At 44.5% G+C, this 57,671-nt stretch carries 44 protein-coding genes, 1 tRNA gene and 1 pseudogene (1 of these 46 running past the window's edge); 27 read left to right on the top strand and 19 right to left on the bottom strand.

Going from position 1 to position 57,671, the window contains the following annotated elements:
* From QUA83_RS04030 to QUA83_RS04000, 7 genes are all read right to left on the bottom strand, one after another.
* Positions 1-900, bottom strand: partial view of an AAA family ATPase gene (locus QUA83_RS04030; protein ID WP_333291684.1) — the 5' portion only. It extends 738 nt beyond the left edge of the window; 900 of the gene's 1,638 nt are visible here — the first part of the coding sequence; it begins with the start codon at positions 898-900; the stop codon falls past the left edge of the window.
* Between the two features lie 188 nt (positions 901-1,088).
* On the bottom strand, positions 1,089-1,373 hold the full coding sequence (locus QUA83_RS04025) for a DUF2470 domain-containing protein (RefSeq protein ID WP_333291682.1): 285 nt from the start codon (positions 1,371-1,373) through the stop codon (positions 1,089-1,091).
* Between the two features lie 211 nt (positions 1,374-1,584).
* Positions 1,585-3,741 (bottom strand): flotillin family protein, encoded by a 2,157-nt coding sequence (locus QUA83_RS04020; RefSeq protein ID WP_333291680.1) that lies wholly within the window; start codon positions 3,739-3,741, stop codon positions 1,585-1,587.
* 140 nt (positions 3,742-3,881) lie between these two features.
* Complete coding sequence (locus QUA83_RS04015) at positions 3,882-4,514, bottom strand: response regulator (RefSeq protein WP_445301759.1); 633 nt, start codon at positions 4,512-4,514, stop codon at positions 3,882-3,884.
* A gap of 81 nt (positions 4,515-4,595) precedes the next feature.
* Entirely contained in the window at positions 4,596-5,627 is a 1,032-nt protein-coding gene (locus QUA83_RS04010; protein WP_333160272.1) for a response regulator, read from the bottom strand.
* Positions 5,624-12,253: an AAA family ATPase gene (locus QUA83_RS04005; RefSeq protein ID WP_333160286.1), complete on the bottom strand. Its 6,630-nt coding sequence runs from the start codon at positions 12,251-12,253 to the stop codon at positions 5,624-5,626. Before QUA83_RS04005 ends, QUA83_RS04010 begins: the two co-directional genes overlap by 4 nt.
* 129 nt (positions 12,254-12,382) lie before the next feature.
* A complete protein-coding gene (locus tag QUA83_RS04000) occupies positions 12,383-13,663 on the bottom strand; it encodes a glycosyltransferase (protein WP_333160273.1) in 1,281 nt (426 codons plus the stop codon).
* A gap of 350 nt (positions 13,664-14,013) precedes the next feature.
* Between QUA83_RS04000 and QUA83_RS03995 the strand changes: the two genes are divergently transcribed.
* The 3 genes from QUA83_RS03995 (at position 14,014) to QUA83_RS03985 (ending at position 14,788) form a co-directional block, all read left to right on the top strand.
* On the top strand, positions 14,014-14,208 hold the full coding sequence (locus QUA83_RS03995; RefSeq protein WP_333160275.1) for a hypothetical protein: 195 nt from the start codon (positions 14,014-14,016) through the stop codon (positions 14,206-14,208).
* Positions 14,209-14,272: 64 nt separating this feature from the next.
* Positions 14,273-14,485, top strand: a complete 213-nt coding sequence (locus tag QUA83_RS03990; protein WP_333160277.1) for a hypothetical protein — start codon at positions 14,273-14,275, stop codon at positions 14,483-14,485.
* A gap of 75 nt (positions 14,486-14,560) precedes the next feature.
* On the top strand, positions 14,561-14,788 hold the full coding sequence (locus tag QUA83_RS03985) for a hypothetical protein (RefSeq protein ID WP_333160279.1): 228 nt from the start codon (positions 14,561-14,563) through the stop codon (positions 14,786-14,788).
* Between the two features lie 666 nt (positions 14,789-15,454).
* Here QUA83_RS03985 and QUA83_RS03980 read toward each other — a convergent pair.
* The 4 genes from QUA83_RS03980 to QUA83_RS03965 all read right to left on the bottom strand — a co-directional run bounded on the left by QUA83_RS03980 (position 15,455) and on the right by QUA83_RS03965 (position 23,820).
* The gene (locus QUA83_RS03980; protein WP_333291678.1) at positions 15,455-18,364 is read right to left on the bottom strand and encodes an NHLP bacteriocin export ABC transporter permease/ATPase subunit; all 2,910 of its coding nucleotides are present in this window, start codon (positions 18,362-18,364) and stop codon (positions 15,455-15,457) included.
* A gap of 341 nt (positions 18,365-18,705) precedes the next feature.
* The gene (locus QUA83_RS03975) at positions 18,706-20,886 is read right to left on the bottom strand and encodes an NHLP family bacteriocin export ABC transporter peptidase/permease/ATPase subunit (protein ID WP_333291676.1); all 2,181 of its coding nucleotides are present in this window, start codon (positions 20,884-20,886) and stop codon (positions 18,706-18,708) included.
* Between the two features lie 214 nt (positions 20,887-21,100).
* On the bottom strand, positions 21,101-22,888 hold the full coding sequence (locus QUA83_RS03970; protein ID WP_333291673.1) for an NHLP bacteriocin system secretion protein: 1,788 nt from the start codon (positions 22,886-22,888) through the stop codon (positions 21,101-21,103).
* A 782-nt stretch (positions 22,889-23,670) separates the two neighbouring features.
* Positions 23,671-23,820, bottom strand: coding sequence for an isochorismate synthase (locus QUA83_RS03965; protein ID WP_333049849.1), 150 nt, complete (start codon positions 23,818-23,820; stop codon positions 23,671-23,673).
* Positions 23,821-23,928: 108 nt separating this feature from the next.
* On the opposite strand from QUA83_RS03965, the gene QUA83_RS03960 reads away from it, so the two are divergent.
* The 9 genes from QUA83_RS03960 (at position 23,929) to QUA83_RS03920 (ending at position 31,141) form a co-directional block, all read left to right on the top strand.
* Entirely contained in the window at positions 23,929-24,108 is a 180-nt protein-coding gene (locus tag QUA83_RS03960; RefSeq protein WP_333159745.1) for a hypothetical protein, read from the top strand.
* 210 nt (positions 24,109-24,318) lie between these two features.
* Positions 24,319-25,743 (top strand): nicotinate phosphoribosyltransferase, encoded by a 1,425-nt coding sequence (locus QUA83_RS03955; protein ID WP_333291671.1) that lies wholly within the window; start codon positions 24,319-24,321, stop codon positions 25,741-25,743.
* Between the two features lie 83 nt (positions 25,744-25,826).
* Positions 25,827-26,426: a nicotinate-nucleotide adenylyltransferase gene (locus QUA83_RS03950; RefSeq protein ID WP_333159749.1), complete on the top strand. Its 600-nt coding sequence runs from the start codon at positions 25,827-25,829 to the stop codon at positions 26,424-26,426.
* Positions 26,387-27,136, top strand: coding sequence for an NrtR DNA-binding winged helix domain-containing protein (locus QUA83_RS03945; protein WP_333291669.1), 750 nt, complete (start codon positions 26,387-26,389; stop codon positions 27,134-27,136). Before QUA83_RS03950 ends, QUA83_RS03945 begins: the two co-directional genes overlap by 40 nt.
* A 70-nt stretch (positions 27,137-27,206) precedes the next feature.
* Positions 27,207-27,500 carry an isochorismate lyase gene (locus QUA83_RS03940; RefSeq protein ID WP_333105335.1) on the top strand — a complete coding sequence of 98 codons (294 nt, stop codon included), beginning with the start codon at positions 27,207-27,209 and terminating at the stop codon, positions 27,498-27,500.
* Between the two features lie 87 nt (positions 27,501-27,587).
* Positions 27,588-29,414, top strand: coding sequence for an NAD+ synthase (locus tag QUA83_RS03935; protein WP_333291667.1), 1,827 nt, complete (start codon positions 27,588-27,590; stop codon positions 29,412-29,414).
* A gap of 19 nt (positions 29,415-29,433) precedes the next feature.
* Complete coding sequence (locus QUA83_RS03930) at positions 29,434-30,363, top strand: DUF192 domain-containing protein (RefSeq protein ID WP_333291665.1); 930 nt, start codon at positions 29,434-29,436, stop codon at positions 30,361-30,363.
* Positions 30,364-30,406: 43 nt separating this feature from the next.
* Positions 30,407-30,739 (top strand): CRISPR-associated ring nuclease Crn3/Csx3, encoded by a 333-nt coding sequence (crn3, locus tag QUA83_RS03925; RefSeq protein WP_333179602.1) that lies wholly within the window; start codon positions 30,407-30,409, stop codon positions 30,737-30,739.
* A gap of 144 nt (positions 30,740-30,883) precedes the next feature.
* Positions 30,884-31,141: a GUN4 domain-containing protein gene (locus tag QUA83_RS03920; RefSeq protein WP_333291788.1), complete on the top strand. Its 258-nt coding sequence runs from the start codon at positions 30,884-30,886 to the stop codon at positions 31,139-31,141.
* A 307-nt stretch (positions 31,142-31,448) separates the two neighbouring features.
* Here QUA83_RS03920 and QUA83_RS03915 read toward each other — a convergent pair whose 3' ends face one another.
* Complete coding sequence (locus tag QUA83_RS03915) at positions 31,449-32,354, bottom strand: LysR substrate-binding domain-containing protein (protein ID WP_333291663.1); 906 nt, start codon at positions 32,352-32,354, stop codon at positions 31,449-31,451.
* 244 nt (positions 32,355-32,598) lie between these two features.
* Between QUA83_RS03915 and QUA83_RS03910 the strand changes: the two genes are divergently transcribed.
* The 6 genes from QUA83_RS03910 (at position 32,599) to QUA83_RS03885 (ending at position 39,317) form a co-directional block, all read left to right on the top strand.
* Positions 32,599-33,495, top strand: coding sequence for an aspartoacylase (locus QUA83_RS03910; protein ID WP_333291662.1), 897 nt, complete (start codon positions 32,599-32,601; stop codon positions 33,493-33,495).
* Between the two features lie 171 nt (positions 33,496-33,666).
* The gene (locus QUA83_RS03905; protein ID WP_333291660.1) at positions 33,667-35,343 is read left to right on the top strand and encodes a S8 family peptidase; all 1,677 of its coding nucleotides are present in this window, start codon (positions 33,667-33,669) and stop codon (positions 35,341-35,343) included.
* A 151-nt stretch (positions 35,344-35,494) separates the two neighbouring features.
* A complete protein-coding gene (locus QUA83_RS03900) occupies positions 35,495-36,304 on the top strand; it encodes a calcium-binding protein (protein ID WP_333291658.1) in 810 nt (269 codons plus the stop codon).
* Between the two features lie 337 nt (positions 36,305-36,641).
* Positions 36,642-38,321, top strand: coding sequence for a calcium-binding protein (locus tag QUA83_RS03895; protein WP_333291656.1), 1,680 nt, complete (start codon positions 36,642-36,644; stop codon positions 38,319-38,321).
* A 173-nt stretch (positions 38,322-38,494) separates the two neighbouring features.
* Positions 38,495-38,635, top strand: a complete 141-nt coding sequence (locus QUA83_RS03890) for a hypothetical protein (protein WP_333291655.1) — start codon at positions 38,495-38,497, stop codon at positions 38,633-38,635.
* A 52-nt stretch (positions 38,636-38,687) separates the two neighbouring features.
* On the top strand, positions 38,688-39,317 hold the full coding sequence (locus QUA83_RS03885; protein WP_333291653.1) for a hypothetical protein: 630 nt from the start codon (positions 38,688-38,690) through the stop codon (positions 39,315-39,317).
* A gap of 231 nt (positions 39,318-39,548) precedes the next feature.
* Here QUA83_RS03885 and ureC read toward each other — a convergent pair whose 3' ends face one another.
* From ureC to QUA83_RS03860, 5 genes are all read right to left on the bottom strand, one after another.
* Complete coding sequence (ureC, locus tag QUA83_RS03880; protein ID WP_333291651.1) at positions 39,549-41,306, bottom strand: urease subunit alpha; 1,758 nt, start codon at positions 41,304-41,306, stop codon at positions 39,549-39,551.
* 155 nt (positions 41,307-41,461) lie between these two features.
* Complete coding sequence (locus tag QUA83_RS03875; protein ID WP_333291649.1) at positions 41,462-42,613, bottom strand: glycosyltransferase family 61 protein; 1,152 nt, start codon at positions 42,611-42,613, stop codon at positions 41,462-41,464.
* 336 nt (positions 42,614-42,949) lie between these two features.
* Positions 42,950-43,267: an urease subunit beta gene (locus QUA83_RS03870; protein WP_333291647.1), complete on the bottom strand. Its 318-nt coding sequence runs from the start codon at positions 43,265-43,267 to the stop codon at positions 42,950-42,952.
* A gap of 33 nt (positions 43,268-43,300) precedes the next feature.
* Entirely contained in the window at positions 43,301-43,603 is a 303-nt protein-coding gene (ureA, locus tag QUA83_RS03865; RefSeq protein ID WP_015179363.1) for an urease subunit gamma, read from the bottom strand.
* A gap of 162 nt (positions 43,604-43,765) precedes the next feature.
* Positions 43,766-44,641, bottom strand: coding sequence for an urease accessory protein UreD (locus QUA83_RS03860; protein ID WP_333291645.1), 876 nt, complete (start codon positions 44,639-44,641; stop codon positions 43,766-43,768).
* A 289-nt stretch (positions 44,642-44,930) separates the two neighbouring features.
* Between QUA83_RS03860 and QUA83_RS03855 the strand changes: the two genes are divergently transcribed.
* From QUA83_RS03855 to QUA83_RS03835, 5 genes and pseudogenes are all read left to right on the top strand, one after another.
* Positions 44,931-47,645, top strand: coding sequence for a DNA methyltransferase (locus QUA83_RS03855; RefSeq protein ID WP_333291644.1), 2,715 nt, complete (start codon positions 44,931-44,933; stop codon positions 47,643-47,645).
* A 247-nt stretch (positions 47,646-47,892) separates the two neighbouring features.
* Positions 47,893-49,668 carry an ATP-binding protein gene (locus QUA83_RS03850; RefSeq protein ID WP_333291643.1) on the top strand — a complete coding sequence of 592 codons (1,776 nt, stop codon included), beginning with the start codon at positions 47,893-47,895 and terminating at the stop codon, positions 49,666-49,668.
* A 61-nt stretch (positions 49,669-49,729) separates the two neighbouring features.
* Positions 49,730-50,281 (top strand): annotated as a pseudogene (locus QUA83_RS03845) (7-cyano-7-deazaguanine synthase).
* A gap of 134 nt (positions 50,282-50,415) precedes the next feature.
* The gene (locus QUA83_RS03840) at positions 50,416-51,306 is read left to right on the top strand and encodes a phosphate/phosphite/phosphonate ABC transporter substrate-binding protein (protein WP_333291641.1); all 891 of its coding nucleotides are present in this window, start codon (positions 50,416-50,418) and stop codon (positions 51,304-51,306) included.
* A gap of 314 nt (positions 51,307-51,620) precedes the next feature.
* Positions 51,621-53,528, top strand: a complete 1,908-nt coding sequence (locus QUA83_RS03835) for an ATP-binding protein (RefSeq protein WP_333291639.1) — start codon at positions 51,621-51,623, stop codon at positions 53,526-53,528.
* Between the two features lie 279 nt (positions 53,529-53,807).
* Here QUA83_RS03835 and QUA83_RS03830 read toward each other — a convergent pair.
* Positions 53,808-53,892, bottom strand: a tRNA-Leu gene (locus QUA83_RS03830).
* Between the two features lie 197 nt (positions 53,893-54,089).
* Between QUA83_RS03830 and ndhL the strand changes: the two genes are divergently transcribed.
* From ndhL to QUA83_RS03810, 4 genes are all read left to right on the top strand, one after another.
* Positions 54,090-54,305, top strand: coding sequence for an NAD(P)H-quinone oxidoreductase subunit L (gene ndhL, locus QUA83_RS03825; RefSeq protein WP_193972727.1), 216 nt, complete (start codon positions 54,090-54,092; stop codon positions 54,303-54,305).
* Positions 54,306-54,611, top strand: coding sequence for a DUF3007 family protein (locus QUA83_RS03820; RefSeq protein WP_333083757.1), 306 nt, complete (start codon positions 54,306-54,308; stop codon positions 54,609-54,611).
* 135 nt (positions 54,612-54,746) lie between these two features.
* Positions 54,747-55,544: a tryptophan synthase subunit alpha gene (gene trpA, locus QUA83_RS03815; protein WP_333291637.1), complete on the top strand. Its 798-nt coding sequence runs from the start codon at positions 54,747-54,749 to the stop codon at positions 55,542-55,544.
* Between the two features lie 512 nt (positions 55,545-56,056).
* Complete coding sequence (locus QUA83_RS03810; protein ID WP_333291635.1) at positions 56,057-56,692, top strand: DUF6658 family protein; 636 nt, start codon at positions 56,057-56,059, stop codon at positions 56,690-56,692.
* 459 nt (positions 56,693-57,151) lie between these two features.
* Here QUA83_RS03810 and QUA83_RS03805 read toward each other — a convergent pair.
* The coding region (locus tag QUA83_RS03805; RefSeq protein ID WP_445301758.1) for an ISAzo13-like element transposase-related protein at positions 57,152-57,671 on the bottom strand (520 nt) is incomplete at its 5' end.

The following is a 57,671-nucleotide window of genomic DNA, read 5'->3' as shown; positions in this document are numbered from 1 at the left end:
TAAAGATTTGCCAGTACCTTGAATTCCTACTAACAAAACGCCTTTCGGATTCGGTATCCCGTAGCGACGCGCTTCGTCAGTAAAAGCATCTTGCCGCATCTTTACCCACTGTTTCAAATTCTCCAAGCCGCCCACACTTTTCAGGGATTCTCTCGAGTTAAAAAACTCCAAAATGCCCGTTTGGCGAATTGCTTGCTGTTTTTCCTCCAAAACTCCGTCAATATCTGACTCATTAATTTGCTGTTTGGCGGCCAAAGCTTTAGCCAAAACCCGCCCGATTCTAGCGCGACTCAAACCCTGACAAGCTTTAACCAACTGTTCCCTTCCTAAACCGCTAACTTGCAACTGTTGCGGCTTTTCGACAACGTGGGAAATTAAACTGTCGATTTCTTGCACGTTGGGCAAAGGAAAATCAATTACTGTGACTTCTTCTTTCAATTCCTCCGGCAATTCCAGCGTGTGAGAAGTAAGAACTATAGTTTTTTTGCTGCGCTTCAATTCCCGCGTTAAATTCCGCAATTCCCGCACTACCGCCGCGCTTTTTTCGCTGTATGGATATTTCAAAATTGGGTGCAAATCCCGCAGTACAAATATGGTATATTCTTCAACAGCAGTTTTGCTGACGCGATCGAGCGCCGCCATTACCGAACCTTTCCCAGAACCGTTATCCTCCCACCCGCGCACAAGATCCCAGAACAATACCCGGCGCGCGGGAGTTACTTGCAGCGCTACTTGGGCAATTACGGCTTCGACCGGTTCCTCCTCCGCGCCAACAATGTACAGCAGCGAATAGCGGGCGCGAATCATCAAATCTAGTCGCTTTACCAGTGCCTCGAAATGGTTATTTTTACTGCCATTGACGGCATCTAATTCTTTGTTGTTTGGGTTGTTTTCTGTCATTTTAGTGAATAGTTTAGAGAAGAATTAAACTTTATTAAATATTTTGTTTGCAGTCAGGATTTTAGTCGTTAAAATGATTTAATCAAACTAAAGGTTTGTAGTAAGGAGGTTAGTCCTTAACAACTATTTAAGCGGACTAAATTCCGTACTGCAAACGTTAAAATTATAACAGCCTAGTAAGCAATTGACTACTTAGCAACTTTTCGAGCTTGTTTCACCATTTCAATGAGAGTGTGGTGAGCATCTTCGGCATCTTTTAAAGTGCGATCGAAATTTACTCTGACAGGCACTGTTTCGTCGTTGACTTTAGCGGTTAAATCCATGCCGTTGGCATCAATAGCGAGCATTTGAGCTTCTGTAGCCTCTGGTTTGCCGCCAAATGCTTGAGCGTAAAGCACGACAGCGCTAGCGTGGTCTTCGTTCATGTGAGTGCAGATGCGATCGCTAATCTCAGTGGAAAACTGTTCTGACATGGGGAGATTCCTCGGATGCAATATCGATCGATTGTACTGCGATTTGCCACAACTGAGAGAGAGATTCATTGGGAGCAAATAGAATTCGCGTCTACACAAACTTTAGTCCGCCTGGGCGGACTGAAAGAGAAGAGACTAAATCCGGTGTAAGGTGCGCCCGGTCGCACCCTACGAATGATGAAATACCATCATTTAACTTGCCAAAAACTACCTAACTAAAAGATCGAAACGGCAATTCATCAAACCGCGCATCAATATCAGACTCAGAATTCCCAACGGGGGAATTAGCGCGAGATGCTGACGGCTTAACAGAATTCGCCTGGGCTACTGATAACTTGGCCGCAGGTTGCGATTTCTGTAGGTTAACTACAGGTAACTCCCCGCCATTTTCTCCATTTTTGCTCGTTTGATTCCACATCATCATTCCCAGCAAACCATCAACCAAACCGCCACCGCTACCGTTGCCTGTTACCGCAACATCCGGCACAACTCGCACATTGCGATCGCCTATAATTTGCATTAACTGCAAAGCCGTATAACCCGAACCTCCCAAAGCCACAACACCCGCGCGATAAGCTTCAGCTTGAGCATTTCCCTTCACCCGAATCGACTCAGCTTCGCCTTGAGCTTGTTTCACCTGAGAATTCGCTTTCAACTCAGAAATCTTCACGCCTTGTTCCGATTTCACCATCTCTTGTTGAATCTCAGCCAGCGCCGTTTCCCGCACCAATTGTTGCCGCTGAGTTTGTGCTAATTGCTGCACCTCATAAGTCTTGCACTGTTCCTCAGCAATTTTGCGATCTGTTTGAGTTTGCATCAACTCTGCAGGCGGCAAAATATCCCCGATTAAAGTATCAATTGCCTGCACGTCGTAGGTACGCAAAGCTGCTTTGATATACTCGGCAGCTTCCGCTTGTCTGCCGCTTCTTGCCGAGAGAAAATCTAATACAGAATAAGCTTGAGCCGAATTGCGGAAATAATTCCCAATTGTCGGCTGCAAAACATGGTCAACTAAGTTCTGCATGGAACCGACGCGAGAAATAACTTTCGGAGCATCCAAGGCTCCAACGTGAATAATCTGAGCTACTTCTAAATCAAAGGCAAAACCGTCTTGAGAACGCACGGTTAAAGACGAAAGTTTAGAATCATAACTGTGCCGTTCTGTTTTACCAGACCAATTCAATACTATATTAGTAGTCGGGACTAACTCTACTTTCAAAATGCGAGTGTTCAGCGGATGTTTCCCCGGATAAAGAGGTGTCACCCAAACCCCTTTATTGCCGACATTTACTAAATTTCCGTGAGTGAAAGCAGCACCGCTCACATCTTCCGAGGTTTTGCCGACATAGGAAATCACCGCGCCGACATAGCCGATCGGGATTTCCGTCATCGGCACTTGTTCCACCCCGACAAACCAAGGATTTAAATTCCAAGAACCCGAAAGCAAAACCTGTTCCTGCAAGCCGCGCCGCCCGCCGCCGCTGATAAATTTCTGGGCGTTTTGGAAGTTGTCGTGATTCGGGATAATCGGGCCGGCAATTTCGCCATCTTGGATCGGAACGCCGTCATAAGTTGTGACGACTCCCACTTTATCGGGAGCAATTTTGTAGAGTTTCAACTGTTCCGCTGTCATCCCGTGTTTGGGAGCATTAGCTGCTGTAATTACCGTAAATAATGCCGTATTGATCCGATAGCTGCCGCCCGTCAGGATGCCGAGTTGGCGACCTTTTTCCCCGCCACCTTTAAGGAATTTGCGAGCATCTTGAAAATTGTCGCATTCTGTGATTTTGCCCAGGATGCGCTGCGGCGGAATCGACTCGCCGGCGGCGGCGATAATTAAAGCAATTTCACCTTGGGGAACTACAGTCAGAGACTCTTTGCGAACGTTGTACTGCAAAGGCCAATAACCCCAGTGCCAACCGGGGGGCAAAGTATCAGCTTGATATCCCGCTTCTCCGTTTAAGGCAATTAAATCTCCGGGCGGTAAAGACTTGCCGCCGAAGCTAAACTTTTTACTGACAATGCCCACTTCCCGATCGCCAATTACTACCAATCCGCCAAAAAATAGCGGCAGCACCAGAATAATTATCATACCGCCGATCGCGATCGGGATAAATCCGCCCGGATCGAGCTGCATTGTCTGCACCGGAACAGTGCTGCGTAACTGCCCTAACTGCAAGCTAGAATCAGGTTTTGCGACTAACTGAGTCGAGGTTTGATTTGCGGGGGGGATATTGCTAGCTGCTAATACCGGCGAGGGTTTCAAACTGGTTGTTGCACTAAGTGCTAAAGACGCCGAAACAGCGGCTGCAAACTGTTTTAAAAAGCGGACTTTGACTTGAGATTTGGACAAAAATGAATAAAGCATTTTTTTTGAGCAGGGCTAATTTGTCCTAGGAGCTCCAGCTTAGCCTTACTAAAAAGTTTTGGCGTAAAACTTAAGGTCTTATTTATCATTATTTGCCGTCATAATAGTCATATTTCTCAGTAAAAATACTTATAATTAAACTACAGGCTGACAATCCCCCGTTTTAATGCGGAAATCGCGGCCTGCGTGCGATCGCTAACTCCCATTTTGCTCAAAATATTGTTGATGTGAAACTTGACGGTACTTTCGCTGATGTGCAGAACTTCACTAATCTCGCTGTTGCTTTTACCAGCGACTATGAGGCGGAGAACTTCTAATTCGCGATCGCTCAATTCAGGTCCACTCAGGCGATCGGCTAACTTAACACCCACTGCCAGCGGAATGTACTTTTTACCCTCAAAAACCGCCCGAATTGCTGCTAAGAGCTCCTCTGGTTCCGCATCCTTCAGCAGATAGCCCTTAGCACCAGCTTGCAATCCGCGATAGATGTTTTCATCGCCGTCATAAGTCGTCAGCACCACAATCCGGGCGCTGGGAAACTCCGCACAAATCGCAGCAATGGCGGCGACTCCATCCATTTGGGGCATCCGCATATCCATAAGGGTGACATCGGGCTGATATTCGCGAAACATTGTAACAGCTTCTTGCCCGTTGCTTGCTTGCGCCACAACTTTAACATCTGATTCCTGATTCAGCAGCGCCACTAAACCTTGCCGCACAATATAATGATCGTCTGCAATTAAAACGCGAATAATGTTTGATTGGTTAATCATGTTGACCCTGTTAATTTTATTAAAAAAACTGAATTTATCACTACAAACTTACTATGTATGGTGCGAAATATCTACCTTACTTTACTGTCGATTAACTGAAACTATAACTTCTGTTCCGTTTCCAGGGTGGCTGTTTACAGTTAGCTGCGCGTTAATGCGATCGGCGCGTTCTCTCATTCCCAATAAACCAAAGCCATTGCTCAAACCGATACTTTCCGTATTAAATCCCTCTCCGTTGTCTTGCACCCGCAAAAAAAAGTTGGATGTTTCGTATACTAACTCAATTTTTATCGACGTAGCTTTGGCATATTTGAAAGCATTTGTTAATGCTTCCTGCCCGATCCGCAACAGGTTATTTTCTACCTCTAATGGTAGCGAATATGCCGTGCCAACCACTTCAACAATAGTGCGAGTATCAGTATCTGATGACATTTGTTTAGCAATTTTGTTGAGAGCGCTATACAAATCGCCATCCTCTAACAGTTGCGGGCGCAAAGATTCTACGGATCGCCGTGCTTCAGCAAGTCCAGAACGAGCCAGTTCGCAGACTGTTTTCATGTGTACTTGTGCTTGTTCTGGATTTGTGGGTATTACCCGTTGTGCGGCTCCCAAATGTATGATAATGCCTGCAAAAGTTTGCGCTAAAGTGTCGTGAATTTCCCGCGCCATGCGGTTGCGCTCTTCGAGAATATTTTGGTCTATAAGTTGTTTAGATATCCTACTCAGACGCAATTGATTTTCGACGCGAACTAAAACTTCTTGTTGTTGAAAAGGTTTGGTAATGTAGTCTATTCCGCCCACAGAAAATGCGTTTACTTTATCAAAAATTTCTTGCAAAGCGCTGATAAAAATTATGGGAATATTTTGAGTTTTGGGAGTAGATTTTAGCTGCTTGCAGATTTCGTAGCCATCCATGTGAGGCATCATAATATCCAGTAAAATTAAGTCTGGTAAGTTGGTATTGATAAAATTAAGAGCTAATTTCCCACTGGGAGCCAGGTGAACTTTATACCCAGCAGCCGATAGTATCCCGCTTAAAAGTTTTAAGTTCTCAGGACAATCATCAATAACTAAAATACTTTCTTGGCAGCTAAAACTGAGGTTTTTGTTCATGTCTCATCCCTCAATGTGTGTATTACATTTAGCAACTGTTCGTACTGAAAATTTTTAATGCAAGCTGCGATCGCCCTAGCTAAGGGCTGATTGATTTCGCGAATTTGATTGATGACTGTTTGCATCTGTTCCACATCGAGGTTGCTAATGGCTTGCTGGAGATTGGCTACTAACTCAGTAGGCAGTTCAGAAAAAGCTGTTTTTGTCAATACATTTACTTCATTTTCTGTGAAACTGGGCGCAGCATTTAGTTCTTCAAAAACGAATTGCACTCCGATATGTTTGTGCAGAGCATCAAATATGTTTGCTTCTCTAAATGGTTTGCAAATAAAATCCTCGCACCCGGTAGAGAGGATAAGAGCTTTCTCTTCCTCAAAACTACTTGCTGTTATAGCAATAATTGCTGTTGCTTGACTTTCGACACCCCCGCCGCCGTTAACAAGGGAGGATCTTGAGGATGCTTTGGCTTTAATTTGTTTGGTTGCTTCATACCCATCCATCACCGGCATCCGCATATCCATAAAGATTAAGTGCGGCGAATATTGCTCCCACTTTTCTATTGCTTCTCTCCCATTTTTGGCTTCGTAGACTTCTAAACCGATCGCGGAAAGCAGTTTAACCAGCAGTTGCCGGTTGTCAAAAGCGTCGTCTGCAATGAGAATTCGATAGCGGGGTTGATTGGGTGCGATCGCAATAACTCGTCTAGTTGGCTGTTCCCGTTGGCGATCGGTACTTTCAACTGCATTAAATTTAATGTCAAATTTGAAGATAGTACCGCCTCCCGCACGAGAACTCACTGTCATTTCACCTCCCATTAACTGCACAAAAGAACGTGCGATCGTTAAACCTAATCCTGTTCCTTGTTGCGATTCTTCTCCAGTTTTAGTTTGCACAAAAGCTTCAAAAAGCTTGTCTAATTCACTGCCATCAATTCCCTCTCCCGTGTCTTCTATCTCAAAGCAGATTTCCTGAGCAAGATCCTGATTTTTAATTTTCACATAAATGCCACCTTCCGATGTGAATTTAATCGCGTTAGAAATCAAGTTAATCAAGATTTGGCGCAATTTAATTTCATCAGTTTGCACATATTGGGGAAGGTCTGACATCCGCTCGACTAAGAACTGCAATCCCTTATTTTCTGCCGGCAGTTGGAACATATTTTCGATGTCGTCCAGTAGGCGGTGGAGGTCAAAATTTGTCGGGTTGAGAGTCGTGCGCCCCGCTTCTATTTTGGATAAATCTAATACTTGGTTAATCAGTCCGAGCAAATGTTCTCCGCTGCGGGTGATAATATCCAGGTGTTCTTGCTGTTCCTGCAATAGGTTAGAACCGCGATTCAACAGTTGGGAAAAACCCAGAATTGCATTGAGGGGAGTCCGCAATTCATGGCTCATATTTGCGAGGAATGTGCTTTTTGCTCGGTTGGCTTCTTGTGCTGCGTGTTCGGCTCGTTGTCGCTCGATAATTTCTCGCTGGAGTTCGAGAGTGCGATCGCTCACTTGCTGTTCTAAAGTGCGGTTGTAATCAGCTAAAACTTTTTCTGCTTGTTTGCGATCGGTGATGTCTTGAAATGTGGCGATCGCATAATTAATTTTACCTGTTTCGTCAACAATTGGAGTGCTGGAAACTTCCAAGGAAACAATTTTATCAGGTCGGTGGAACTCGATATCATCTACTTTGACAGTTTCACCCGTCAAAGAACGCACGATTGGCATTTGTGCAGTGGGATATAACTCATTAGTTCCTGCTAAATACGCTTGACCGATTTCGGCAAATTGAGCGGCATTTAATTCGGGTATATAATTGATGCCGCTGAGTTGGGAAGCTGTAGGATTTGCGTAGGAAATTTGTCCGGCGCTGTCAATTACTGTTACTCCAATCGGCATCGCATTGATAAATTGAGTAAGCCGATTTTCGCGTTCTTTTACTTCCGCGTAGAGTTTAGCATTGGTAAGTGCGATCGCCGCTTGTCCCGATAACAATTGCAAAACTTCTAAACGTTCGGGAGTAAAAGCTTGTGTCGTGAGGTTATTTTCGAGATAAACAATAGCAGCCAGTTGACCTTGATTCATCAAAGCAGCACACAAAATAGATTTGGGCTGACGAGCTTTGATGTAAGAATCATTCGTAAAATTGCCTTCACGAGGGGCATTATTTAAAACCACATTTTCTTTTGTTCGGGCGACATAATTGATAATTGTTTCGGAAAATTTCTGGCAATTTTCAACTGGTTCAGATTGCAACACCGTTATCCGTTCGTCGTTCACTGCACCTTCAGCTTCAATCAGCAATTTGCCTTGACTTTCTAAAAGTAAATACCCTTTTTGAGCCCCGACATTTTCAATCAAAATTTTCATCAATCTGGACAGTAATTTATCCTGTACAATTTCCCCAGCAATTGCTTCAGAAGCTTTCATGACTGTAGCGATATCCAAGGAAGAACTAGAACGGCTGTTCGTAGTAGATGTAGTTGAACTTTTTTTACTTACAGGTCGATCGATCGTAAATAATTGCGGATATCGCGTTTCTAAATCTTTAACTTTAGCCGCCGCACCCCAGAGTTGATAGCAGTAACAGGATTCCTGCATATAAGCTTTGGCTGTTAATTCTTTCCCCCTGGATAAATAGAACTTGGCAGCAAGTTCATAAGCGAGAGCGGCTTCGTGGATGTACTCGTTTTCTTTGGCGAGGGAGATGGCGCGATCGTAATAGTCGATTGCTTCCACAACTTGACCCAAAACTTCACTCCGAAGTGCCTCTACTAAATAAAATTTATGCAAGTGATTCATCGGAGCATGATGCGCCCAGGTACGCATTTTCTCTTGGCTGCTATTCACGCGATTTAGTATAGCATTTCGTTCCGAGTTTGAAGATTTATTAAATATAGTTAAATGCGCGAGAGAGTCATAAAAATAAAAAACAGGGACAGCAACCATTCCTGTCATACCAATTAAATACTGTTCTGCAGTTACTGCATTATCTGCTGCCTGATGAGCTTCATCAAATAAATAGTATAAAATTAATTTATTTAAATAAAATAAACCTAAACCTTGTTTATCTTGAGTAGCTTGATGTATAGATAAAAATTCATTTTCATTGTAATTATCACTATTTAAATCAAGAGTATTCTTATGTTTTTTTTGTAAATTACGAACAATTTGTAAATACATTAATACCCAATTAAAGCTACTTTTTTGTCGAGCTTTGCTAAGAATTTCACAATAATTTATTATTTCCTGTTCTAGTGCCACAAGTTCATAACCCATTGAATATGAATTAAAGCAGCGATCGAATAAAGCATAACCAATAAATTCAAAATCTCCTGTTTCCACTGCACTATAATAAGCTTCAAGTAAAATTTCTCTACTTTCTTTTAGATGCTTTTTCCAATGTATAATGTGATTGCCAAAAGCATCTAAAACTCTAGCCTTAACTTGGCGAGCATTAAAGCGTTCTATTAACTTTAAGGCTAGTTGAGAGAATTCATAACCTGCCTCAATATCTACAACAATTCCACACAAAACAACGCCGTAGGCTGCATAAGCAAAAGCAGACCAGATTGAATTTCCGTATTTGATGGATAAATTGACATTAGCTAAAACAATTAGTGTCATTAAATCACGATTAGTTAAATAGGTAGTACCTATCATTCTTGAACAAATAAATAAAGCGGTTCGAGCTTCTGGTTGCGTCATTTCAGGCCACTCAAATAATTCTTTTATTTTTCGTCCCTTTAACAGGGTAGTTGTTTCTTCAAAGCCCTTTTTAATATCCTCAACTTTTGGCTGTTCTGGCAAATCAATTCCTAACAACTTAAGAAAAAATAAACCTGTTTGCACTCCTTCTTTAAAGTTTCCTTGAGACATATGAGCTTGAATAATCACATCGTAAATTTTTGCTTTTGAAATTACTATTACTGTAGATTGTAATGCAATCTCTGATAACTTATTCATTATGATGAAATTACCTGTTAGATAGGCTGTCTCTACTGCTTCTTCATAAAGGCACAAAGTTAAGTTATAGGAATTTTGCCAACTATCTGCACTCAACATTTTTAGGCCAACATTAAAATGCTCAAACGCTGCTTCATAAGCAGTTGATGCTTTAGCCTTTTGACCTGCTATCAGGTTTAACTGAGCCAGTTCATCTCTTTCTCGCTGATGGGAAATTAGATCGCAACCAAAATTTAGTTGATTGACAATTTCAAAGATTTTTTCTTCTGTATGATAGGCATTTGTACTGTCATCTACGAGGCTATTTTGCAGCAAAAATCTCCCAATTCTTTGATGCAAAATCGGCTTATCCTGTTCGGGAATTAGCGAATACGCCGCTTGCTGAATTCTGTCATGGACAAATTTGAGTTCTAGGAATTGGGACTTGGGTAATTTCCCTGCAATTTCTAATTCCACATCTCCCATGTTCCCCAGCAACACGACTAAATTTTCAGCAACGGCTGCGTACAACTCATCCGCCGTTTGTCCCACAGATTTTTCGCAAAGTGAGGCGAGGGTTTTCAAATCGAATTGATTGCCAATGCAGGCTGCTATTTTTAACGTTTCCTGCGTATTCTGTGACAGTTGTTTAATTTTGCCAGCCATCAATTCGACAACATTATCAGTGAAATTTCTCGCTTGAATTTTATCTAAATCCCACTGCCAACTCCCCTGGCTCCCCTCTTGGCAAGACTGGTCTGTTTCATTCTCTTGTAGGGGCAATCCCCCCGTGGTTGCCACAATATCTGAAAGCCCTGTAGGGGCAATCTCCCCACGCGCGGCGAAGCTATCCTGTAGGGAATCGCCCTCGTCTATCGGCTGGGGGGGCACGGGGGCACTGCCCCTACAAAACCCTGGTTTTTGTGAGAATGAAACAGCCCTGGGGGTAAAGTCGAATTGTAATAGCCCTTCTGTATAAAGCGATTTGAGAAATTCATTCATAAAGAAAGGATTCCCACCCGTTTTGAAAAAGACTAACTCCGCAAGGGAGTTGACTCTTGCTTCCTGACAATTCAGGGCATCGGAAATTAGTTGAGTAACAGAGGCTAAATCCAAAGGTGACAGGAAAATGCGATCGACATTTGCCCCTGTTTTGATAATCTCTGCAATCGTTAGCATTAACGGATGAGCCGCAGAAACTTCGTTATCCCGATAGGCCCCAATTAAAAACAGTCCCGTTGACGAAGCGCCGAGCAGCAGTTGCATCAGTTTCAGAGATGCCCCGTCAGCCCACTGCAAATCATCGATAAATATTGTCAGAGGATGTTCGGGTTTAGTAAAAACTTTAATGAAGTTTTGAAACACAAAATTAAAGCGGTTTTCCGCTTCTGCAGCACCCAATTCTGGCGGCGCGGGTTGCTTGCCGATAATTAATTCAATTTCGGGAATTACGTCAATAATGACTTGAGCGTTGATTCCCAATGCGTCTAATAATTTTTCCCGCCATTCTTTAAGTTGCACTTCGCTTTCTGTTAACAGTTGTTTGGCTAAATCCTGAAAAGCGCTGACAATTGCGCTGTAGGGAATGTTGCGCTGATATTGGTCAAATTTGCCGGATATAAAATAACCGCGCTGTTGAGTAATCGGCTTGTATAATTCTTGCACCAAAGCTGATTTGCCGATACCCGAATATCCCGAAATCAGCATCAGTGAACTTGTGGCACAGACATCTTTGCCTTGTTGGCTGACTTGTGCAAAAGCTGTCAGTAAGCTATCAATTTCTCGCTCTCTGCCATAAAGTTTTTGTGGAATTTGAAAACGGTTAGAAATATCTTGACTCCCTAGGGTAAAAACTGATATATTGTTATGGCTGTGCAGTTGATTTAAACATTCTTCTAAATCCGCTTTTATTCCGATCGCACTTTGATAGCGCTCCTCAGCGTTTTTTGCCATCAACTTCATGACAATATCGGAAATAATTTGCGGAATTTCAGGATTCACCTGAGATGGAGACAAGGGCTGTTTAGCGAGATGACTGTGTACTAATTCCAGCACATCATGGGTGTCAAAAGGCAGTTGGTATGTCAGCAGTTCGTAAAAGGTAGCGCCCAGGGAATAAAAATCTGTGCGGTAATCTAAACTTCTATTCATTCTGCCGGTTTGTTCCGGCGACATATAAGCAAGAGTTCCCTCTAAAATGTTGGGATTTTTTAGGGTGTTATTCTCCCGCGTCAACTGCGTCGAAATCCCAAAGTCGATGATTTTGAGTTCTCCGCTAGCTGGATTGAAGACAATATTTGAAGGGTTAATGTCTTTGTGAATGATGTTGGCGCTGTGAATTTGTTGTAAACTTTCTGTGGTTGCGATCGCAATTCGCAAGAATTCTGCAATACTAAATTTTTGCTGCTGCATCCAAATTTTCAAGGCTTCGCCACCAAAATCCTCGACAAACATCACCAGCGTGTTTTGATATGGCTGCAAATCATAGGCTTTTATACAGCCACTCAGATTCAGAGATTGTGTAATTTTATACTCTGTGCGATAGCGGGCGAGTTCTTGGGGCGTGGGATAATTTTCTTTGAGGATTTTGAGGACAACGGGGAGACTGTCGGGTTGTCGGAATGCTCGGTAAACCAGGGAGTTTGCGCTTTCGTAGATGAGCTCTGTGATTTCAACGCCCGGAAGAGTCAGCATATTCATACCGCTGTCAACTTTGCAGTAGAACATAGCATAAATTTGCTCCTCACACCAGAGGTGCGTGAGCCATCAGTGGATTTTAGATTTTAGATTTTAGATTTTAGATTTGACTCCACATCTGAGATTTTAGATTTTAGAAGCCAAGACAGGCTTCCCAGTCAATACAGCTTGTTCGATAATGTCAGCGGCGCGCTTGACTCCGCCCGATCGCCCGATCGCCCCTTGCATCTCGATCGCCCTTTGTTTATACGACTCTTGGGTGAGGACTTTCACAATTGCCGATCGTACTTTAGAAACGCTCAATTCCTTCAAAGCAACCACTTCGCCAACACCCGTATAAGCAATCCGCGCTGCCACTCCCGGCTGGTCATTCGCCACAGGAATTGCCACCATCGGTACTCCATTGCTCAAAGATTCCAAAGTCGTATTCATCCCGGCGTGAGTAATCGTCAGAGCAGCTTTTTGCAGCAATTCTAATTGCGGTGCATAGCCAACCACGATCGGATTTCCCGGCAATTGTGGCAAGGATTCGGGACTCGCGCCACCTCCCAGAGAAATCACCAATTGAGCGTCTAATCCTTCACACGCAGAGGCAATGGTTTGAAAAACATCCAGCAAGCGATTTTGAATAGTTCCCATTGAGGCATAAATCAATGGTTTCCCAGTTAATTGTTCAAAAGGAAAAGGTACTGGTTTGCGTGTCTCTGGATTATGATAAGGGCCAGTGAAATGGAAATGCGGGGGTAAATTTTGTCTGGGAAACTCAAATTCAGCGGGTTGTTGAGTGATTTGAGCTAATTTCGAGTAACCATCATTCGGGTTAGAGTACAGAGGTAATTTCCACTCTTGGCGATATTGGGCAATAACATCTCGAATTGGTTTAACAGCCAGATTTAGTAACTGATAGGTGACTTGATTGCGTAGGCGGTTTGCTAAAGTTGGATTGTATTGCCACGGAGTACCAAACGGAGGAATGTTAGGGTCTCGATTTACCATCAAGGCACTGCACACTGTGATGAAAGGAAGGTTGAGAAATTCTGCAATTGTTCCTCCTTCAAATGAAAGTTGGTCTACGAGTAAAGCTTCTACACCGGCTTTTTGAATGGCAGTTGGAGCCTCTGTCAGAAGAGCAGCCCAAATTTGGGTGAATGTTTTGATAGTATATCGAAAGGCTTTGATTCCGCTGAGTTTCCCCAGTTGGCCCAAGCCTTCTGCCATTGAGCCTGCGGGAAATTCATCTTCAGCTAATGGCTGGAATTCTAAGCCACTGGCTAAGGTGGTGGTTTTAGCATCGAGGAGGTTAAATACGGTGACTCGATGGCCTCGGCGAAGCAGTTCGCAGCCTAATGTTGTCATGGGGTTGAGGTGGCCGGTGGATGCCGGACAAAGGAGGCAAAAGTGGGTCATGAGTCAAGGCTCCGTGTGAGTTTAAACTTTTTAGCATTTAATCGGCGGTGTGAGGGATTTGTGTTGGGGCGTTGGGGAGTTGGGGCGATCGCTTGGAGAAACTCAGTAATGGGGCGCAGGCTTTAGTCATTGCAAGAGACTGTTACCAGTATATAGTTGTATGCGATCTGCGATACCTAGCCAAAAGTTCAGGTAATCTTCTCAACTAAAGGTTAGTTCAAACTAAGTTGTTTTTATAGGTTCACAACTCTACTTTTAGCTAGCTAATTTAGCCTAGGAATTTAATAAACTAAATTTACGCATAGGCCAGCCAGAGCCTAGCTGTAAAAAATCAACAAGGAGTAACTTCCATGTCGAGTGAAAGTATCATAAAAAAAGCAGCAGAACAAGAAAGCTCAATTAATAAAGAATTGAGCGACTTGGAACTCGAAGCGATCGCAGGTGGTATGCGTACTCTCACAATCGAAGGCCCAGTGCCGGACTATCTGAAACCCCGCATATCCACGCAACTGATTAACTACATGCAGTCCTATTTCGGGAAATGAGCTGCTTGTAACTAGAAGCGACCGCGCTTGTCCTGAGTTTAAACATCTAAGGAGAAAACATCTGATGGAAAGCAACGATCAATTTTCGCAAGAATTACCGTCTGAGTTGTCCCAAATCGCAGAATCAGAACCGGAAAATTCAACTAATCAAGAATTGGACGAATTGGAATTAGATGCGCTCGCAGGCGGTTTGGGTTTTATGTTTCAAGATTGGCATAATATCCCCCGCTTCTCTCCGATAAATTATGAGGCATTTGCGGGTAAAAAAGTTGGATAGCAGGCAACTTTCCTAGGAGTTGGTTCAATCGCTTTTGGAAACAAATTGCACTAATTGTGCAAGGAGAAAACATCAATGGAAAGCAACAATAAATTTTTCCAAAAAGTACCGTCCGAATCCCAACAAGAAAACTCAAGCGCTGAAGAATTGAACGAATTGGAATTAGAGGCGATCGCGGGCGGCTGTTCCGATGCTGTCGATCAAGCTCGGGCTGCTGGTATCCCTGTTCTCACAATCAACCAACCGCCTCCAAAACTGCGCTTGACAATCCCTACGAAGATGTTGGAACTTTTGGGTTCATAACACAAGTTAAAAACGTTACACCCGCAGTCCGGCAGTCCGGCAGGGGTTTAAACCCCTGCCTCATAGCATAAGTCCTCTCAAAGAGGACTAATAAGTTATATCAGATCCGGTCGATTCGAGGGCGATCTAAAAAGGTTTGTAGTCCGGACAACAGTACGCAGCATTTTGCGGACTGTTGTCCGCACGATCGATCGAATCTTATTGCGGTCGAGCGACCGAATCTAATATTATTCAGTCCTCTTTGAGAGGACTTTCGCTATGAGACAGGGAATTAATTCCCTGTCTGACTGTGGCATAAATTTTAAGTTGACAGGACGAAAATTCAAGCCTAGGTTCCTAGAAAATACCTGTAATTTATTATGGATACAATACAGCCACTATACCTCATGCAGCAAGCCCCCGATATGAGTAACGCTACAATATTTAGCGTTGGCTTAGTTATCCTCTGCTTGCTATTGCTACTTTTGTTGTGGTTGCCAGATTTGCTAACAAAACAATAAGCAGTCCGGCAACGAGCAATGTACGGGATGTAACGGATGTAAAGGAGATGTTGCACCATTTTTAATCAGGCTTTTATGAACGGGCAAGATGCCCGCTCCACAAAGAGTGAATTTCTTGTGGAACGGGCATCTTGCCCGTTCTTGAGAATGGTTGTACGTTGAATACCTACTCTATCTGCCTCGCCACCAATCTAGCAAATAATCCTCCCTGTTTTACCAATTCATCAAACGAACCAAATTCTACCAAACGGCCGGCTTCAATTACATAAATGCGATCGGCATTGCGAATCGTACTCAGGCGGTGGGCGATGACAACTCGCGTCACATTCAACTTGTCTAAACTCTCAGTAACGATCGCCTGCGTGCGGTTGTCCAAAGCACTCGTAGCTTCATCCATCAGGATAACCTTTGGTTTGACAACCATCGCGCGGGCAATTAACAATCTTTGCCGCTGTCCTCCCGAAAGATTCGTGCCGCCTTCGCTGACAACCGTGTGCATTCCCATCGGCATTTGTTCGATATCGGCGGCTAAACCGGCCATTTGCGCGGCTTCCCAAGCTTCCTCCTGCGTTACCAGCGCCCCGCACGTAATATTGTCAAACATCGAACCGGCATTAATTCTGCCGTTTTGCAGCACTACTCCTAACTGCCGCCGCACAGCTTGAACGTCGAGGCCTGCTAAATCTTGATTGTCGTAATAAACAGTGCCGCTTTGTGCTATTTCAAATCCCAATAACAGCCGAAATAATGTTGATTTGCCACTCCCCGACGGCCCGACGATCGCGATAAATTCCCCCGGTTGAATATTGATGCTGACATCATCTAAAATTGGGGGCCCGTCCTCCCGGTAGCGGAAAGTCGCCCTATCGACAGTAATTTGACCTTTTAAGCGCCCCGGATCGGCTTTTGTCGGGTCAGATTCCGGGATTCCCTGGACGATCGGTTTGGCTCGCTCCCACAGCGGTACAATTCCTAAAATATCAGTTACGGTATTGCTCAAGTCTGTGATGCCGGAAAGAAAGGTGCCGAAGGCGGAATTAAAAGCGAGAAATGTGCCCATGTTCAGTACGTCGCCTCCTGTTTTAGGGTTTTCCATGAACTGAATTGCAAACCAAAACATCAGGATAGAACTAACTAATGGCAGCGCTTCGTTAAAAACAGAAACGCTGTCGTCAATTCGTTTAATTCCTGTTCTTAGCTTGATTTGCTGGCTGTATTTTTTCGCCCAAGCTGCAAACGCTCGCCCTTCTGCAGCCGCTACCCGCAGCTTTGATACTCCGTTGATCAGTTCTACTGTCAGCCCGTTAATGTCGCCTTCTCCTGTTTCCATCTTCCGCTCTTTTGGGATTAAGAGCAAGCTCGATGTGACTGTTACTATAACCGCGAGCAAAGTTAAACCAATTCCGACTAAAGCCAGCGGCAGGCTGTAAATAAACATCAGCCCCAAATTCAGCAGGGAAAATATCGCGTTCAAAAGTGTTCGCTGCGTCGCGCCGCTGAGTTGGGCGCGAATTTGATTAACTGCTAATAAGCGAGTTAGCAAGTCGCCAGAAGAATAGCTGCGAAAAAACGCCGGTTTTAATCTCAGCAATCGATCCCAAACTGCCGGCTGGAGAGTGCCGCTGGCAGCATTTTCGATCCGCAGCGTCATAATTGTTTGAGCCATGCTAAATACAGCCCGTCCGATCGCCGCAACTAACAATACCAGCCCTAACTGCCACAGTAACAAACGATCGCTGTCAGGAATAGCATCATTGACTAAAATCGAGGTAGCTTGCGGCGTCACCATCCCCAGCAGCGTTCCCAATATCCCTAGCCCGAAAGCAGCGATCATGTCTTTTTCGTAGCCCTTCGTCCCGAACCTAAACAGTTCCGCAGCGTTGCGAACTAATAGCGGCAGGGGTCGGTAAAACATGAGAGTTTCTGGCGACAACTCTTGGGCTACTGCTTTAGTTACCCGTTGGCGACTGCGCTCGATCGGATCGAACAAAGTATAACGAGATCCCTTACCGGGCAACAAAGCTACTGGTCGCTCGTCGGACTTTGTATAAGCCAAAAGTGGGCCGCAGTTCTGCCGCCACCAATCTCCAACCAGCAGCACGCGGCGGGTGCGAAATTGGGACGATCGCGCGATCGCCTCCATCGGATCTTTAACTCGGCTGAAATCTTCGGAGCCCGCCGGGGGATTGACTGTTATCCCTTGTGCCTTACCTACAGCCCCAGCAGCGATTAACAGCGGCGTTCCTTCCTCAGACAAGGCAGTTTTCCGGGGATGCAGCACCTCGGTTAACTCTCCCAAAGCTGTCTGAGTTACTTGGCGGTTTAGCTGTTCTCGTTCCTGAAAGCGCCGGAATTCCTCTGCTTTTTGCTGGGAAACCAGCAAGTTCAAGCAGCAGCAGAAATACTCGTGCAGCAAAGCTAAACTCAGGCGCAGCCAGTCGGCATTTTCCACCTCTGCTGTTGAGAAAATTTGCACCTCAACTTCCCCGGATGCCACCAGCAGGATATTCCCAGCCAAAGGAAAGGCTGGAGAAGCGGCATTTAACTTCAATTCCCCGACACTCGCATCGCCCGACGAGACGCGCACCCAGACAACTGTTCCCGGCGGCGATCGCAGCATTTGACCTTTTTGCAGCGATATCTGCTGCGACGCTGCTAAAACAACAGTTTCTGGGGCAACTTTTTCATCGGGGGCGTGAAGCGCATCTATCCCGTAGGGAATCACTCGTTCTCCCAAATTCTGTATCCACCCTTCCACAAGCGATCGCGTTTTGCTGTCACCAGCAGCAACTAAAGCGGCACAATCTGCGATCGCGATCGGTCCCAGTTCCGTTTCGGCGATCGCGATCGCCAGAAGTCCCCACTCATACCCCAGGGCGGCGCCGAACAAAGCCTCGCCTGCACCGACGCCGAACAGATAATGGCGGTTTCCGGCAGGCTTCTCACTTTGTATTTTGGCTGCAAAAACTGCGATCGCGCCCGATCGAACAATCCATACCTGATGCGGGTCATTCAGCAGCAGCGGTTCATTTCCTTTAATTCGGTGCAGTTTCTTAACAGGATTTAGATCGAGCATAGCTAGTAATTTGCGATTAGTAAAATCAAGTCGGGCAGGGGTTTAAAGCCCTGCCTCAAAGAAGACAGTCCGATTGAATCGATCGGGCTAATCCACAGATCCGCCGGGGATTAATAAAATCCCCGTCTCATAGCTAAAGTCGGTTAAAACCGACTGAATAGCCAAATCAAACCATCATTCATTTCAGTCCTCTTCAGAGGACTTTAGCTATTAGACAGGGAATTCATTCCCTGGCGGACTACCGGGTTGGCGGGCTGACAGGTGAAGTTGAAACCAATGGCTATTCCTGTGTCCCTACAAGGGCTATATACCTTACCTAAAAACTGCTGTATTTCTGCTGTTTATTGTTCGTTCCCAACCAAACGAGCATAAGCACCTCCTAGCTTTTGCAACTCCTCATGAGTCCCTCTCTGAACTACCTTCCCCCCTGCAAGCATAATAATTTCATCGCAATCTCGAATCGTACTCAAACGGTGAGCAACCACAATACAAGAAGTACCGCGACGCCTCAAATTGTGATCGATAATTAACTCTGTTTCAGCATCCAGAGCACTTGTTGCTTCATCCAGCACCAACACCGCTGGATTCCTCACTAATGCCCTGGCAATTTCCAAGCGCTGCCGCTGTCCGCCGCTCATATTTGTCCCCCCTTCATTGAGTTGAGCATCGTATCCTCCTGGCATATTCAAAATAAGTTCGTGAATTGCCGCATCAATGCACGCTTGCACTAAATCTGCTTCCGGTACTGTCGGGTCCCAAAGCGTGAGATTTTCCCGAACAGTGCCGGCATATAGAAATATTTCTTGTTCGACCATTGCCAGCGAATTTGCTAGGATAGAACGCGGAATCAAATTGCGGGGAACCCCATCAAATAAAATTTCGCCATTGATTGGTTCGTAAAGTCTGGTAACAAGTTTGGCAATAGTAGATTTGCCCGAACCGCTGCCCCCCACTAACGCTACCCGCTGACCAGGTTTGACTGTTAAGTTCAAATTTTCAATTAGCGGCGCTTCCAAGCGGCTGTAGCCAAAACTGACACCGCGCAATTCAATCCAGCCCTGCAAATGAAAAGAATCTGGTGCAAGGGCGGCGCGGTCGTTTCCACTATTAAAAGAATCGCGGTCTGCTTCTGGATCGATCCGGTTTTGGAGAACGTCATCAAGTCGGTTTAAATCGGCTTCTAATTCTTGCAGAGTGCTGCCAAAGTTGACTAGATTGTTGACTGGTCGGAGGAATTGTTGAGTGAGACTTTGATAGGCAATTAACATCCCGATACTCAAACCGCCGTTCATCACCCGCAAGCCGCCGACAACTAAGATAGCAGTTGCCGCTAAGGCCGTTAAAAATGCTGGTAATATTGACAGGATTTGAGTGGGTATAGCCAATTCTTGCTGGGCGTTGCTCATTTTCGCATAGTACCCGGCAAACTTAGAAAATAAATCGAATTCTAAACCGCTAGCTTTGACAGTTTCAATAGATTGAATGCCTGCGATGGCAGCACCGCCAACCTTACCTGTTTCCTGAGCTAATCTGGTGTTAGCATCGACGCGGCTGCGGGATAAAGATTGCAGTGCCAAAAAGTTTAAGGCTGCAAAAACAGCGGCAACACTGGTCAATACCCCGTCGTACATCACCATAATTATCGCATAGAAAACCATCATCACCGCGTCGATCGCAGTTGCAGCAAGTTTGCCCGATAAAATTTCAGCAACCTTATCATTAACTTGGCAGCGACTGCTAATTTCACCTGCAAACCGCTGGGCGTAAAATCCCACAGGCAAGCGCAAAGTATGCCAGAGAAACTGTCCCGACATCGAAATTGCAAGCTTGTTTGCCAGCCGCCGCAAATAGAAAAGTCGCATTCGGGCTAGCAGCCCTTGAACGGCCGCCGCAAACAGCATTCCCAATATTAAAGGTCGCAGCCACTCGTGACGGTTTTCGACGAGAATTTCATCTACAAAAATTTGCGTAAATGCCGCGCCAGCCAAACGGGGAACAGTCAGTAATAAACCAGCAATTAAACAAAATGCGATCGCCCAGCGCGAACTTTGCAATCGGGAATCTAAAGCACGGGCAATACTCGGTTTTTTCCCACCCTTTTTAAACTCCGGCCCAGGCTCAAAAGTCAAAACAACGCCAGTATAAGCAGACTTAAATTCTTCTAAAGAAACAGTCCTCGGCCCCGATGCGGGGTCGTTGAGGTAAACGCGCTTTTTCTTCATCCCCTCAACCACCAAAAAGTGATTGAAATTCCAAAAAACAATAAAAGGTGGCGGTACAGCTTTCAACTCTTCGACAGTTTTTTTAAACCCTTTAGCATCTAAGCCGTAAATTCGGGCTGCTTTAAGGATATTAGAAGCTTTACTGCCATCGCGAGAAACGCCGCACTCGCTTCGCAATTGGGCTAAAGGTACTGGGTGTTGGCAGTAACTCAAAATAATTCCTAAAGCAGCAGCACCGCATTCTACTGCTTCCATTTGTAACAGGGTGGGAGTACGAACTCGCCTTAATTTGCGCGGCATAAAAAACTTGTCAATCCAGGGAATTCTCATCGGCTATTAATGGGTAAAATGACTGATGAATGCTGACTAATACTCTCCTTAACTCTCGTTCCCAGGCAGAGCCTGGGAACGCATGGTGCGAGGCAGAGCCTCTTGATCGCCATTCCCAGGCAGAGCCTGGGAACGAGAAAGCGAGCGTGACCGCTGTCAACTGTCAACTGTCAACTGTCAACTGTTAATAAACTCCTGTCAAAGATCGAAAAATAGGAATCACGTAAGAAATCGGCGCTAACTGCCCGATTTGAACCCGAACTAGCGCAGTAGTACCGGGGGAAATCTTGAGAGGAGGCCCGTTCGAGGAAGACCATTTGTAACCGCTGATAGTGTTCGGATCTGGCTGCAATTCCACAAAAACTTGCACGGTAGCACCGCCACCAGCGATGCTTTTCGCGATGCTGTCAGCCAAATTTTCATTGCCGATAATTGCCGACATATCTTGATTAGTAACCGGAAAAGGAGAAACTTGGGTTACTTTGCCGACAATGCCGCCGTAGCGTTCCCGCTTGACGACGCTAGGGGTAACTTGTACAGTCATTCCCGGTTTAATTCGCTTGCCATCTCTGTCAGCAAAATAAACAAGACTGACCATTTTTTCGCGAGCATTTTGAGATTCAACTGTCCCGATCCTTGTACCGATGTTCAGCATTTGACCTGCAACAGCGCTAACTTCTAAAACGCGGCCGTCGTATTGGCTGGTAATTTTGCTGTCGGCTGTCAACTGATTCTGCAAGTGGGCAATCTTGCGTTTAACTTCCTGAATTTGATTTGTTTGGGCGATCGACTTCTCTAAATCTTGTTGAGCAAGTTTGACCGCTTGGGTTTCCATGTCTTTAATCTTAGTTTTGATTTCGTCAATTTTGTTCAGGTTTTGCAGGTACTCCCGTTCGGTGTTACTTTTCTGAACTTTAAGTTCTTGGAGATTGTTTTTAATTTCGTTAAGGCGGTTGAGATTTTGCAGGTACTCCCGTTCGGTATTGGTAGCTTCAACCTTGAGTTGCTGCCTGCTGTTTTTGAGGTCGTCAATTTTATTGAGATTTTGCAGGAATTCGCGATCGCTATTAGTTTTCTGAACGTCGAGTTCCTTTAACTGCGTTTCAATATCCGCCAGTTGCATCTGAGAGTCCGCGAATTCCTGTCTCGCTTGCAGCATTACATCCTCGCTGATCGCCCTCTCTTGTTCGTAAAGAATGCGACGAGTTTCAAACCGCTGCTGTAAAGTTTCCACCAAAGAAGTGATGTGCTGTTTTCGCTGCAAAAGACTGTCGCGTTTTTTGGCGATCGCGGCCAGAGTTTGCTGCCGCAATATCGGTGCAACTTGTTCTCGCCGCAAACTTTCTTCCAAACTTTGGCGTTTTTCTGCTAATGCTGTCAGAGTTTGCTGTCGCAGTACCGGCGCAATTTGTTCTCGGCGCAAACTTTCTTCCAAGCTTTGGCGTTTTTGCTCTAATGCCGCCATACTTTGCTGGTGCAGTATCGGTGCAACTGACTCTCTATTCAAGCTTTCTTGAAGGTCTTTTTGCTGCTGTTCGAGGGTTTTTAATTCCAGGGCAATTTGCTGTTTTTGCAGCTTATTAGTATCTTGTTTTTGCCCTTGCAGTTGGGCTAATTTGGCTTTTTCTTGTTCTAGCTGCTGCTTGAGGTATAGTTTATCAATTCTGCCGATTTCTTGACCCCGTTTAACAACATCTCCCGGCTTGATATTCAGCTTTACTAATTGGCCGGAACTAGCAGCTTGAAATTGCACGACGCGGCGGGGCAGAAGCAATACGCCTTGACCGGAAACAGTCAGCGGAATTCGCCCGATCGCACTCCAAACCCCCGCAGCGGCAACTAAACAGCCAATAGCAGTTAGTGGCAGCCACGATCGAGGACTAACCACCTGCATCATTTCGTCGAGGCGTTCCGGTGAAGATAAGCGATCGATCGCTTCAGTAGTGAAAAGTTTGTTTTGTTTTACCTGCATCAGCTAGTCCTTTCGAGAGTGCGATCGCGGCTTTAAGCAGGGGTGTATTTGAAGGGGAAATTCATTGCAAGTTAATTGAGGCCCAAACAATTTCCCAACAAACGTTCAAAGCTTCCGTGCAATTACTTGAATGTTCTCACTCCTGTTTGCAGCTTGCCTGTAAAATCACTTTACGGCAATTAACCCTGGTAATACCCTAACCCGCAGTAGAGTTTTCAGCTAACAAAAAGACCAGCTTGCAGCCGATCTTCCGACGGGGGAATGACCCGAACTTTCGGCTAGGTATCGCCCGCGGCCAGTCCCTACACATTGGTCACCAGTTAAGCTAAAAACACTTTTGTCAATGAGTAGAATTACTCTAAGGTATCGAAGTAGCAACTTAAAATGTGGTGGGATTTGTCCAAGGAGGTGGGGTAAAACATTTACGACTCCTGCAAGGATTGTTATATAGTTTGATTTTTGATAAAATTACTGAACCAACCCTTGTGCAACAAAAAATTCTAGTTTGGCTTGGTGTTTCTCTAATTTATACGCAGTAAACCGGGGGCAAAAATCTTTATTTCAAAAGCTTACTCTACACTGAATATACCTTTTGTCAATTGTGGAAGTTCAATGTAATTGATGATTGGTAATTGTAGATTGGGTAGAACGAAGAGAAACCCCACATACAATTACTATTAACAGTCAAAGTCAAAAGTTAACAGTCAACAGTTAATTTTTAACTGTTGACTGTTAAACTGAATGCGTGTGCCGAACTCACTAGAAAATGCCTGAATGGCTGTTCATTCTCTCGATTTAGAACTTTTGGAGAGCTTACCCTCAAAAGGTTGAACTCCACTATTTGGATAGTTGTCATCGCTGGGGCTAAAAATCCGCACCGCTGCTTCCGAGACGTAACGCATCGCGTTTGCCAAAGATTTAGAAAGATTCATAGAATCTGCCTCTCTTGTCTGGGTTCTGATACTTTTAATATTACTCGAATTTTTGGCCAGTGGATGAGTTTAGCAATATTTATTTGAATTACTTATTGGTCTGCAACAATGAAGCAAGCTGAAGGTTTGAGACATTACGCATTATTGGACGATCGACCTTTTGCTGGTAGATTTTTCCTTGCTCAACTCAAGCACTCGCGATCGCCCTCCGACCCTCAAAAACCGGGTTGTCTCACTCTATTCAAAGGCTGCAACAAAATATTTTCGCACAAAACCCGCAACGCTTGAGTGTTTGTGGTTAATTCCTGAGTTTGTTAAAGTAAGTATTTATATTGATTTTACCATAATATTAATGTATAAATTAACCTAAATCAGGTGTTAAAGGGCATAATCAGCGAATTTTTCCGACAATATCTGGAATCTTTATCAAAATTTTATAGAAAGATATGGTATTATTCACTATAATTAAAAAAAAGAAGTTTGTCCGGGGTTTTTCTTATGGAAACTGCGACAGAAAGCCTGCAGCTCACAGGTTTTGAAGAAATATTAGAAGACCGGGAACTGACGGTTTCTTCAGCAGATTACAGCCTTTTGACCGATCTCTACCAGCTAACGATGGCCGCTTGTTACGTTGGGGAAGGACTCGATGGGCGGGCCGCGAGTTTTGAATTATTCGCGCGCAGGCTGCCAGAGGGTTTTGGCTACGCGATCGCGATGGGTTTGGCGCAAGTTATCGATTATTTGGAAAAATTTCGGTTTTCGCCGGCGCAAATTGAGGCTTTGCAGTCCACTGGAATTTTTGCCGGTGCAGGAGAGCGATTTTGGACTTTACTCGCCACAGCCCGCTTTACTGGCGATGTTTGGGCGGTGCCGGAGGGGACGGCGGTGTTTGCCAACGAGCCTCTGCTGCGAATTGAGGCTCCTCTGTGGCAGGCTCAGTTAGTGGAAACTTATTTATTGAATGCCATAAATTATCAAACTTTGATTGCGACGCGGGCAGCGCGGCTGCGGGATGCGGCGGGCCCGGAGGCTAAGTTGCTGGAATTCGGGACGCGCAGGGCTTTTGGGCCTCAAGCTGCTGTTTGGGCGGCTAGGGCGGCCCTGGCTGCGGGGTTTGATGGAACTTCTAATGTTTTGGCTGCTTTGAAGTTGGGCCGCAAGCCTGTCGGTACGATCGCCCATGCTTTGGTAATGGCTGTTGCTGCCCTCGAAGGCAGCGAGAATCAGGCGTTTGCAGCTTTTCACCGCTATTTTCCGGGGGCGCCGCTGCTGATCGATACTTATGATACTGTGGCGGCGGCGCGGATGTTGGCCGATCGAGTAAACAGCGGTGAAATGCAGTTGGAAGGCGTGCGCCTGGATTCGGGCGATTTGGCGGTGCTGTCGCGGGAAGTTCGATCGATCCTGCCTGGGGTTCCAATTTTTGCTAGCGGCGATTTGGACGATCGAGAAATTGCTAAATTAAAAAGTAGCGGTGCTTGCATTGACGGTTACGGTTTGGGAACGAAGTTGGTCAGCGGTTCCCCTGTGAACGGTGTTTATAAGTTGGTGGAAATTGACGGAATTCCGGTGATGAAAGAGGCAAGCGGCAAGGTAACATATCCAGGAAGAAAGCAAATTTTTAGACATATTGAAAATGGGCAAATTCTCGGAGATTGTTTGGGATTGTCAGCAGAAACTCTTCACAATTGCGATTCTTACTTACCATTAATGGAGTTGGTTGTCAAGGATGGGAAACGAGTGCAGAAGCCGGAAAGTTTGGACGATATCGCGAAACGAACTGCTGCTTCTGTCGCCAGTCTTCGACCCGAAACTCGTCAACTTGACAACCCAATTTCGCCGTCAGTGGAAATTTCTACAGATTTGCAGAGTCTCACCCAAAAAACGAAAAAGAGTCAATCGATTTTAGATTTTAGATTTTAGATTTTAGATTGAAGTCAGTAGTCAGTAGTCAGTCGTCAACAATCAACAGTCAACAGTCAACAGTCAACAGTCAACAATTACCTATGCAGAAGATTGCTCTTTTTGGAACCAGTGCCGATCCGCCCACAGCAGGACACAAAACAATTCTGAGTTGGCTTTCCCAACATTTTGATTGGGTAGCAGTTTGGGCATCGGACAATCCTTTTAAGTCACACCAAACTTCTCTAGAACACCGATCGGCAATGCTGCTGTTAATAATTCAAGAAATTAATTCTCCGAGACACAATCTTTGCTTGCATCCAGAACTCAGTAGTCCGAGGACGGTGGAAACTGTGGAACAAGCAAGATTGCTGTGGCCGGATGCAGATTTGACGTTGGTAATAGGTTCGGACTTGGTGGGGCAACTGTCTCGCTGGTACCAATTTGAACAATTGTTAAAACAAGTGGAGTTGCTGATAGTACCGCGACCGGGTTATCCGTCAGAACAATTAGATTTGTGGCAGTTGAGGCGCATGGGTGCAGACGTGGCGATCGCATCTTTGAGTGCTCCCAATGTTTCTTCTACTTCCTATCGGGAAACAGGAGACAGGGAAGCTCTGACTCCGACCATCGAAGATTACATCAATAGGGAGCATTTGTACGCATGGCACGAGGCACGAAAAAGGGCGAAGGTTGCTCATTAGCGGACTTTAAAGTAGGAGTAGATAATGTGATTTTCTCCGTCGATGCCGTGCAGAACCGTTTGTTGGTACTGTTGGTAATGCGGCAAGACGAACCGTTTATCGATTCTTGGAGTCTTCCTGGTACTTTGGTGCGCGAGGGAGAGTCTCTTGAAAATGCGGCTTACCGGATTTTGTCTGAGAAAATCCGGGTAAAAAATTTGTATCTGGAGCAATTGTATACTTTCGGAGAACCGGGGCGCGATCCTCGGGAAATTACCAGGGGCGATCGCTATCTTTCGGTGAGTTATTTTGCTTTGGTTCGCTTTGAGGAAGCTGAGTTAATTGCTGGGAGTGTAGTGGCGGGTGTGGGCCACCGCGTCGGCGGCATTGCTTGGTATCCCGTGCAACAAGTTCCTAAGCTGGCCTTCGATCACAATCAAATTCTCGAATACGGATACCGGCGACTGCGTAACAAACTTGAATACAGTCCGGTAGCTTTTGAAGTTTTGCCGGAACTTTTTACTTTGAGCGATTTGTATCAGCTTTATACAACTATTTTGGGGGAAAGTTTTTCTGATTATTCTAATTTTAGATCTCGATTGTTAAAATTGGGTTTTTTGTGCGATACCGGTGTTAAGGTTTCGCGGGGGGCTGGCCGCCCTGCTAGTTTGTACCGCTTTGATGCGGCCGCTTTCGCTCCTTTCAAAAATAAGCCACTGGTGTTTATCTAGCTGTTCCTTGGATGACATTCTGGGATCAATTTAGTAACATTAGAATAGAAGCTATTAAGGAGTGCAGACGATGAAAGACCCTGATGAATGCGCTAATATTCACGAAGTTCGGGAGGAAATTGATATCATCGATCGAGAAGTGATCGAGGCTTTGAGCAAAAGATTTCAATACGTCATCGCTGCCGCCAGGTTCAAAACGAGTGAAGCTAGCGTTAAATCGTTCGATCGCTTTCACGATATGTTACAGCAGCGGCGCGAGTGGGCTCAAGAATCGGGTTTGAATCCTGATGTGGTTGAAAATATTTACCGGGATTTGGTAAATTATTATATTGAGGAAGAGTTGAAACATTACAAATCCAAGTAATCTTTCGCTACATTCAAATCTAGGACTATAGGAAAGTGAGTCCGCGCGGGCGGACTGTTAGCAATATTTATTAAGTGATTTGGTGATATGAAAATTGCGATCGCACAACTCAACCCTACTATTGGTGATATCTTGGGCAACTCCAACCTAATTCTGGAGGCTGCGAAAAAAGCTGAGGTTGAGGGCGCAAACTTATTGCTAACACCGGAACTTTCCCTGATCGGTTATCCGCCGCGCGATTTGTTAATCAATCCGAGTTTCATTGCAGATGCAGGTGCACAGTTGCTGCAACTGGCGCAAGCTTTGCCGCCGGAGTTGGCAGTCATAGCAGGCACTGCCTTACCTAATGCTAATGCTGTTAAACTCGGCGGAAAATCATTGTTTAATAGCGCTGTTTTGTTGCAAAATGGCGTGATCAAACAAGTTTTTCATAAACGCTTGTTGCCTACTTATGATGTATTTGATGAAGATAGATATTTTGAACCGGGAGAAAACAGCAATTATTTTACTATTGGCGAACTCAAAATCGGCGTGACAATTTGTGAAGATTTGTGGAACAATGAGGAGTTTTGGGGTAAACGCAGTTACGCGGGCGATCCTGTTTCCGATTTGGCAAAATTGGGTGTAGATTTAGTGGTTAATTTGTCGGCATCGCCTTATTCTGCGGGGAAGCGGGAAGTGCGCTCTGCGATGTTGCAGCACAGCGTCATCCGCTGCGGGATACCGATTATTTACGCTAATCAGGTAGGGGGAAATGACGATATTATTTTTGACGGCAGCAGTTTTGCTGTGAATCGAAAGGGTGATTTAATTCAGGTATTAGCTTCTTTTGAAACGGATTTGGCGGTGCTGGAATATGACGCAGCTAAACAAGATTTAGTTGGCAGCGGGAACGGGCAAGATGCCCGTTCCACAACTGATTTGGGATTATGTGAAGGACAAAAAGTAGTAGGTTCGATCGGCAGTGGCGTTGGCAGAGGCGGGAACGGGCAAGATGCCCGTTCCACAACTGATTTGAGTTTTCATCCGGCAGAAGGAGATGCCGAAATTTGGGCGGCTTTGGTTTTGGGAGTACGAGATTATGTTCGCAAGTGCGGTTTTTCTAAGGTTGTACTCGGTTTGAGTGGCGGGATAGATTCGGCTTTGGTGGCTGCGATCGCTAGTTGTGCGATCGGGCCGGAAAATGTTCTAGGGGTGTTGATGCCTTCTCCTTATAGTTCGGATCATTCGGTTAATGATGCTTTGGAATTAGCCCGAAATCTGGGCGTTGCGATCGAAATGTTGCCGATCGGCGATTTGATGAAAACTTACGATCGCACTCTCGCCGATTTGTTTGTCAACACAACTTTCGGGATTGCTGAGGAAAATATTCAATCGCGGATTCGAGGCAATCTGTTGATGGCAATTTCTAATAAGTTCGGACATTTGCTGCTTTCGACGGGCAATAAGTCGGAAATGGCGGTGGGTTACTGCACTCTCTACGGCGATATGAATGGGGGATTGGCGGTAATTTCCGATGTGCCTAAAACTCGCGTTTATTCGCTTTGTCGGTGGCTGAATTCTGGCGGATCTGTAGGGGCGATGCCCCCGTACCCGCCCCTGGGAAAGGAAATTATTCCGGTTAATATTATTACTAAAGCGCCGAGTGCTGAACTGAAACCGGGGCAAATTGACCAAGATTCTTTGCCGGATTACGATGTTTTGGATGACATCTTGCAGCGGTTGATAGAACATCACGAATCGGTTCAACAAATTGTGGCTGCTGGACACGATGAAGCCGTGGTTAAACGTGTAGTAAAATTAGTGAGGCAAGCGGAGTTTAAACGGCGGCAAGCAGCCCCTGGTTTGAAAATTAGCGATCGAGCTTTTGGTACCGGTTGGCGGATGCCGATCGCCAAATCTTCATTCTATTAAACCCATCCTTAAACGCACAATGGTTAACATCGACGGTACTTTCGGCTTCGATTTTCTCGCGGGAACTCTCAGCAACGATACGATAAGAGGGTTTGCGGGTAATGATACTATTCAAGGTTTGGGGGGAAATGACCGAATTTTTGGCGATCGGGAAAATGATTTGCTGGCCGGAAATGAAGGCGCTGATACGGTGTCGGGTGGGCAGGGAAGCGATACCATCTATGGAGGACAAGAGTCGGATTGGATTTTTGGCGATCGGGGTCACGATTTGCTAATAGGCGGCGAAGGCAGGGATATCTTGACAGGAGGGGCAGGCGATGATTTATTTGTGATGGAAAAAACTGCCGCCGCATCTACTATTAGTGAAGCCGATATAATTACAGATTTTGGCAACGGCAATGATAAAATTGTCTTGACACAAGGCATGAAGTTTAGCGATTTAGAGCTTTCAGTTTCCGACAACCAAACTATTATGAAAGATAAAAAATCTGGTAATTATTTAGGAGTTGTTTCGGGAAATTCTAATCTGACTGAATCCAACTTTATGTCGCTGTTTGGCGGGATAGATATGGGTCAGCTTTTGCCAATTTCTGTTAACACGATTATAGCCGATCGGGCGATCGGACTGGAAGTGGCGCAAACTCCCCAAGAGCAAGCCACAGGTTTAATGTTTCGCACAGAATTACCGGATGACAGGGGAATGTTTTTCCCGATCGAACCCGCGCGAAATGTGCGTTTTTGGATGAAAAACGTGTTTATTGAGCTCGATATGGTTTTTCTGCGGGAAGGCGTAGTGCAGGCGATAATTCCTAACGTACCGCCGTGTTTGAGCGAAACCTGCCCCAACTACGGCCCGGATGTTCCCGTTGACGGAGTGATCGAACTAAGAGGCGGAAGGGCGGCCCAATTGGGACTCAAAGTTGGCGATCGGATTCCCAATTTACCCTAAAAGGTATATGATTTTATCGCAGCATTCAACATTTGTGCATCCAATGAATCCTATTGAATTAAAAATAATCCCCCATCAAACTCAAGACGGTTTAGCTTATCAACATTTGCGCTTGCGAATTACAACTCAAGACGGTATCATCACGCCCGATGATTTACCAGGTTTGAAACTTCCTCAAGACGTTCAATTAAGTCAAGGAATTGTCATAGAAGGTAGAGGAGCAATTTGGCTGTACGGATATTTAGTACACGAATGTCATCCTGCAGCTTGGGTTGGATGTTACGATCCGCGATTAGAAGGTGCCGTGGTAGTAGCGACGCACAAGCACGAGGTATCAGTTGGACAGGTATTAAAATTGAGTTTACCAAGCGATTAAGACTCTCCGTAGCGGGTGTAGCGGCTTTGGTTTTGAATGTCAATCCGAATCTTACTCCGGCCCAAGTTGAGTATATCTTGACGACAACAGCCAACCCAAATGGGATAATAGCCTACAAATAATAGGCAGCAACTATTCAGAAACATTAGTCGATCGCCCTACAAGCGCGCGAATCTGTTTTGTCAGAAGCTTCGGGCGGATGGGATGTGGATGCAATCCAGCACTGGCAAATATGGATTGACTTCGCAGTTAGAAGTTTGGCAGAAACTCGGCGGTTCTAGTTGTCGAACTTGTGAAGGTCAAATTCAAAATTTTAGCAAGCAAGTAGGATGGAACATGAGTTCGCAAGTAAGTCCTATACCAAGGGAGTTTCCAGCCCAGTATCCAACAGTTGCTGCATGAAGTTGGCAAAGTTATGTTGACAGCGATAAAAGCAAAACTAGGTACAGTCTTTTTGCTGGCGCGCAGACATGACAAGCGTGGAGAGTTACAAAAATTAATCTGTTTTCTACTTTCGCCACTTGCGGCAAGTAACAGTTAATACCGCATATTCCAGGTTCATGAACTAGAGTAGCAGCTATATTGTGTGGTCTTAATCTGTAGGGTGCGGATCTGCGAGATATTGGAGAAAACTGGCAGATTGTTGATGGCGACACACCGTACTTGCTGGACTTTTCACAGCTTTTTACCTAGGCTTGTTTCTCACTAATCATTTAGGATTGCTATAAATTGAGAGGGTTTTAATAATATTGAGAAATTGCTGCAAAATGGTGGACGAATGATTAGGCCGCCAAACAGCAGTTAATTGAGTGGTTGTCGTTTGTTCCTGAATCTGACGATAGACCACTCCTTCGCGTTGAATATTCTGTACGTGAGATGGCAGAATGCTGATACCTGTTTCGCCTGCGACTAATCCCAAAATTGTGACCATAAAGACGGCTGTTTGAGCAACTTTAGGAACAAACCCTGCTTGCGAACATACATGGTAAATTTCCTCAGATAAGCCAGCCACAATCTGATGAAGTGGCATTACAAATTCTTGATCCTTTAGGTCGGAAAGCGAAATTTTGGATTGGGCTGTAAGCGGATGGTTTTTGGGTAAAACGACGACAAGTGGTTCTTGCGTGAGAGACATCGTTTCTAAATCATTGGCTTCAGAAATATCGTGGTAGAGATAGAGAAAAATGATATCAGTCTGGCGATCGCGCAACCTCTGAATTAAAAAAGCACTGTGTTCTTCCTGCAAAATCAGTTGTACCTCTGGATATTGCTGTCGAAAATTTCGCAGAATCTCTGGAAAGACACCATTCGCGATCGAACTGGGAAAACCCACCGTCAAATAACCCAATTCACCCTGATCGATGCGCTGGGTTTTATGTACCGCTTGTTCTAACTGTACCAAAGTTGCGCGAGCTTCTTCTAAAAACGCTTGTCCTGCTGGGGTTAGCTGAATCGGGTGATTTTTGCGATCGAATAGCTTCACACCCAGTTCAGCCTCTAAATCTTTAATTTGTTGACTTAGGGGCGGTTGGGCAATGTGCAATCGTTTTGCCGCGCGACTAAAGCTCAGTTCGTCTGCCACTGCAATGAAGTAACGAAGATGGCGAAGTTCCATAGGTTATACGATTTTAGATTTTAGAATTGAACGATTGGGAATGAATGATTACTATCATGGTTGGGAGCACGGGCCTACAGTTACATTCTCTTTTGTAACGGGGATAAAATAGTATATTTTTTAAGTATATTGTTATATATAAAAAAGTATTTGACATATAGCAATAACTTATTTATCTTGAAATTAAGAGTTATAACTTTCGGCACGAAATACCTATTTAAGTATTGCTGAATGAGGATTATTCATGATTTCGCAAGTAATTCGACGAGTGGCAGTTGTGGGAGGAACCCACGGAAACGAGTGGACTGGGGTTTATCTGATTAAGAAGTTTCAACAATTCCCCGACTTACTGAAACGATCGAGCTTTGAGGTGGTTACTCTATTAGCTAATCCTCAAGCGGTAAAGTCCAATCGGCGTTATGTCGATCGCGATTTGAATCGTTGCTTTGCCGAGGAAGATTTGTCTAACCCAGATTTGATGGGTTACGAGAACAGACGTGCTAAGGAAATTTCCGCCCAACTATGTCCGAAAGACGAACATGGGGCTGATCTGATCGTTGACCTTCACAGCACAACGGCCAACATGGGGCTGACAATTTTACCATCTAGCAAACATCCATTCAATTTGCAATTATTAGCTTATTTGAGTGAGCTCGATCCCTCAGTGCGAGTTTGTTTGGGAGAGCATTATGGTCAAAATGCCCCAATGCTTCGATCGCTCTCTGCTTTCGGTTTCACCATAGAAGTTGGGCCGATCGCCCAGGGAGTCATTAACGCCCGTCAGCTTCAGCAAACCGAAATGCTGGTTCACGCCATTCTGGATTATCTCGACGCACAAAATCTGGGAAAGCCGCTTCCTATACCATCATATTTAACTGTATATCAGGCGATCGGCTCAGTAGACTATCCCAGAAATTCAGTAGGTGAACTGCAAGCTGCGATCCATCCCCAACTTCAGTTCAAAGACTATGAACCCTTACATCCCGGTGAACCGATGTTTCTCACATTTACGGGAGAATCACTCCCCTATCAAGGAGAATCTACTGTTTTCCCTGTATTCATTAACGAAGCTGCCTATTACGAAAAACACATAGCGATGGTTTTGACGCAAAAACAACAGCTTCAGCTTGAAACGGCATAACTTGCCGAAAAATATGACTTTTATGAAATTAGGGTTATGACTTTTATGAACTCAAGCAATGAATTTATGAATTGACTTATCATCTCGCATTGGGAATAATCTTAATTAATTTAAAATCAAGAAGTGTCTCCCCTAAACACAAGTGAATCTCAAATTATCAGGAGTGCATTTATGGAAAGTACGCTCGGTATATTTGCAATCGATCGCGAACAGCAGCTCACAGCAGCATTAACAATTTTTGGTAACAGCGGTCAGCTTAACTTTTTCACTGCATCCCGTCAATTTAACGGTAGCGTCCCTAGCAACGGGTTTGACACTGATAATTTGCCAGCGATGGCGATCGGTGAACAACAACACATAGCAGATTTTGTAGTAGCCCAAAGCAGCGATACCCTCAGTTACTCAGCCAACAATCAAGTCGCTAGCACTACATCTCCTGCTCAACAAAAATCGAACTCAGAGGCGATCGCTGTCGGCACAGATACCCTAACAGGAACGAGAACGGCTAATCAGTTGAATTTATCAGACCCAGGCAACTCCTTAGCAACTGCACGCAATATTGGTGTTGCTGACAACAATCGCCTCACCTTCTCTGATTTTGTCGGAGTTGACGATAACGAGGATTATTACCGCTTTACTATTAACAACAATAGCGATTTGAGCTTGCGTATCGATGCTTTGGATGGGGCAGGAATCGAGCTGATTCAAGATAAGAATCGCAACGGTGAGGCTGATTATGATGAACTTCTTGGCAGCGATTATGCTTCAGCAGGTGCATCCGGCGAGATAAATTTCTTCAACCTGACTCCTGGAGATTACTATGTCGCAGTTTATAGTTACTTTGACTATAAGAATTACAACCTGAATCTTGCTGCCACGCCTGGTACTGGTTTTAGCAGCAATTACGGATACGGTTTAGTGGATGCAAATGCAGCAGTAGCCGGCACTTTTAACAGTCCAGTTAAGTTCCCCGAAGTTCCTAATTTGGGCGGGAATGATTGGGCAAGAGACATGGTAAATGCGCCGGAAGTTTGGCAGGGGGGAATTACCGGAAATGGGATTGTTGTAGCTGTCGTCGATACCGGCGTTGACTACACCCATCTCGATTTAGATGCCAATATTTGGCAGAATGCGGATGAGATTCCCAATAACCGAATTGACGACGATCGCAACGGGTATATAGATGATGTCAGGGGTTGGGATTTTGTGTCTAATGATAACAACCCAATGGATGGGGATTTCGACGGTCACGGGACTCACGTAGCAGGTGCGATCGCGGCCGAACGAAATGATTTTGGCATAACTGGAGTTGCCTACAATGCAAAGATTATGCCTGTGAGAGTTTTGCCGGAATTTGGCTCTGGGAACTTCAATAATTTTGCTGCTGGAATTCGCTATGCTGCTGATAATGGAGCTAATGTAATTAACTTTAGTATTGGTGGCTGGTCGCCTAGCATGGAGGTTAGTGAGGCAATTCAGTACGCAACTAACAAAGGAGTTGTTGTCGTCATGGCAGCAGGAAATGATGGTTTTAGCGAACCAAGTTATCCAGCTATGTATGCCGATCGCTTCGGAATTGGTGTCGGAGGAGTTGATATAAATGGCAGGATGGATGAATTCTCTAACCGTGCAGGTTTCCGACCTTTGGATTACCTAGTTGCACCGGGAGTAGACATCTATTCTACAACTCCCTACAACACCTACGAAACCTACAGTGGCACATCGATGGCAGCCCCTCACGTAGCGGGTGTAGCGGCTTTAGTTTTGAATGCAAATCCGAATCTAACTCCGGCTCAGGTTGAGGAAATTTTGACTGCAACAGCCAATCCAAACTGGGTAATTGTCTAGAAACTACCCGTACAGAAACATCCCTGTAATTACTGGCAAAACTTTCTCGCAATCTGTGCTTTAAAAAATAAAAGTTATTTTTTTGCATAAAAGTCGGAAGCTTGCCCTGAGTGGAAAAATAAATCGCGACATCGCAAGGAGAAACGAACTTATGACTTTACGAAGAGATCCATCAGGAATACCCCGCTTAATTGGCGAAGACAAATCCGAATTAGTTGAGTTATACGATGTTAATTCCCAATTTGGAGGAGTAACTAACTTCCCTTCAGGAATTTGGATGCTCGGAGGTAACGATACAGTTCGCGGATCTTTAGCTAATGATTTGGTATTTGGTAATGACGGGGAAGATAGTTTCAGAGGGGATGAGGGAGATGATTCTTTATTTGGAGGAAGAGGTAAAGACTTTTTGCAAGGAAATGAGGGAAATAACTATTTAAGTGGGGGTCAAGATGCAGATTGGATTATAGATAACGGAGACGATGATATTTTATTGGGCGGTAGAGGCAATGACATTCTATACAGCGGTTACGACAATGATACTCTGGTTGGAGGTTTGGGTCGAGACTTCTTATCAGGTGTAGTTACTGGGGTCGGTAGCACTACTCCTAAATGGGCGGGAAGAACTTTATACGTTCTCCAACCTGAACCCGGAGTTACTGATATCAATCAAGCCGATCTCATTAACCATTTCAGATTGGGTTTCGATCGGATTGGATTAGCAAGTGGTTTGACACCTAACGATGTAGTTTTGCAAGAGTTGACCAATACAACTATTTTTATACAGTTTGATGTGCCAGAAGATATGAAAATCTTGATGACGCCATCTGAGTTAAATCCTCCACCGCAAGTGCTTTCAGGGACTCTCATCAAACTCAGGAATACCGGAGATTTCCTAGGTTTTGTTCCAGGTATAACGCCCGATCGACTGCAAAACAGCATAATTTCTGTTCAGGGGTTTTAAGCTAAAGCAATTATCATACCGAGATCGCGCGCCCTAATTTCTCTGCCAAAGGTGCGGGCGAAGACGTGAAATTTTTGCCAACGGGCGATCGGGTCGGGCTGGCTCACCAATTTTAGTGCAAGTTAAACTGGAGAAAACACAGGTTATACCTTTCTGCCGCTGCCGTAATATATGTGGCATCAATTGACGATTTTTCGGATCGAACGGGTTTTTTGTACCAGTCCTGTATGTGTTTGTGCAGCACTCCGAAAAACCTAATTTTCTCTGAAATCTAATTTTTTCAATGCGATCGAACACTCGTCAATGTACCAAACTTGCACTTTTAATGCCAGGACTTATGACCATTAATCGCGTCTCAGTTGACTCAGCAGGCAATCAGGCGAACGACTTCTCCAACAATTCCTCCATCTCAGCCAACGGGCGGTTTGTGGCGTTTCAATCTCAGGCATCCAACCTCGTGCCGGGAGACACCAACAATAAAAACGACATCTTCGTGCGGGACTTGTCAACCAATACTACCACCCGCATCTCTGTAGATTCAGCAGGCATTCAGGGAAACAACGACTCCTTCAATCCCTCAATCTCAGCCGACGGGCGGTTTGTGGCGTTTGCATCTTTTTCCAACCTAGTGCCGGAGGATACTAATAATCAAAGCGACATCTTCGTGCGGGACTTGTTAACCAATACCACCACCCGCGTCTCTGTAGACTCAGCAGGCAATCAGGGGAACTCCCCGTCCAACAATTCCGCCATCTCAGCCGACGGGCGGTTTGTGGCGTTTCAATCTTATGCCTCCAACCTAGTGCCGGGAGACACGAACAATCGGTTCGACATCTTCGTGCGGGACTTGTCAACCAATACCACCACCCGCGCCTCTGTAGACTCAGCAGGCTTTCAGGGGAACAGCGACTCCCTCACCCCCTCCATCTCAGCCGACGGGCGGTTTGTGGCGTTTCAATCTGTTGCCTCCAACCGATTGGGAGAGACGAACAATCGCGACGACATCTTCGTGCGGGACTTGTTAACCAATACTACCACCCGCGTCTCTGTAGACTCAGCAGGCAATCCGGGGAACAGCGACTCCTCCAGTCCCTCCATCTCAGCCGACGGGCGGTTTGTGGCGTTTGAATCTCAGGCATCCAACCTAGTGCCGGGAGACACTAACAATTTTTTTAACCAAGCTAAAATCTTCGTGCGGGACTTGTCAACTAATACTACCACCCGCGTCTCTGTAAACTCAGCAGGCATTCAGGGGGACGAAAACTCCTTCCTCCCCTCCATCTCCGCCGACGGGCGGTTTGTGGCGTTTACTTCTGCTGCATCCAACCTCGTGCCGGGAGACACTAACAATAAACAGGACATCTTCGTGCGGGACTTGTCAACCAATACTACCACCCGCGTGTCTGTAGATTCAGGAGGCGATCGGGGGCAGTATGACGATGCGTTATTTGAGCCCTCAATATCAGCCGACGGGAGGTTTGTGGCGTTTGCATCTGGTGCATCCAACCTCGTGCCGGGGGATACCAACAATACCACCGACATCTTTGTTTCTGACACCGGCAACAATAACTCTGCAAACGTCATCAACGGCACTCCGGGCAACGACGTGCTCACTGGCACTCCCGGCAACGACACCATCAACGGTTTGGCAGGCGATGACGTGCTGACTGGTTTGCGGGGCAACGATATCATCAATGGTGGCGACGGCAGCGACTACCTGTCTGGCGGCAAAGGTTTTGACACCCTCAACGGCGGTTTGGGCAACGATACCCTTGTCGGTGGCGTGGGCAACGATGTATTTGTTTTAGGTGCGGGATTGGGAGTTGATACCATCTCTGATTTCGGCAACTCTCAAGATACAATTCAATTAATCAACGGCTTGACCTTCGGACAGCTATCAATTTCCCCTGGAACTAACGGCACATTAATTAGACTAGCCAGCAGCGGTGAAGTTTTAGCTTCTTTGACAGGTGTTGCTCCCAATTTCATTGGCCCTGAAGATTTCGTCTCTGTTTAAATATTTGTCGATTCTCAATTACCTGCTGTAGAAACACAGCACTGCTTTGTCCTTTCACCGAATATCTCATATCAAATCCGTTAGCACCGGAATAGTAAATTCGAGTTCACTGTTGACAGCCAACCGTCAACAGTCAACCGTCAACAGTCAACATCATTCCGGTGTTACCGGAAATGATATCACCTTTACTCAAAGAACACGATCGCGAGTTACGCACTCCGACAGAGAAACCGGGTTTTTTACCGAATCTGCGAGTCACAACGCAGTATTTTCCTAAAAAACCCGGTTTCTTATCCCCCGTGCAAAAGCCCTAGCAAAAAATGGTTTGACGCGCAATATACTGTTGTTAGCTTTTAGTTATTAATTATGGCAAATTACAGAACTGTATTGTTGTTCAATAGTCTAACTTTAGTGCTAGTTGGGCTAGTGACGGCGTGTCTGGGTTTGTTCGGTTCTTCAGTAAAAGGGTTATTTTTGCCGCCTTGCTCTGCTACGTATCCGGGTGCAGGTTTCTTTTTCTTGGCGTTTCAAATGTTATTTTATTTATCGGTAATGGTGTGCGCTTTTACCTTTGGATTGCTGAGAATTATTCAACCACATCGCCCAGAAAATCGATTTATTTTATATTCGGCACTGTTTGCAGGTTGCTTTCTATTCAATGAAGTTTTTCGCACCCACGTTCATCTGGGACGTGCGGGTTTCCCGAAAGTGACAATTGTCATATTTTACGCCTGGGTGGCAATTGCATACGGATTAGCTTTTCGGAGACAAATTCGCTCGACTCCCTATGCTTTACTGCTGAGTGGCGTTGGGTTGTTATTTGTGGCCTTTTTTGCAGAAGCGCTGCCTTTAAAAAACGAGATAATTTCGAGCTTGCTGGAGGGAATACCGAAACTGTTGAGCGGGATTAATATTGCACTTTATTTTTGGTTTTTGTGTCAGGGTTTGATAGTGCGATCGCTCAATTTTTCTAACAGAAAATCATATCCTGAATGAAGTAAGATGAAAATTTGCCGTTGGCTGGGTGCGGGTTTTTGAGATTGGCGGGTTTTGGCAAATATTGTTTGTAAAACCAGCCCTACATGATTGTATAATAGGTTAAAACTCATATGTTGCACCATTTTCAATTAGCTTTTTAGGAACAGGCAAGATGCCTGTTCCACAACATATAAATTTTCTTGTGGAACGGGCATCTTGCCCGTTCTTGAAAATGGTGCAAGATATCAGTTAAAACAAAAAGTACCGCTGCGCCATTGGTAAAACTGTTGCCGGTTCGCAAGTTAACAATTCCCCATCCGCCCTGACTTCATAAGTTTCTGGATCGACTTCCATTTGTGGCAAATAATCGTTGAGTTTCATATCTCTTTTGCTAATTTGTCGGGTTCCGGAAACTGCTACAGTGGGCTTGTGCAAACCTAGCTGTGCGGCAATATCTCGATCGCGCGCAGCTTGGGAAACAAACGTCAGACAAGTCGCCCCAATCGCACCGCCAAAACTGCCAAACATCGGCCGCATATGCACCGGTTGCGGCGTCGGAATGCTGGCGTTAGCATCTCCCATCTGCCCGTAGGCGATCGCCCCTCCTTTAATTACCAGTTCCGGTTTCACCCCAAAAAAAGCCGGCCGCCACAAACACAAATCCGCCAATTTCCCTTCTTCCACCGAACCGACATACTGACTAATTCCGTGAGTAATTGCCGGATTAATTGTATATTTCGCAATGTACCGCTTCACCCGAAAATTGTCATTTTCTCCCCCTGTGGAACGGGCATCTTGCCCGTATAAATCACCTGTGGAACGGGCATCTTGCCCGTTCAAAATCCCCCTTTGAATCTTCATTTTATGAGCCGTTTGCCAAGTCCGAATAATCACTTCCCCAACCCTTCCCATCGCCTGAGAATCAGAAGAAATCATACTAAACGCACCTAAATCGTGCAAAATATCCTCAGCAGCAATAGTTTCCCTTCTAATTCTCGATTCAGCAAAAGCCACATCTTCAGGAATGCCTCGATCCAAATGGTGGCAAACCATCAACATATCTAAATGTTCTTCTAAAGTATTGACAGTGTAAGGGCGAGTCGGGTTAGTTGACGAGGGCAAAACATTAGTTTGACCGCAAACTTTGATAATATCCGGTGCGTGTCCGCCGCCAGCACCTTCGGTGTGGTAAGTGTGAATAGCTCGATTTTTAAATGCGGCAATTGTAGCTTCCACAAATCCCGCTTCATTGAGAGTATCAGTGTGAATTGCAACTTGCACGTCGTACTCGTCAGCTACACTCAAACAAGTGTCGATCGTTGCTGGTGTAGTTCCCCAATCTTCGTGGAGTTTCAAACCCATTGCACCGGCAAAGATTTGTTCAATTAATCCTTGGGGTTGACTGCTATTTCCTTTACCTAAAAACCCTAGATTTACGGGGAAAGCGTCGGCTGCTTGCAGCATTCGGTACATATGCCAAGGCCCCGGAGTGCAAGTTGTGGCGTTTGTACCCGTTGCGGGGCCAGTGCCGCCGCCGATCATTGTCGTGATTCCAGAGGCGATCGCCACTTCTATTTGTTGCGGGCAAATAAAGTGAATGTGAGTGTCAATTCCCCCAGCGGTGAGAATCATTCCTTCGCCCGCAATTACTTCAGTACCAGGCCCGATAATAATATCTACCCTATCTTGAATATAAGGATTGCCGGCTTTACCAATTTTGTAAATTTTGCCGTCTTTTATGCCGACATCTGCTTTAACAATGCCCCACCAGTCTAATATTAAAGCATTAGTAATTACCGTGTCAACAGCGCCGTCTGCATTAGAAATAGGCGACTGTCCCATACCGTCGCGAATGACTTTGCCACCGCCAAATTTAACTTCATCCCCGTAGGTTGTGAAGTCTTTTTCTACTTCTATGAATAATTCTGTATCGGCTAACCGGACGCGATCGCCCACAGTCGGCCCGAAGGTTTCCGCGTAGGCGCGGCGATCCATTCTGTAACTCATGCTTGCTCCTAATATTAATAAATTTTTAGTTAGCAGTTGAGACCCACTTGAATTATAGTATGTGACGAGTTCCTCAATCTGCAACAGTAAAAAAAATACAACATTAGGCAAGCTTTAAAACCCCCGATAGGCATCAATTCTTGCCAATCTAAAATCTAACAGGCTATCAAGGGGCAACTTTCCTCCAGCATTTTAGGGATTGCCCTTTTCAAAATCTCCACATCCACCGTCATATCCATGCCAATGAAACTCCAATCTTCCGCTACATTGTTGTCATCAACCATACGAGAGTATTCTAATCCCAATAGCTGGCAAATGTAATAGAAATATGGCGGAGTGTACCCTCCATAAAAGAATTCCAATACTTTCGTTCCCGGCTGACACCACAGCAAATTTGTAAAACCAGCCCCGTGAGGGCCGACAACCACCGCCGCTTCTGCAAACAGACGAATTTGTTCATCAACACTGCGCGAGATATCTTCCAAAATTTCAAAATCAAATTCTTTCAAAACCTCTCGCACTTGTAATTCATTTTTAACCTTGCGTCGGCCGCTTCTCGACAGATAAAGTTTTCTATAAGGCTTTACCTTTTCCTTAAGACAGAATTTTTTCCGCAAAAGCTCTATATCGTAAGGACTGGGAAAATACCAGTCTTGATTGTTTCCCACCACCACACTTTCTGCATGATATCCCGTATCTCTAGCCTGAGTGTCGATTAGTGAACTTTCAGGAATACCGAGTTTGGTCATAAAGCCCAACTCAAAATCTGTATGTCGTAAAGGATAACAAATTTTAGCTTCTTGCCAAATTTCCTTACCTAAAGCCTCCTCAATTCGACAAAGTTTAGCCAGCACAAAAATCACATAATCATAATAACTGCACCACAAATGCGACCAAGGAGCAACTACCAGCGGATAGGTAATTTGGTTAGGTTTGTAAGGCCATTCCAGAATGCCCGCACCGCTAATCCGAAAATCCAAGTCTAAAAGCAACTTGTTATTCAGCAGCGTGTTGCCCGACGTACAAATAGTTAGAGAATTTATTTTTTGATTCCGGGAAATTTTCCAAACATAATCTGGGTCAAAAGAAACTGTTTTTTCCGTGGCAAAAAATCGAGAAGGCACTTTATTTACCGAGGTTAATGCGGGTATATTGATAGGTTGGTGCTGCTTTTTATAAACGATGCTGTCATCTAACAATTTGATGCTGGTGCGTCGGTCTAACGGGGTTCTCCAGACACGCCTTGAGGTTGCTAGCAAGCTCTGCTTCAATTTCTGTTTGATCTGGTCAACTATTTTTGGGTTCATCACGCACTTTTGCTGTATATCTTTGCAGTTTTAACAACCACAGTAGACCGCAAACAGCCGATTTAAAATCGCTCAAAAGTAGGAGATTGAACTCACAAAAAAAAGCCCGAAGGGAGTAAGACAGAAGGCACAGAAAAAGTTTTGAGCTTACTTTATCACTCTCTAGGCATAGGGCTGGAAGTGACACCATTTTCGATTTTGGATTTGGGATTGGGGATGAGTGATCATCATAGTGTGGAGATTGCTTACAGTTGCATTCTGTTTTGAAACTGCTTGGACTTTTAAGTTAAAAAGTTTCAAATTCCCAACTCAACCATCGTGAACTACCTTGTGGCTTCATACTTCAGCATCCAGATGACCGTTCACTTTTCCATTAAATCCGTAGACTTGACGACTACCAACAAACGGCACTAATTGAACTTCCCTTTCATCTCCCGGTTCAAACCTGACTGCTGTACCTGCGGGGATATCCAACCGCATTCCTTTTGCTTGTTCTCGATTAAATTCTAAGGCTTCGTTGGCTTCATAAAAGTGATAGTGTGAACCAATTTGAATGGGTCGATCGCCTTTATTTCCTACCAGCAACCGCAGGGTTTGGCGAGCTGCATTTAATTCTATTTCGCCGGCTGAAACAATCATTTCTCCTGGAATCATCTTTTCCTCCTCTGAGTGTCTGTGGTTGATTTTTTAACGAATCGGATCGTGCACTGTTACCAACTTAGTTCCGTCGGGAAAAGTCGCCTCAACCTGGACTTCATGCACCATTTCTGGTATCCCTTCCATCACATCTTCCCGCGTCAGGAGAGTTGTTCCATAACTCATTAAATCGGCGACGGTGAGGCCATCTCTGGCTCCTTCTAAAATGGCTGCGGAAATGTAGGCTAGTGCTTCTGGATAGTTTAATTTTAAACCTCTTTGTTTCCGGCGCTCTGCTACCAGGGCGGCGGTGAAAATCAGCAGTTTATCTTTTTCTTGGGGGGTGAGTTGCATTTTTATTCTTGTAAGTGCGATCGCATTCTTTGATTGTGATATCGTTTACGGTTGTTTCTGAATGATTAAACCGCAAAGGGCGCAGAGGGCGCCCAGGAAGAGAAGAGAGAGATGAATAATCTAGTTAGGAGGGCAATTATACATTGAAACTCCAAGATCATCCTATTTTATCCAAACTCTGGGCAAACAGCAAGGGCGTTGTGAAAAAGACAAGCGCAGCAACTGCCAAATGTTGACAAACCAGTCTCTAGCTGCGGTTGTGGATGTACCGCGATATCGGCACAGCAAACCGTTAGGAATACGAGTCACGCCGACGGTGGAATTACCAGGATAAATTGTTGCCTCAGATGGCAAATTTCGCACTTTTTCCACGAGCTCTGTGGTTACGGGTTCGCCTACCCAAGCGAGGGTGGCGACTACGGGTTTTCCTGCGAGTCCATGAGGACTTTCGAGCATTTTTTCTCCACCTTTGAGCAATTGTCTGTCAATCCATAAAGGGCTGTTTTGTTGCCAGACTTCGGTGTGCGAGATCCATTCTCCAGACAAGAACTTTTCGCCCCTAGCACTGCGTCCAAATCTGGTAATTTCCCACAGTAAAATCCTCGCTGTTGGTGCTAATTCTACCCGCAAATTTTGCCGATATATTGCGCCGTCAAAAACTATTGTTTCCTGTGGCAGCCATTCTAAATTAGCACCAGTATCTAGCTGAATGTCAATATTTTGTTGTGATTCTAGTCCGCTGCTGCGATAGATTTTACCAGCGGCGGCCGTGGTAATCAAGGCTTTGGCGTTGGGTTGGAGGTGAACATGGCTGGAAAGTCGATCGCCCCCGACAACTCCACCAGCCGTGTGCAAGATGACGCTGTGACAAACGTCTTTCCCTTCAGGATAAAACGGGCGCTGCACCTTGAGGGGTGCTTGCATTTGATTGTGAATGATTTGAGTTGCACCGGATCGGTTGGCATAGACTAAATCCAGGCGGCCGTGCCATCCAGTTTGAATGTTATTTTTAGGTATGTCAGTCGAGTTTTGAATCACATTTTTTTTTATTTAATAATAAATATTATTAACAATATAGTATTACTACCCGCTACCCAACATTCCGCCAGGGAATGAATTCCCTGGCTCACAGCTCAAGTCCTCTGAAAGAGGACTAAATAAATAATATCAAATTTTTTGAAAAAAAATAACATATTCATTTCAGTCCTCTTCAGAGGACTTTAGCTATTAGACAGGGAATTCATTCCCTGGCGGTCTATGACAAAAGATAACAATAATACAAGATAGCAGATTATACTAATTAATATGCGTTTTAAATTATCCTCCCATGCCAGCAACCCCTGAAAGCCTCCAAAAATTCGTTACCTACTGCCAACAACACATTACAGGCGATGAAAAAGGACAAGCACAGGTATTTTTAGACCGCTTCTTTCGGGCTTTCGGCCACGAGGGGGCATTAGAAGCAGGCGCAACCTATGAGGAACGCATAGAGAAAAGTAGCAAAAAAGGTCAAATGGGATTTGCCGATTTGGTATGGAAAAAGCACGTTTTGATTGAAATGAAAAAGCGCGGTGAAGACTTGACCAAAAGAGAACACCGCACCCAAACAGAACGCTATTATATTCGCCTCAAAAAAGACGATCGCCCGCGCTACGTGATGATGTGCAATTTTGACGAATTTCACATTTACGATTTCGACCTTCAGCCGGATCAGCCTGTAGACATTATATCCCTAAAGCAATTGCCCGCGCGATCGCCCGCTTTTGCCTTCATGGAATCTACCAGCCGCCGCCCCATATTCAAAAACAACCAAGTCGAGATTACCGAAAAAGCTGCTAGCAGAATGGGGATGCTGCTGGAAATGCTAATCGAACGCGGCAAAGAGCGGAAATTTGCTAAATTTAATCAGTTTCAGGCACAGCGATTTGTGTTGCAGTGCGTCTTAGCAATGTTTGCCGAAGATAGGGGACTTTTGCCGCCGGCACTCTTTACTCGCTGCGTTAAAGATTGCCTAGAAGGAGCAAGTTCTTACGATGTCTTGGGCGGCTTATTTCAAGCAATGAATCAGCAGGGAGTCACGCCCGCCGGACGTTATGAAGGAGTCGAGTATTTCAACGGCGGATTATTTTCGGAAATACACCCCATTGAACTCCAACAGGGAGAGTTGAAAATATTAGAAGTTTGTGCCGAACAAAATTGGAGTCAGGTACGCCCTTCTATTTTTGGCAATATCTTTGAATCCGCTTTGAAAACAGATAAAAAACAGCGCCGTGCCTACGGGATTCACTTTACTACTGAGGGAGACATTCGCCGCATTGTTCTGCCCACAATTAGCTATTACTGGGAAGAGCGAATTAACGCTGCAAATACCGTAGCCAAACTGCAAAGTCTGCATCAAGAATTAGGTCGCTATCGCGTCCTCGATCCGGCTTGCGGTTCGGGTAATTTTCTGTATGTAGCTTATCAGGAACTCAAGCAAGTTGAAAAGTTACTTTTAGATAAGCTAAACGAGTTCGACGGTACAAGAGGTTATATGAATTTAGTCACGCCGCAGCAATTTTACGGCATGGATATTAACTCGTTTGCGGTGGAGTTGGCGCGGGTGACGTTAATGATTGGCCGCAAGGTGGCGATCGATAATTTGGGATTGAAAGAACCTTCTCTGCCTTTAGATACTTTGGATAAAAATATTGTCTGTAAGGATGCTTTATTTACTGATTGGGTGAAGGCTGACGCTATTATCGGCAATCCTCCGTTTTTAGGCGGAAAGCACATGAGGATTGCCCTGGGAGATGAATATATTGACCGCGTGTTTAAACGCTTTCCTGATGTGAAAGATTCAGTTGATTTTTGTGCTTATTGGTTTCGCATAGCTCACAATAATTTAGAACTAAATGGCAGGGCTGGTTTAGTTGCTACTAATTCAATCAGTCAAGGTAAAAGTCGTGCTGCTGCTTTAGATTATGTGGCGCAAAATGGCGGTCACATTTATGCAGCCGTTTCTACTCAGCCTTGGTCGGGGGAAGCTAAGGTTCATGTTAGTTTGATTAACTGGAGCAAGGAAAAGCCGAAACTTTATTATTTAGATAACCTCGCAGTTTCTAGTATCAACTCTTCGCTGCAAGCTACGATTGATGTTTCTCAAGCTGCTAGGTTGTCAGCGAATTTAAATAAATGCTTTCAAGGTGTAATACCGGTGGGCATGGGATTTATTGTTACTCAACAACAGGTTGATGATTGGATTAAATCAGATACTAAAAATCAAGAGGTTCTTAAACTTTTTTCAATGGGTGCAAATCTAGCAAAGAATCCTAACGGTATGCCGGAACGCTGGATTATTGACTTCAATGATACGAACATTGAAGAAGGGAGTGAATATGTGCTGCCTTTTGAGTATGTGAAAGCTCATGTCAAGCCTGAACGAGATAATAATCGAGATGCACGATCCCGAATTTATTGGTGGAAATTTTTACGATCGCGTTCAGAAATGAGAAATGCGATCGCCCTTTTATCTCACTACTTCACTGTACCGAGAGTCTCAAAGTGGGCTGTCTTCATTCCCGCTCCCGTTAGTTGGCTGCCGGGAGACAAATCAGTAGTTGTTGCCTCAGAAGACTTTTATATTCTCGGCATTCTCTCATCTAAAATTCACCGAATTTGGATGCACGCTCAAAAATCAACTCTCAAAGGAGATATCGCATACACCCACAATACCTGCTTTGAAACTTTCCCATTTCCCCAGACACCGACTCGTCAATCAGTAGAGCAAATTCGGGCAACGGCGGTCGAATTGCATCAATACCGCACTCAACAAATGTCAGCAAAGCAGTGGGGAATTACTCAACTTTACAATAAATTTTTTGAAGAGCCAACAAGTCAACTTTATAAACTTCATGCTAAGCTCGATCGCGAATGTAATGCAGCTTACGGATTTACTGACACCGACGATATTTTAACAAAAGTGCTGGAATTAAACCTAGAACTGGCAGAAAAAGAAAAACGGGGAGAACCGGTAGTTGGGCCTTGTGTCCCAACAGACTAAAAATACTAATCGCTGTCACCCTAAGTTTTGTAGATTTGCGTATAATCACATAGATTGTTGATAGAGATCACAAACACTCTAGTCTAAAAAGAGAGATACTAGGGGAAGCGTTGAGTATTGAGGGGTGAGTTTTGAGCTAAAAATTTCAAAATTCATTAAACACTCAAAACGGCTTTCGACCTTCAGAATAAGTGCATTCTGCTTTTCTTCGCTCAATTACTCCTGATTAGTTTGGGAGGAACTTCCCATGTTATTATTTACCCACAGTCAGTCCAAGAATAGCAAAGTAGAGCAAAAGCACTATGCTCAAAAACATTTGTTACAAACTTCAACTATTAATCTAACTGGGCTAAAGGCAGAATGCAAGCATTTGCGGATCAGCCAAAAAATTAGCTATGGCTATGCTTTAGCTATCGGCATAGCCATTTTGGGAACTGGTGCGGGACTGAGATTGGGAGACTACTTTCGCAAGCAAGCTTTAGTTCAGGTGAATGTTGCCCAACAGCAGCAGCAACTGTTGCAAAATTTGCAAAATACCGTATTTGAAGCCCGATCGCGCGCGGCGAGATTGCCAGTCGTTTTGGGAAACACTGTGGCGCTGAAATACGAACAAGATCGGTTTTTCGGGCAAATCAATCAGGCAAAAATCCTGATTTCAGAAATTGAATCTTTTGCACGAGAAAATCCCGATAGACTAGCAACAGAAGAGGCAGCATTGCAGGCTCTCTTGAAGAAATCTGCCCTCGTGATTGATTACTACGGTAAGCTAATTAAATTGCAGTTAAAAGATGCGGAAGTTGGGAATTTGTCACCCAACAGCATCGAGTCCGCACAGCTACAAATGTTGAGGACTAGCAGCGGCCAAGAGGCGATCGTACTCGATCACCTTGCTCAACGTTTAACCGAGCTAATTTCTACAGTAGAAATTCACAAACAGCAAGGAATCCAAGCATTAGAAGAAGCTGGAAGTTTGCGAAACCGAATTATTCTCGGAAGTATGCTAATTTCAGCACTCATCGCTGTCGCACTGGCGGACAAAACCAGCCGCGCGATCGCCCAACCCCTCGAAACCGTCACTAATGTGGCTCAGCAAGTTGCTCGCGAATCGAATTTCAACCTGCAAGTACCAGTCACAACCGACGATGAAATCGGAGTTTTAGCGGCCTCTTTCAATCTATTGATTCAGCGAGTTAGCGAGTATACAAAAGAACTCAAAGAAACTCAATCCCAATTAATTCAAACCGAAAAAATGTCATCTCTCGGTCAAATGGTTGCAGGGATAGCCCACGAAATTAACAATCCCGTCAACTTCATCGGCGGCAACATTGACTATGCCAACCAATACATCGAAGATTTGGCAGGTTTGGTAACTCTCTATCAAGAATATTATCCCAACCCACCCGATGCTATTCTAGAGCGCATCGAAGACATTGAACTCGAATTTCTTAGAGAAGATTTACCAAAAACCCTATCTTCGATGAAAATGGGAGCCGATCGCATTCGCGAAATTGTCGTATCCATGCGGAATTTTTCGCGATCGGACGACGGAAAAATGAAATCAGCCGACATTCACGAAGGAATTGATAGCACCCTCGTCATTCTCAATCATCGGCTCAAACAAGGTATCCAAGTTATTAAACAATACGGCAACTTGCCTGCGGTTGAGTGCTATCCCGCGCAACTGAATCAAGTATTTATGAATATTATTTGCAATGCAATAGATGCGCTGGAGGAGGTGAAAAAGGAAGACAAAGGCTATTCGCCAACGATTTGGGTTAGCACGGAAATTACAGCCGACAATACTGTCACCGTCAAGATTCGGGATAACGGGCCGGGAATTGCCTCCGCCAGTGCCCAACAGATATTTGACCCATTTTTTACTACAAAGTCGATCGGCAAAGGTACGGGATTAGGATTGGCTATTTCTGATCAAATCCTTGCCAAGCATCAAGGCAAAATTGAGGTAAATTCTCAAATAGGACAGGGCACGGAATTTGTGATTACTTTGCCAGTTACTGCGTAATATCACGCGGGGAGACTTCCTTTTTGTTTGGACGTGCAAAAATTAGACAATCAAAGTCCTCTTGAGGCGTGTTGGTGATACGGGATTGTACCCCATCAGAGATCCGTTGAAGCGATCGCTCCCTTCAAAGCGGTTGCAGGATAGCCAGACGCTTAAGCGCGATCGCACCCTTGATCGAATGTCCGAAAGCCTCCCCATCACCTACGTTATCGATCGCAATACAATTTTTCTAAGTTTTGGCATCGCTGGGGCCGAAACTCTCAACGCCGATCGCGTTTACATTAGCGTCAACACTTTAGATTATTCCGGCTATCGAGACTGTCGCCCCCATTATATTCAACCCATTCAAGAAGTATTTCGGATAGGGGCACAATAGGGGAAAGAACGTGATGCACTCTCTATCTTAATACCTCTGATTGAGCTAAAAAAGACAGAAATCATTAAATTAGGCAATAATGGGGGAGTGCCTTGCGAAAACACTTGGTTTTGTTACGGCGGCGGTAAAGTTGCTGGCGGCGTTTGCGATTCCTGTGAGTTAAGTCTGGCAGCGTTTAATGAGTTAAATTTACAAGATCCACTGCCTTATGATCCCAACCATAAAACCCATCGATAAAAATTTTATTAATAATTTTGCCACAACAGTTCACTGAAGCTTAACCAACGGATAATCTATGTTAATGAAAGCTTATTCCAAATAGCTTATAATAGTTATGCAATTTTCAATACCCACTAAAACTCATAAAAATCATGAATCGGCGGCATTTTGTTGGGTTATCGCTATTGTTTGTAGCAAGTTGTTCTACAACAGTCAGTCAATCTAATCGAACTTCTTCCAGTTTGGCCGTAAGTGAACCAGAAACGCTTGAATTTGCTGTAACTGATGTTCAGGGGGCAGAAGATTTGCAGCAAAATTATCAAACCTTTCGGACTGTTCTTGGGGAAGTTTTGGATAAAAAAATTGAATTGTTCCCAGTAGATAACTATATAGCAGCAGCCGTAGCTCTCCAGTCGGGTCAGCTAAAATTAGCTCTAACAGGGCCATCTGAATATGTGATTATGCGGGCCCGGACAAATGCTGTTCCCATCATTGCCATCACCCGCCCCGACTATCACTCAATTATTCTTGTTCGTGCCAATAGCGAAATTAAGTCAGCAGCACAATTGAAAGGTAAAACAATAGCTATGTGGAAAATAGGTGCAACTGGTGGTCATCTAGGGGCGATTAAAATTCTCCTGGATGCTGGCTTAAATCCCCAATCCGACTTCAAAATCTCAATGTTGGGAAGAAAGGGTTTGCAGGCTCTTAAAAAAGACCAAGTTGATGCCTTAGCAATTGGTGTGAATAGATACAAAGATTTACTCAAAACAGACGGTTTATCAACCAATGATTTTCGGATTATTGCCACAGGGCAAACCTTACCTAGTGATTTGTTTGTTGCTAGTAGCAACCTGCCTAGTACTCTTGTTGAAAAAATTCGCGATCGCCTGGTAGAAAATCAAGATAAGCTAATTGAAGCAATTTTAGTGGGGAAAGCTAATGATAAGTATCAAGGAGCTAAACTGGTGGCAGCAAACGACAGTGATTATAATATGATTCGTGAAGTTTATAAAGCCATTGGTCAGGGTAATGTCTTTTAAGCTTAAATTTTATCTAATACCCAATTTGTAGTAGGGCGTTAGCCCTTAATCCATAAACTATAGCAATCCTAAATGATTATACTCGTTACCAGGCTCTTCCTGGTAACGCATATCCGGAGGAAGAGCCTCCATAGTCTGGGCCGAGGCAGAGCCTCGCTTACATCGGTTCCCAGGCAGAGCTTGGAAGTTAACCAGTTATTGAAACTGATGCGAGGATTGCTATATAGGGAAGATTTGGTACTACGAATAAGAAAGTTTATTTACGTGCATTTACTAATTGATAAAGTTGTTAAAATTTAGCTCAGGTTGCCAGTATGCAAAAGTTTGAACAGGGAGATAATGGGGCTGTGAGGTTCAAAAACCTTATCCTAAATAGACGAAAAAATAATGCCGCTGTCACTGAAGGATCTCGCGACATCAAAAATCCTCTCAAAAAAACTCCCTTGACTGCAATTAACCGCTTCATTTCTCGCTTAAGCATTGCCCAAAAAATTAATTATGGCTATTCCCTAGCAATTGGAATAGCCGTACTAGGAACCACAGGGGGAATGATCTGTGGAGACTATTACCAAAAGCAAGCTTTCCAAGCTTTAACCTTCGCCGACGAGCAACAACATTTGCTCAGGGATTTAGAATATTCCGTGCAGGCAGTGCAGTCACATCCCAAACGGCTAATCTCTGTCTTGGGAAATTCAATCTGGTTTGAATATGAAACTGCTAAGTTCTTGAAAGATGTTGATGTAGTAAAAACAAATATTGCAGAATTAGCTTTATTTACGGAAGAACATTCCACAGAATTAGCAGTAAATTCTGCTGAATTAAAGGAATTGTTAAACGGTTACACAACTGCGACAGATTCGTATTCTCAATTGCTCAAATCTTTTTGGCAACAAATAGCTCCCTCCTCACTAAAACCAGAAGAAGTTAAAGAGGCACAGCAGCAAGTATTGGATTTAATCAGAGGAGATAGAGCAGTTAAGCTCGATGTTAAATTTGAGCGGCTGTCAGAGAGTTTGAGCTTGATGAGAGAAGTAGCTAAGGCACAGCAGAGACAAGCCTACGTTAATTTTAATATAGCTGAGAAATTGCGAGTGCAAATCATCGTAGTGAGTATGCTAGTGTCAGTTGTGATCGCTACTTTTCTCGCCATCTGTACCAGCCGCGCGATCGCCATTCCTATTCAAGCTGTAACCAGCGTTGCTAAAACTATTACTCAACAAGCAAATTTTGATTTGCAAGCACCTGTCACCACAGAAGATGAAGTAGGAACCTTAGCAAAATCCATCAATCAATTAGTTCAATGGGTAGCAGAATACACCGATGAATTAGAGCTGGCTCGCCAAACTTTGGAAGAGCGAGTACAAGAAAGAACAGAAGAACTTACAGCAGCGCTTCACCAACTTAAACACACCCAAACCCAGTTAATTCAAACGGAAAAAATGTCCAGTTTAGGGCAGATGGTAGCAGGCGTCGCCCATGAAATAAACAACCCTATTAACTTTATTCACGGCAACCTAGAATACGCCAACGAGTATATTATAGACTTGCTGAATTTACTTCGTCTCTATCAGCAGGAATACCCGCAACCCACAGAGGCGATCGCAGAAGAAATCGCAGAAATAGAACTAGACTTTATCACAGAAGATTTACTAAAACTGCTTGAATCTATGAAAATAGGTTCAGAACGCATCCGGCAAATAGTTTTGTCTTTGCGAAACTTCTCTCGCTTAGATGAATCTCAAATGAAATTAGTTGATATCCATGAAGGCATTGACAATACACTATTGATTTTGAACAGTCGGCTCAAGCAGGGAATTGAAGTTGTCAAAAACTATGGAGAGTTGCCAGAAGTAGAGTGTTATCCAGCGCAGCTAAATCAAGTATTTATGAATATTATAGCCAATGCGATAGATGCACTAGAAGAGTCATCCCAGGACTCTAAAAAAGGGAAAAATCCTCAGATTTTAATTCAGACGCAAAAGTTGGATAGTAGCCAAATTCTGGTGCGAATTTGCGATAACGGCCCTGGCATTCCATCCGCCATCCACAGTAAGCTCTTTGACCCATTTTTTACAACTAAAGAACCAGGAAAAGGCACTGGTATCGGACTAGCAATTTGCTACCAGATTGTGGAAAAACATCGGGGGAAAATAGAGGTAATTTCATCTTTGGGAGGGGGAGCAGAGTTTGCGATCGCACTCCCCGCCTCATCTCAAACTTGAAGCTAGATATTGTCTATTATGAGGACATTAATGTGTTAACGACAGCACATAATTTGTTATTAGACTATTTAAACTCAGCTCCGACGGTCGCCCAATTTCCCAAACCAGCCGATTTGCTCAACCAGTTGACAGCCAGACGTAAAAAGTCGGGGCGAACTGGGCAGATATAGAGGCGCTTTTGGACATAGCAGAAAACCATGAGCGCAAAAATTGAGCGGCAAACAGAACTCTTGGTGACAAGAAATCTGAAACCGTTGAATCACAAATGATGGAAATGGATGGGGGCGGAGGGACTTGAACCCACACGACCGTTTCGGGTCAACGGATTTTAAGTCCGTAGCGTCTACCATTCCGCCACGCCCCCCTTTGGTCTAACTGCTGTGGTTTTGAGCCACTAACAGCAACAGCCTTTTATTCTACAGGCAAAACCCCAATTTACGCAACCCCTAATCAAAAAATTCCCAAAAGTCGCGCTGGATCTCCGCAAGCGGTACAATAGTTAACCAGCTAACGCAGCGTGCCAACTGACTTACCGTGTTATTATTCCCATAAAGCAAATCTATGTATATTACCTTACTGCTTTACGCCGTCTTGGCAGGAGCCTACCTCCTGGTAGTACCCGCGGCCACCTACGCTTACCTGAACAGCCGCTGGTACGTCGCTACCTCTTTTGAGCGCGGCTTCATGTACTTCTTGATGTTCTTCTTCTTCCCAGGTATGTTTCTCCTAGCTCCATTTTTGAATTTTCGGCCCAAACGGCGGCAGATAGAAGCCTAAATGCGACGTATTGACGTAATTGGAATCAGTGTCGGCTTTTTTGTAGCAGGTGGGTTTGTCTACTTGCTACTCCAATTTGCCGGACTCGACAGCATGAATGCAGGGATTTGGAGTCAGTTATTTTTGGTCGCCGGCTTGATTGGCTGGCTGGTGACTTATTTATTTCGAGCGCTGACTCAAAATATGACCTACAGCCAGCAATTGCAAGACTACAAAGAAGCTGTCTTGCAGAAGCAGCTAGATGAACTCACTCCTGAAGAATTAGCCAAACTTCAAGCCGAAATTGAGCAGGAAAAAGATAATTAGTTATTAGTTATTAGTTATTAGTTATTAGTTATTAGTTATTGGCTATGATAACCAACAAATAACAAATAACAAATAACAAATAACAACTGACCAATGCCCAATGCCCAATGCCCAATGCCCAATGCCCAATAACTAATGACTATTTCTAATTGTTTTGAAACGTTACGCAAGAACCACCAATGTGCATTGATTCCTTTTATTACTGCTGGCGACCCAGACTTGGAGACAACGGCTAAAGCACTGCAAATTTTGGATGACAACGGTGCAGACGCGATCGAGCTTGGCGTTCCCTATTCTGACCCGCTAGCTGACGGGCCGGTAATTCAAGCCGCTGCTACAAGGGCTCTACAACGGGGAACGCGGTTAGATGCGGTGCTGGAAATGGTAGCGAAAGTTAGCCCGAATTTGCGATCGCCCATCATTCTCTTCACATACTACAACCCGATTTTGTACCGAGGTATAGAAACCTTTTTGCAGCAAATCAAAAGTGCTGGAGTTCAGGGATTGGTTGTACCAGACTTGCCCTTAGAAGAAGCAGATAGTCTCATCCAACCTGCCAACAAATTAGGGATTGAACTAACATTATTAGTTGCTCCCACCAGTCCCAAAAGTCGTATAGAAGCGATCGCTCGTCAGTCTCAAGGATTTATTTACTTAGTCAGTGTGACAGGGGTTACGGGAGTACGCGAAGGCTTAGAAACGAGAGCAAAAGAATTGCTGCAAGAACTTCGCACCGTCACCGACAAACCCATCGGCGTCGGGTTTGGTATATCGAAACCCGAACACGCTCGCCAAGTGAAAGAATGGGGTGCAGATGCTGCGATTGTTGGTAGTGCTTTTGTCAAACGCTTGGCCGAAGGAACTCCAGAACAGGGTTTAGAGGCGATCGGCGAATTCTGCAAAAGTCTAAAAACAGCGATTCAAAATGCTTAGTAAGTGTGCACATACTTTCAGCCATTAGACAGATGTGTGCGATCGGGATAGGCCACGACAATTGCGATTAAAGACCTTGTTGTACTTGAGATCATACATCCACTGCCTTCTGGTTCCTGACCGGAAGGTTTTTTTTGAACTTAAAAGGCAAAACATCTCAACCTAGTGCGCGCACAGAGAACCAAACAGCCACGTAGGGAAACGGCAATGCCGTGTCCGGCACGGCGTGCTGCGACTTTTAATAATGGGTAAAAGATTGAGGATTGTCCATTCCTTCTTCCTGATTGGTGATTTCTATCCGCTCGCCAAGCCGAAGATCCTTCTTATTTCTTCCTTCTTCCTTTTTCCTTCTTCCTTCTACTATAACTTGAGGAATGTAACTTGGGATAGATGAATATCTACGGTTTCTATTCGTATACTTACGAAAGTGTTTAAGTGCCTAATTTGGTAATAGTAGCCATCTACAAAGCCACAAGGCATTTGAGCATCTCAAAATAGAAAGGAGCATTTTTATGAACAGACTAACTGCATTTGTGAAAAAAATTCGAGCTGTACAAATCTTAACAGTGTTTCTGGCTGGCATTTTAGTATTTGTGAGTACGGCCTGCAGCAGCGCCCCTGATATTATGGCAGGAAAAACTGATGTGATGACAGGAAAAGGAAAAACTGCCGACCAAATTAGAGAAGAAGTGCCGACCGGGGCTGTAACTTCCGAATACAAAGGCGGCATGAACGACTACCCCGATGTCGATCCCAGAAACAAAAAGATGACAACAACAGAAGCAAAAGCTCAGCTTCTCAAAGATCAAGCGCAGCAACGCATTGAGACGAAATCTAGCAACAATGTAGGCGAAAATGTACGGCGGGTAGCGGATGACGCGCCTGAAAAACTCGACCAAATTGGCCAAAAGGTCAAGGACGATGCTCGCACCGCCCAGCGCAAAGCTGATGACTTTGGCGACAAAACCAAACAAGGCTTTTCTAATCTTAAAGAAAACACTCGCGAAGGCTTGAAGGGAGCAAAAGATATTGTTAAAGAAGCCACCCAGGGAGCAAAAGAAAGAGTATCAGAGGGTACTGAGTCTCTGAGATATAATACCAGCGGCGGCCAAGAAAATATCAATGATGCAGCACGAGATGCAAGATAGAATGCTCAAGATGCCTCAGACAATGTTTGCTAGAAAGTGAATCTAGATATTGACTGAACTCAACGAGCGACCGAAACAGCGACAGACGACTAATCTCAAATAACGCTGTTTCCTTTTTTTTCTGGAATCTACATTCCGACAGGGGTTTTAACCCCTGTCGGAATTTAGGTAAAGTCAATCGATTTTAGATTTTAGATTTTAGATTAAAGAATAGAAGCATTGACCCCACGGAGAAATTCGGGGGCTTGTATGCTGGATGCTTTGGGTGAATCGATTTTAGATTTTAGATTTTAGATTAAAGAATAGAAGCATTGACCCCACAGATAAATTTGGGGGGCAAGTTTCATCGGATACAGGTTTTTTATTTCTGGGTCCTGAGTCTGCTTTCGGAATGAATCCGGGGGCTTGTATCCTTGATGCTTTCGGTAAGAGAAAGCCACAAAAAAAATGATCCGATAACTAGGCGGATTTAGCAAAAATTTCAACAAACCATTTTTTGAGATTGGGAAGACGATGAATCTGCTTTTCCACTTCCGCCATAGCTTTCTGGGTCAGTTTAACTCCTGTGAAATATTTTTTTTCTACCAGAGTAACACTTGGACTTTTACCCTTAAACGTGAGAGTTTTGGCAAAATTTAAAACCGCATCAATTGAGTCAAGTAAACTTCCATTCCAATGTTGTTCAAGCCAAGCAAAACAGCGTTCTACAGGGTTATATTTACTATGATAAGGAGGATAGTAAGCGAGTTGTAGATTCAGTTGTGCTGAGTGAGAAAAGTCAACGATGCGCTTCATAAATTGAGTGCGGCGAGAATGATTTTCCGGTCCATTATCCTGATTAATTACCAGGGTTTGAATGTGAGAAAATCGAGATTTGACGCTTTGCCACCAAATCTCTAGTAAATCAACAATACAATCAGCCGTCAATTTAGAATGAATAAAAAACAAAAATAACTCGTTGTATTCCGGGAGAAAAATT

This window comes from Microcoleus sp. K1-B1, assembly GCF_036704705.1.
GTDB lineage: Bacteria > Cyanobacteriota > Cyanobacteriia > Cyanobacteriales > Microcoleaceae > Microcoleus.
The sequence above is the reverse complement of the archived record's forward strand: the minus strand, read 5'-3'. Positions and strand labels throughout refer to the sequence as shown.

Coding starts and splice junctions, on each gene's coding strand:
- QUA83_RS03855 (WP_333291644.1), top strand. CDS start 44,931: ATGCCAGCAACCCCTGAAAGCCTCCAAAAATTCGTTACCTACTGCCAA.
- QUA83_RS03885 (WP_333291653.1), top strand. CDS start 38,688: ATGGCAAATTACAGAACTGTATTGTTGTTCAATAGTCTAACTTTAGTG.
- trpA (WP_333291637.1), top strand. CDS start 54,747: ATGACTATTTCTAATTGTTTTGAAACGTTACGCAAGAACCACCAATGT.
- QUA83_RS03990 (WP_333160277.1), top strand. CDS start 14,273: ATGGAAAGCAACGATCAATTTTCGCAAGAATTACCGTCTGAGTTGTCC.
- ndhL (WP_193972727.1), top strand. CDS start 54,090: ATGTATATTACCTTACTGCTTTACGCCGTCTTGGCAGGAGCCTACCTC.
- QUA83_RS04010 (WP_333160272.1), bottom strand. CDS start 5,627: ATGAACAAAAACCTCAGTTTTAGCTGCCAAGAAAGTATTTTAGTTATT.
- QUA83_RS03835 (WP_333291639.1), top strand. CDS start 51,621: ATGCAAAAGTTTGAACAGGGAGATAATGGGGCTGTGAGGTTCAAAAAC.
- QUA83_RS03870 (WP_333291647.1), bottom strand. CDS start 43,267: ATGATTCCAGGAGAAATGATTGTTTCAGCCGGCGAAATAGAATTAAAT.
- crn3 (WP_333179602.1), top strand. CDS start 30,407: ATGAATCCTATTGAATTAAAAATAATCCCCCATCAAACTCAAGACGGT.
- QUA83_RS03965 (WP_333049849.1), bottom strand. CDS start 23,820: ATGAATCTTTCTAAATCTTTGGCAAACGCGATGCGTTACGTCTCGGAA.
- QUA83_RS03945 (WP_333291669.1), top strand. CDS start 26,387: ATGGCACGAGGCACGAAAAAGGGCGAAGGTTGCTCATTAGCGGACTTT.
- QUA83_RS03810 (WP_333291635.1), top strand. CDS start 56,057: ATGAACAGACTAACTGCATTTGTGAAAAAAATTCGAGCTGTACAAATC.
- QUA83_RS03890 (WP_333291655.1), top strand. CDS start 38,495: ATGATATCACCTTTACTCAAAGAACACGATCGCGAGTTACGCACTCCG.
- QUA83_RS03895 (WP_333291656.1), top strand. CDS start 36,642: ATGACCATTAATCGCGTCTCAGTTGACTCAGCAGGCAATCAGGCGAAC.
- QUA83_RS03915 (WP_333291663.1), bottom strand. CDS start 32,354: ATGGAACTTCGCCATCTTCGTTACTTCATTGCAGTGGCAGACGAACTG.
- QUA83_RS03840 (WP_333291641.1), top strand. CDS start 50,416: ATGAATCGGCGGCATTTTGTTGGGTTATCGCTATTGTTTGTAGCAAGT.
- QUA83_RS03935 (WP_333291667.1), top strand. CDS start 27,588: ATGAAAATTGCGATCGCACAACTCAACCCTACTATTGGTGATATCTTG.
- QUA83_RS03820 (WP_333083757.1), top strand. CDS start 54,306: ATGCGACGTATTGACGTAATTGGAATCAGTGTCGGCTTTTTTGTAGCA.
- QUA83_RS03875 (WP_333291649.1), bottom strand. CDS start 42,613: ATGAACCCAAAAATAGTTGACCAGATCAAACAGAAATTGAAGCAGAGC.
- QUA83_RS04020 (WP_333291680.1), bottom strand. CDS start 3,741: ATGCTTTATTCATTTTTGTCCAAATCTCAAGTCAAAGTCCGCTTTTTA.
- QUA83_RS04025 (WP_333291682.1), bottom strand. CDS start 1,373: ATGTCAGAACAGTTTTCCACTGAGATTAGCGATCGCATCTGCACTCAC.
- QUA83_RS03970 (WP_333291673.1), bottom strand. CDS start 22,888: ATGCAGGTAAAACAAAACAAACTTTTCACTACTGAAGCGATCGATCGC.
- QUA83_RS04015 (WP_445301759.1), bottom strand. CDS start 4,514: ATGATTAACCAATCAAACATTATTCGCGTTTTAATTGCAGACGATCAT.
- QUA83_RS04005 (WP_333160286.1), bottom strand. CDS start 12,253: ATGCTGACTCTTCCGGGCGTTGAAATCACAGAGCTCATCTACGAAAGC.
- ureA (WP_015179363.1), bottom strand. CDS start 43,603: ATGCAACTCACCCCCCAAGAAAAAGATAAACTGCTGATTTTCACCGCC.
- QUA83_RS03975 (WP_333291676.1), bottom strand. CDS start 20,886: ATGCCGCGCAAATTAAGGCGAGTTCGTACTCCCACCCTGTTACAAATG.
- QUA83_RS03950 (WP_333159749.1), top strand. CDS start 25,827: ATGCAGAAGATTGCTCTTTTTGGAACCAGTGCCGATCCGCCCACAGCA.
- QUA83_RS04000 (WP_333160273.1), bottom strand. CDS start 13,663: ATGACCCACTTTTGCCTCCTTTGTCCGGCATCCACCGGCCACCTCAAC.
- QUA83_RS03960 (WP_333159745.1), top strand. CDS start 23,929: ATGAAGCAAGCTGAAGGTTTGAGACATTACGCATTATTGGACGATCGA.
- QUA83_RS03930 (WP_333291665.1), top strand. CDS start 29,434: ATGGTTAACATCGACGGTACTTTCGGCTTCGATTTTCTCGCGGGAACT.
- QUA83_RS03900 (WP_333291658.1), top strand. CDS start 35,495: ATGACTTTACGAAGAGATCCATCAGGAATACCCCGCTTAATTGGCGAA.
- QUA83_RS03910 (WP_333291662.1), top strand. CDS start 32,599: ATGATTTCGCAAGTAATTCGACGAGTGGCAGTTGTGGGAGGAACCCAC.
- QUA83_RS03985 (WP_333160279.1), top strand. CDS start 14,561: ATGGAAAGCAACAATAAATTTTTCCAAAAAGTACCGTCCGAATCCCAA.
- QUA83_RS03980 (WP_333291678.1), bottom strand. CDS start 18,364: ATGCTCGATCTAAATCCTGTTAAGAAACTGCACCGAATTAAAGGAAAT.
- QUA83_RS03955 (WP_333291671.1), top strand. CDS start 24,319: ATGGAAACTGCGACAGAAAGCCTGCAGCTCACAGGTTTTGAAGAAATA.
- QUA83_RS03995 (WP_333160275.1), top strand. CDS start 14,014: ATGTCGAGTGAAAGTATCATAAAAAAAGCAGCAGAACAAGAAAGCTCA.
- QUA83_RS03850 (WP_333291643.1), top strand. CDS start 47,893: ATGTTATTATTTACCCACAGTCAGTCCAAGAATAGCAAAGTAGAGCAA.
- QUA83_RS03905 (WP_333291660.1), top strand. CDS start 33,667: ATGGAAAGTACGCTCGGTATATTTGCAATCGATCGCGAACAGCAGCTC.
- ureC (WP_333291651.1), bottom strand. CDS start 41,306: ATGAGTTACAGAATGGATCGCCGCGCCTACGCGGAAACCTTCGGGCCG.
- QUA83_RS03940 (WP_333105335.1), top strand. CDS start 27,207: ATGAAAGACCCTGATGAATGCGCTAATATTCACGAAGTTCGGGAGGAA.